Raw genomic sequence first — 42,594 nt, 5'->3', positions numbered from 1 at the left:
TGAATGTATTCTTTAATTGGTAGGTGCAACAGTACTCGATGATGTTCCGGAGTAATCAATCCAACTTGTTCCGCCATATAGAGTAACCTTAACCAAGTTGGTACTTGCCCTTGCTTGACGTTATCAGAAGTTGATACATCAATAAACCCAGCAATATATGCACAAGCTAAATCCAGTAGATACGGATCCGTACTGATAAGAATCAGACCGAGATTAACCGGCGTTCCGCGAGTTGGACCTGTTCCTTCCATAGCAATCATTCCATCGAGAATATGGAGATGCGGTTGAACCTGTTGATTCAGTTTAATGATGTTTTTAACCAACGACTGATGCATTTTCTTTTTATTCTCCTGTCCCACAAGACAACCCATAAGATTTTTTAGTGCACCGGTCATACCGACTTCAAAATGGGTCTTGAATTTGGGTAGATTAATCAGAAAATCCGCTTCACGGCACGGTTTTCCAACCTGTGCAATTACGCCGTTCTCTAGTTCAACTGGAATCCCTTCAGCATAATTTAAATCGATTACGTCGACCTTATAACGTTCCGCTAGTTTATCTACCATAAGCCGCGTGATTACATTGATTTTATTTCGATAAAACCCAGAATTTGTCCCTTCTCCGATAGCGATATGTTTATATCCTTCTTTCTGCAGAAACCAAATTACTGCTGATAGCAGTCGTAAATCAGTCGTATTACCGGTCAAGGCATTCATATTACTATTTAAATTCGGCTTGAGTAGGATTCTAGCAGATTTCGATGTCGGGAAAATATCAAGATATGCTCGTAATGCTTCCGTTAATAAGCCTTTTAATTCCGAACCTTTATTACAACGTAATATATTGATTCTAAAAGACATAGATAATCAAAAGCTGCAATTTTTAAAATTTTAAGTCATTATCGTTTTATCTATTTTCATATAATATAGTTAGACGCAAGATAAAATTTTCAGAATCAATAATAATCTTAACAATCCTTCTAAAATAGATATAACACAATTGAAATTATTAGACTTATATTAACAATGTAAATTTAATTGCATCAGAACATAATTTACATTAGGCTAATTCCAATACTATATAAGAACCCGAATTGAACAGTTCAATTCGGGTTCTACTTCGCTAATGTATCGAGATAAAAACGGCTTAAGCGTTGAGTATATTCGCTAATGATTGTTCGACGTCGTCTACCCTAATTGATTTTAAGCAGTCGTTATATATTTTATACTTGCAGGTTGATTCATCGCAAGTTGTTCGACAGGGATACGGTTTTTCTATAACGAAATGATTCGATCCGTAAGGAGCGGTTTCATACGATTTGGAAGGACCGAATATCGCTAAACATTTCGTGCCAACTGCAGCAGCGAGATGCATCGGGGCGCTATCGTTGCAGATTAAAATTCGGCAATAATGAATAATTGCTGCTAATTCTCGAAGCGTTAAATCGGAGAGAATAGCGACTTGAGAATGGCGCTGCCATGTTTTCATTCCCTTATTTTCCCATTCGGTATTCGGTATCTCAGGGGCAGTGAATAGAACTACTTTCCCTAAATGTGTTTGAGTAACTCGTGCAATTAACTCTGCATAACGAGCAATTGGCCAGCGTTTTAACGGCATCCGCGCTCCGGGATGAATTCCAATGAGAACATCTCGTTCCACATTAAAGCCAAAAGATTGCAATCGGGTTAATGCTTGTTTCTTTTCCGTTTCGGTTAAATATATTTTCGGCATTTCATGAGAAACAGAGATTTTTAATGCTCGCAAAATATCTAGATGAAACTGAACTCGGTGTTTTGTTTCTTGTAACGGGATAATTTGTGTCAGCCAATAAGCGCCTCCGCCGGAACCGTAACTAATTCGATGTTTCGCCCGACTTCGATACGCTAAAAAATAAATATCACGGATATCCCCGCGGAAATCGAAGACCACCTCGAATCGTTCTGCGCGGAGTTGTTGGATAATCTCTCGGTATTTTTTTAATGCAACTGAGTTTGGTTGAGGGTAAAACCAGAACGCATCATATTTAATCACCCGGTCTACTGCTGGATGATGTTCTAACAATGGCGCTGCGCTATGACTAGTTAAAAAAACCAGTTCTGCGTTCGGAAACGCGCTTCGTAACGGTGTTAATACAGGGAGCGTCATAATTACATCGCCGGTATATGCAGTGCGGAGAATGAGAATTTTTTTGATATTTGCAAAATCTTGCGGGGATAGCTGAGAATTGTTTTGTCCGGAAATCTTATTCCAAATCCGAACCACCGGACCGATAACTGAATCTGCGAATTTAACCGCCATCAGCTTTTTCCGATTGATAATCTTATAATGCATAATGCAGGTTGAATAGTTAACCAGTTAAATAAATACAATGACGGAAGAATGGAGAAACGCTAGACCGGTAGAACGTAAGACATATAGTTTTTCAGTTCTTCCGTTATACTAATTGCCTATTTAACCATCATTTACCTTCTTCTTTTGTCTTCAATGCAAGATTGATAGGAAGCAAGAGTATCGCTAAATATATCCACGTTGGAATCCAATAATAATCATGTTCGAATCCTAATGCAAACCCATCTGCAACTAATGCACCGGCAATAATCGCCACTGTCTTGGTTAATTCTGGTGATAAATCATGCCGGCGTAACGCATAAATCGTATTTTTAACTATCGAAATCAAAAGCGTTGCCAAAATAATTGTTCCGAAAATTCCGAGTTCGACCATAAGATGGATATAAGTATTATGCGGATGAGGTGCGTTTTGATAAAGATACTCGGAAACATTTCCCGCTCCTACTCCAAGACCATAGGTAGCGAAAAACTGATAGATACTCTCTTGCCACCATGTCATACGCAGTGTCCACGAACTATCTTTAACTTCAACGTCAGAAATTACCGCTGCAGTAAACCGGGTTAATCCTTTTTCCAGATGACTTACTATGGATAAGAATAACATCGTAATAAAAATAATCATAATTACCATACTGAACCAGAACTGTTTTCTGTTCCACGTCGTAATTCGTTTACAAAGTAAATATATGGTAAGAAATGCCCCGAGTAACATACCGACTATCGGCGCTCTGGTTTTAGTCAGTAATTGCGCATATAGCATATAGAACATTGATATAATAAGCATCGTTTTTGTAGTCCACCGTCGTTGAGATATTAATAATACTCCAGCAAGAAATAGATGGACCGTCATTAGCAATGACATCTGATTATAGGTTCCGAATCCCATTGCTCGTTTCATTCCTTGGCGCATCACATAGAAAAAGGTGCTTTCAAAAATCTGAATATTATCGGTAGTAATCAGCGGGTAAATATAAGTTCGGTCGGTTGAAAAGAACGTAGATAGAATAATTGCGGCTGCAGTAATCAATCCTCCAAGAATAACAACGAGATAAAATCGGAATAACTGCGATTCTGTTTGGATAAGTTGGAATATACAGTATATGACCATAAATGAAATCAGTAAATTTAGTCCGCTATACCACGCAGAGAATGGTTTTTCCGTCCAGGCTGATGATAGGATACTCCACACAATCAACATCCCTATCGGAACCAACAGAAAAACTTGCGGAGCAGCATACTGCTGTAATTTAGCGCTAAATCGGAGTAATACTGCTAGGAATAACAGTGAGCCAAATATTGTTGGAAATAATAAGAGAATTTTATAGGTATGTGACTGATACACGATATTGATAACAAAATTATAAAACGGAAAACAGAAGGCTAAAATACCAAGTGCAATCCGTGGTCGAATAAGTGCAATAATGAAATACAGCCCGAGAATCAATCCCACTACGACTAGTCCTGGCTGCGTTAGTGATGGGATAGTACTCACGATAATAGCAAGTGTACATTCAATGATTATAATCGTAATCCACCAACGCAACGGAAAACTAAATCGAAGCGCAGATAATTCTGTTTTTGCAGTAACCATAAGTAATAGATTAATTAATAACTTAATAGTTAACCAAAGGGATAAGTAAACCCCTTCAATTCATTTACTTAGTTAGTTTACTTATTTCATTTTCTGCTTCAGCAAGTGCTGGGCATACTCCATTCGTTTATCCAGTTCATCCCAAAATCGCCATAATCCAGGATATCGCCGAACATAAATTTCTAACTGCCGGATGAATGGTTCAAGTCGTTCTGCAACCGACCCGGTTTCCGGCAAAGCAGGATAAATAATAGTTTCCCAGTGGATTGCGGTTTTCGGGATTAAAAAAATCGGTAGCACCGAAGCGCCAGTTCGCTCCGCTAACTGAATCCCACCAACCGCAAATGGTAGCTGTTTTCCCAAAAAAGAAGCGGAAATAAATTTCCCAATAAACGTACCGCCTCCCGCACCATCGCCACTGGTCATAACTATAGCATTTTTTCGTAACCCTTCTACCACAGGACGGAGAAACTTATCTGCCGCAATAATCCGTGCCGGGATTTTAGCTTCCTCTTTAAGTCGAAGTCGAAATGCAACCTTGCGACCAATCCAGCTTAGTCCTTTATCTGTCGGAAACCCAATCTGAATTACCTGATATCCAGCTAAACCGAGTGCGACTAGGGTTAATTGAGCAGGACCAAAATGTCCATGGAGTAGAATCACACCATGATTTTTTTTTAGTGCAGCTTCAAGATGTTCTAGACCAACAAATGAATGATAACGCCCAATATTATGCTTATTTAACCTTGGAAAAAAGAAAATAGAGAGTTGATTTAAATAATGTGTTGTCAGATATTCATTAATAAAATGCTTAACCGATATTCCTGTTATTTCGGAATTAAAAATTAAGGTGTATTGTCGCTGGAGATGTTTCTTTCGCCCCTGGGATATAAGCGCATGGATTTTTCCCAATTCACGAAGTAGATAGATGTTCCACGATATCGGAATAAGTTTTGTTATCCAGCGGATAGGATACCAAACCAACAATCGGGCGATATCACGAAAAACACTTTCTTGAACGACCATAGAAATTGTTATAATCGGTTTTTTATCTCCGTAATCGGATGTTAAACTTTTCTCCCTATTAGTTTACCTATGGTTAAATCAATCATATCAAGCATGCGATTGGTTAGAAAATTCAGCAGTTTATAGTTCGGACTGATATAAAATAGCGATTTTAATTCTGATTCAGTTTTAGGTAACAAATCAGCCGTAGGCGAAATTATTTTTTCTTCAATAGCAATCTGGTGTAATCGAGTATGCGGTTCAATACGAATCCAGGAGACGTGGACTCCGCCTTTACGGCGTAGTCCGAGCAAAAGATTTTCCTTTAGAAAAAACCATAGCGTTTGTAAATATTCACCAATCGTTATCCCCGGATAATTTAAAAAGAACGAATATCCACAATGCACGCCCGGAATTTGATGGCATAATTTTGCCGTTCTTCGAATATCTTGCGCCGTAAAATTTTTCTGGAGAACATTTAATCCGGTGTCCGTAATAGCGTCTGGTGAAAAAAAGAAATGATTACATCCTGCTTTGAGCGCTAATCGAATAAACGATTCGTCCATATCTTTCATATCAAAAAAGGCTGACCAGGGAACCGAATGTAGTTTTCGCGAAATAAGCTCTTGGCAGATCGCTTCCGCATGTTCTTTTGGTACATTAAAAATATCGTCGACAAAGGTATACGTTGGAACATGATATTGATTTATTAACAACTCAATTTCATCGACAATAGATTGTGGTGAACGGAGTCGAACTCCCATACCGGTTAAATGCGGATAACTGCAATAGATACATTTCAACGGACAACCCCGTTTACTTTGCACTCCGATTGCCGGTAAACGGTCAAAATATCGTTCTATTTGCGTTAAATCATGTCGCGGAATTGGAAGTGCATCGAATTGGGGTAGTCCGCGTGGGCCGCTAAAGAGTACTTTACCATCCTTCCGGTAAAAAATCCCGGGAACTTTCTCAGGGTCAGATAAATTCGCGAGCAATTCAGGAAACGATTCTTCTGCTTCACGGAATACTCCAAAATCGACTTCAGGAACTTGGCGCATAATTTGTTCTGCAAACAGTGAAAATCCGGAACCGCCAACGACGGTAATTGCTTCAGGAATCAAACGACGAATGAGCTGAACGGTAGGTTGTAATGTTTTCCAATGCACATATAAGTCGCGGAGATTGGTAGTATCAATGTTTCGTTGCGAAATCCCAACAATATCGGGATGGAATGAAAGAATGATTTCCGACAATGTCCCGTATGGGTCAGACTCGAGATTAGGATCGTAAATTTTCACCTCATATTGGTTTGGTGGTGTGGTTAGCGCTGCCGCTAAATATGCCAATCCTATCGGATAGACTAGTCCAAAATCTTTTCTACCAGTATGTGCTTGAACAAGGAGAATTTTCATAAAAAAATGGTAACATCCTATGGCTGAATAAAAAATGAAGGTTCAATCCAATATACTTTAGCATAATGACACGGATACTGGCGAATATATTTCTCTAATCGTGCAATATATTCCTTCATAATCGTTGTATCATCTTTATCGTTCATTTCCATTTGGTCTTCGATAATCAGCCGATGCCGAAAATCTTTTTCGCGAATGAGAAATACTGGCAGCACTATCGCGCCGGTTAATTTTGCAAATCGCGCTAGCCCAGGAGAAAATCGAGCTCGTTGGCCAAGGAAATCAAGTTCAAGCCATTGTTCCGATTCTCGACCATCTGCAGCGAACAAGACCACTTCATTGTTCTGAATTGCACGGACGGCACCACGTAACGGTTTATCAATGTAATGGAACGTTACCGGTAATTGTTCACGATATCCGATTCGATATCGGAACGCTCTATTTCGAATTGCGTTGATTATTCTGCCGTAAAACGTGTCTTGGACGGCCGGTGGGTTCCACCGACTAGCGATTTGATGGAGTTTATATCCTTGATACCCGATCGCTGGCATCAGAAATTCTTCATTTCCAAAATGACCATGCGCTAGAATAACACCTCTATGCTGGTGGAGTGCAGCATCGAGTTTTTCTAATCCGATATAATGTACCATACGGTTGATTTTTTTAGAATCTAATTTTGGATATAGAAAAATTTCTATCGAATTTAATGCATAATTTCTAAATGTATTTTTAACGATGCGAAGTAATATTGATTCGTTCGCATCGGGAAAAAAATATTTCAGTCCATTCAGAACCCGTTGGCGTTTACCGATGGCAAACCAATAATGGCATCGCCCAGCAAAAACCGCTAACCGATAACTCCATGAAGTCGGAATTAGTTGAATAAAAAATCGCCACGGATGCCAATAAATCCATCGGGCGAATTCTGCTACAAGCAGCTTTATCATCATGAGTATTGAATTAATTCGATAGATGTTTTTCTGCTATAATTTTACCATATAACTTCATTTGGATGTCGCGTTTTCATTCGAAATGTTCGAAAAAATATTCGGAGTTCAATTGCAGGAAAAAGTATTACCATCAAGATATTTTAGAAATATTTAAAAAAATATAAAAAAACTATTGACAACTATATATTGTGGAGTATAATACTAGGGTACACAAGATATTGTGTTCCCCTTTCCTAGTCATTCGATACAAAAAGAGCGTTAAACTATGATAACGTAGTAGTTTTATTTTTCAGCAGCAGTGAGCCGATGGTAATAGGGAAAACGCTCTCCATAAGAAACGTCCAAGCGATTGGGGAAAACAATACATAGAAAGTAAGAATCAAATTAATTAACCATATACAAAACGTTTTGAATTTTGGATTCCCTCCTTTAAGATAGAGCAAACGATACACCATAAATATTAGGATTACGATTTTTTTCGGTAGTAAATAATTAAGTTTATTTTCAAACAGCAATTATATTGCTATTATTGTCTACTATTAAAAAAACCAATGGTGTTTCTGCTGTCTTTAGGAGAAATTCGAAATTCAGAATCGGCTTTATTCTTCCTATGCTATCCTTATCAAAAAATGCTCAGATTGTTTTAGAAAAGCGATATCTCCAAAAAAATGACCAAGGAGTACCAATTGAAACTCCTGAAGAGATGTTTCAGCGGGTAGCAAAGACGATCGCTAGCGCAGAAAAAAATTATAAAAAGTCAGCGCGTGAAATTAAGCAACTGGAAAAAGAATTTTATCGGATAATGACCGCGCTCGAATTTTTGCCAAATAGTCCTACCCTGATGAATGCTGGTCGACCGCTAGGGCAACTTTCCGCTTGTTTCGTTCTGCCGATTGATGATTCGATGGAGAGTATTTTCGAAACGATTAAAAATACGGCATTGATTCATCAGAGCGGTGGCGGAACCGGGTTTTCATTTTCCCGACTGCGACCAGCAGGAGATATGGTTAAATCTACCCATGGTGTTTCCAGCGGTCCAATTTCGTTTATGGAAGTGTTCAATGCGGCTACTGAAGCTATTAAACAAGGAGGAACTCGTCGTGGTGCGAATATGGGCATTCTGCGGGTTGACCATCCGGATATCCAGAAATTTATCACCGCTAAACAGGATTCAACGAAATTAAATAATTTTAATATTTCGGTTGGGATAACCGAAAAATTTATGGAGGCAGTGAAAAAGAACGAAGAATACGAATTAATCAATCCGCGAACCAAACTACCTGTAGCCAGGTTAAAAGCAAAAGATGTTTTCGACCAGATTGTTAATCTTGCTTGGAAAAATGGAGAACCGGGAATCGTTTTTCTCGACCGGTTAAACCGCGATAATCCGACGCCAAAACTTGGTGAAATTGAGAGTACAAATCCGTGCGGGGAACAACCGTTGCTTCCCTATGAATCCTGTAATCTTGGGTCGATTAATTTAGCGAAAATGTTGAAAGTATCTAAAGATACCGTAAGCATTGACTGGAACAAACTAAAGTCTGTAGTTCATCTTGCGGTTCGATTTTTAGATAATGTTATTGACATCAATCGGTACCCAATCCCAATGATTGAACAAATGACAAAAGGGAATCGGAAAATCGGGCTTGGAGTTATGGGGTTTGCCGATATGTTAATTCAATTATCAGTTCCATATAATTCTGATACGGCATTAAAACTAGCTGAAGAAATCATGTCATTTATTGCAAAAGAAGCGAAAAAAACGTCACAGGAACTAGCAAAAGAACGAGGTGCATTCCCGAATTTCAAAGGAAGTATCTACGATAAACCAGGAGCGAAAAAATTACGGAACGCGACAACCACGACCATTGCACCAACCGGAAGTATAGGAATTATTGCTGGGTGTTCGAGTGGGATAGAACCGTTATTTGCAATATCGTATATCCGTAAAACCGGGTTGGGCAACGTTGACTTAACCGAAGTGAATCCGCTGTTTGAAAATATTGCTAAAAAACGCGGGTTCTACTCCGAAGCGTTGATGCAGAAAATCGCCGAACTCGGTTCAGTCCAAGGAATAGCAGAGGTTCCGGATGATGTAAAGAAAATTTTTGTTACTGCACACGATATCGCTCCGGAGTGGCATTTGAAAATGCAAGCAGCGTTTCAGAAGTATGTCGATAATGCGGTGAGTAAAACGGTTAACTTTCCCAATAGCGCTACTCCAGATGATGTTGCAAAAGTATATTGGCTGGCGTATGAACTTGGATGCAAAGGGGTAACCGTTTATCGGCATGGAAGTCGAGAAGAACAAGTTATTAATATCGGGAAACAGAATGACTCAACTTCGATACGAAAACATCGGGTAACGCCGCGACCGCGTCCGTCAATAAGTCGGGGGTTTACCGAAAAAATCAAAACCGGCTGTGGTAATCTCTATGTTACTGTCAATGAAGACGAACACGGGCTCTGTGAAGTATTCACGGCGATGGGCAAATCCGGTGGATGTATGGCATCACAGTCAGAAGCGACTGGTAGATTGATTTCATTAGCCCTGCAAGCCGGGGTTGACCCTGAACTCATTATTAAACATCTGAAAGGTATTCGATGTCCGTTACCGTTCTGGGAGAATGGAAGTGTTACTCTTTCCTGTGCGGATGCTATCGGCAAAGCTATGCAGCATTATCTTGAACGAAATCATCCGGTTACCGTTGAACCAGTAAAGAAAGAAACAGTGCAGAAAACGTTAGTTGGCATTTGTCCCCAATGTCCGGAATGTGGTATGCTCCTTGAGTATCAGGAAGGATGTATTATTTGCCGAGCGTGTGGGTTCTCCAAATGCGGGTAGGTAAGGTTAAAACTCATACCGTATCGTAACATAAGAAAACCAGTTCGATTGCAATCGAACTGGTTTCTTATAGATTCTTCGAGATTCAACTCGCTTGACGAAGCCTACCTTCGATTGCTATGATATTTACTATCATTTCGAGTACATAGCGAAATAATTCCGTTACCTATAACGCTCTCATTACCACTTTATGATTACCGACTTGGAACAAAAAATCAAAAAACTTAAAGAAAATATTAGCAGTAATAAAAAGCAAATTAAAGAATTAAAAACCGGGATAACCGGTCTGGAACGGAAACGGGAAGAATATTTATCGAAAGTATCAAGTAATAATGCAGATGCTGCGGCGCAGATTGCGTTGTTAGAAGTGGAAAAAGAGCTGGAATTAGCTAAAGAACAGTTGCGCGATTTAGAACGAACAACCAGCGATTTAGCGCTCGAATTGAAAGAAGCGAAATTAAATCTCGAAAATACCCTCGCAGAAAGCCTGCGGCAGGAGTTGACAAAAGTTCGAGAAGAACGAGAACAACTTCGGTCGGAACTGATTCCACAAGCGATAAAACACTTAGAAGAACTGCAGGAACGATTAAAAAAACTTGATGCGCTCGTCGTTACGTTAAGTAGCGAACTCGCCCAGTTAACTCGCGAATCAACCGATATCCCCTCTGAAGAGGTCTCGATTAGAACGTAATTCTAATACAACTCCGAAAGTCAGAATATTGAACATTGCCAAATAAATCTAATAATAGAAGCTATCAGATTATCAGGTTTTTATCTGTCTGGTTGAATTGGTTTATCAAACTATATGAATCGTAATAGTATTAATCGAATCCTGGATGCGAATTGCAACCGTGCAGCTGAAGGGTTGCGGGTCATAGAAGATATCTGTCGGTTTGTATTCGATTCCCAAGAATATACCGAACAGCTTAAATCATTCCGGCACCAGCTGATAGACACTATCAACCGTTTAGATCCAACAAATTACAACCTATTAGCTGGACGAAAAAGTGATTCCGATGTGGGTGAGAAAATGTTGCCGGAACTTGAGCGTGACCGAATGGGATTCGAGTCATTAATAGTCGCAAATTTCCGGCGGGTGCAAGAAGCAACCCGAGTACTCGAAGAAATCAGTAAACTGGTAAATCCCCATGTTTACACTATTTTTAAACAAATTAGATTTCAATTATATACGCTGGAAAAGAATATCATATTACTCTTTCCAAAAGGAAAACTTACCAGCGGTGAACTCTATGTAGTTACAGACCAGAAATTAGCGAAAGGACGACCGATTGTGAACGTGGTAAAACAAGCGATTGCTGGCGGTGCGACCATTATCCAGCTTCGGGATAAAGAAGCAGGAACCAGAATGTTAGTCGAACAAGGGAAGCGATTACGGCGGATAACTCGAGAGAATAATGTGCTATTAATTATTAATGACCGGGTAGATATCGCTCTTGCGGTTGATGCTGATGGTGTTCATCTCGGTCAGGACGATATGGCAGTGGATACTGCCCGAAAGCTACTCGGGTATGATAAAATTATAGGGGTAAGTGTGAGCAATCTAGAGCAAGCGATACAAGCGGAGAAATCCGGTGCGGATTATCTCGGGTTAAGCCCAATATATACAACGTCAACCAAACCAGACGCAGGAACCGGACTTGGATTAACATTTATCCGGCAGGTAAGACGAAAGGTTAAACTTCCACTAGTCGCTATTGGTGGAATAAATAAAAATAACGTTACAGATGTCATTCGTGCAGGTGCAGATATTGCTGCAGTAGTTTCTGCAGTAGTTTCTGCAGAAGATATTGAACAAGCAGCAAGAGATTTGGTTAAAAAAATCAAGAAGGCTAAGACTATTAGTTACAGATAGTTGCAGATTACCACAGATTAAATTCCGATACTATTTTTGGGTCATGCGTGTGCTCCGTCGTGACTGAATATATGACACAACTTGAAAGTGCTAGAAAAAAAATTGTTACTTCCGAAATGCAGCTGGTTGCAAAACTAGAGAATCTCGATACTAATTGGTTATGCGACCAGATCGCGATCGGTAAAATCGTTCTTCCGTATAATCCGAAACATTCGCCGAAACATCCTTGTGCTATTGGGAAAGGTACCAGAACTAAAGTGAATGCGAATATCGGTTCATCGCCGGATGTTCCGCAGGTTGAGAACGAACTGCGTAAACTCAACGCGGCACTAGAAGCGAAAACTGATACGGTAATGGATTTAAGCACCGGCGGGGATATTTTACTAATTCGGTCAAAAGTTATTGAACATAGCCCGGTTCCGGTAGGTACAGTTCCGATATATGGTGCGGCAGTTACGGCGAAACAATCACAACGAGCTATTGTTGAACTCACAGAAGACGAACTGTTTGCTGAAGTGGTTAATCAAGCGGAACAGGGAGTAGATTTCATGACCATCCATTGCGGGGTATGCTGGCGTACATTGAACGCGATGCAAGAACAGGGTCGAATAACCGATGTAGTCAGTCGCGGTGGTGCATTAACTCTCGAATGGATGATATATAATGAACAAGAGAATCCGTTTTATGAACATTATGATCGGCTTCTTGAAATAGCGCGAAAATATGATATTACGCTTAGTTTAGGTGATGGATTTCGTCCCGGTTGTTTAGCTGATGCTACTGACCGTGCACAAATTGAAGAGTTGATTATCTTGGGTGAACTAACCCAACGAGCGTGGGATGCCGGTGTTCAGGTGATGATAGAAGGACCGGGACATGTTCCGTTGAATCAGATTGGAATGAATATGCAGATTGAAAAACAGCTATGTAAAGAAGCACCGTTTTATGTTCTTGGACCGCTAGTAACCGATGTTGCACCCGGATATGACCATATCACTGCCGCAATTGGCGGAGCGATAGCAGCATCAGCAGGTGCTGATTTCTTATGTTACGTTACCAAATCCGAACATTTACGGTTGCCCACAGTCGAAGAGGTATACGAAGGAGTTATCGTTACCCGGATAGCTGCGCATGCTGCGGATATCGCTAAAGGACTTCCCGGTGCGCTCGAGTGGGATATCCAGATGGCAAAAGCGCGGAAATCGCTCGATTGGGATAAGATGCTCGAATATGCGATTGATCCGAAACGAGCGAAAACAATGCGGGAGGAAAGTCCGCCAACCGAATCTGATGTCTGTACGATGTGCGGTGAATTCTGCGCGATGAAAGGAATGACTGAATACCTCCGGAAGCCTCATAAATCAAAAATACAATCCCTACGGTCTCGGAAATGAACTCATCATTGCACTAGCAGGAAAGAATCCAAATAAATTTAATCTTCCGCGCAGTTGCATTGATGGTTAAAGTTTTTATTTAACACAGTGAATCAGCGAGATCTTTGGGTTGGTCAAAGTCTTACCATAAAAACCACGAAATTATCAAACCACAAAGACGCTAATCCAGTTACCTGAGCGGTCAAATTTACTCCGAACTCTTCAATAAACTCTGAAATTTTTTACCTAACTCTGTGAACAAACGAAGTAGACTATAGTTGCGGGTTAATGTATTACAGTTGAAATCCAGTTTGGGCGGATTCAATCCGGGTTAAATTAATGCTACTCTAAGTATCTAACGTTCTCTAATGGTTCTAAACGCATGATATTTTTATTTTTTTGAGCATAAATAGTAAGTAGGTCTTTTTTGGATTAATTTTTTTCCCTCTTGACAAACCCCAAAATCTCTTGTAAAATCAATAGTATCAATATTTTATTTTTCGACTTGATTTTAGTTTAAGGTTATCCGGGGGTTTACGTTATCCTAAATAGGATAGTAACCCTTAGCTAAAGCTGGGTAGAAAACTCTTAAACTTGATTTGATAGGAGGGCTTATTTATGATTAAAGCCGATTTAATTGAAAAAGTTTCTGAAGCAGCAAAAATCCCGCGGCAGGATGCGCAAAAGGTTGTTGAAACTACGTTCCAGATTATTAAAGATGCGCTAGCTGCCGGAGATAGAATTGAACTCCGTGATTTCGGTGTGTTCTTGGTTAAACAGCGGGTCGCTCGGGTTGGTCGCAATCCGAAAACTAAAGTTGAAGCGCCAATTCCTGCGCGGAAAATGCCGGTGTTTAAACCTGGTCGTGAACTGAAACAGATTGTTAATACAAAATAATGCGTACGTCCAAATGTCAAAATCCAAATAGCAAATAAATCTAATCATCATGAGATCAAATAGCTCTATGATAAATGATTTGGATTTAACCGATGTATTTGGATTTTGTCCCTGCTTCTGCAGGGATGACGTCATTCCCGCGGAAGCGGGAATTGGATTTTGGGTTTGATGATTCATAATAAGTCGCGGCTGATTTTAATTGGATTAGCGGTTCTTCTTGCCGGATTTTATATTCAGAATAATATCGTTTCTGTGTATTTCAATATGCATGGAAACGATTTTGCGCATCTATACCTTGGCGCATATCTTGCGAAACAAGGTAAAAATTTCTACTGTCCGCAAGAAATATTTGATGCCGCGCAACGGCTTGGAATTCAACGGGTTAATCCGTTTGTCTATCCGCCGATAGTAGCGATTTTTTTTATTCCATTAAGTTTATTGTCATATCCGATAGCGCAGGAAGCATGGTTTATATTCAATCATGTATTTTTAATCATCGGTTTAGGGTTATTGATAGCAACGTTCGATTCTGAGCATCGTCTAATTTATGTAATTTCCGCTTTAGGTTTAACTTTCAATTTCTATCCGCTATATCGAACGCTCACCGCTGGACAACTGAATTTATTAATCTTGTTTCTGCTCTGTTTTGCCTGGTTTCTTTTCGTTAAAAAGAGCCAGCTTTGGTCCGGAATGATTTTAGGCATCGCAACGTTAATCAAACTTTTCCCCGGATTATTTATTCTTTTCTTCCTGTGGAAAAGAGAATATAAACTCGCAGTAGCCGCTCTAGCAACGATAATCATATTAGTTGGATTAAGTTTAGCGATTCAAGGTATTCAACTATATCAAGATTATGGAACAATCCTAGCACAGATGAATTATGGGCGGTCAACATGGTCGGAATTCCAGCAACGGTTTGATGTAGAACCGGCAAATCAATCTATCCATGCATTGTTACTCCGTTTATTCGTTTCGAATCCGGTTACAACTCCGGTAATTAACCTACCAGTTCTCGCAAAATTGTTAAGTATATTATTTTCAATTATTCTTCTTGGTGTATGCATCTGGTTAACATATCCGAGGGAAAAGATGGAACCCATTATGTCCAGTTTACAACTTGAGTTTTCATTAATTCTAATAACTGCACTTTTAATTCCGAGTTTACTCTGGGATCATTATCTAGTATATTTCTTTTTGATTCTATTATGGTTAATTGACTATTGGTTTAAATCGAGCAATTTCTCTATCAAATCTATCATCTATACTTCTATTCTCTATCTAATTATGGCTATCCCTTATAATTTCTGGAGTCGAGAGCTTAACTCCGGATTCGGAATATTCCTGATGTCATTGAAGTTATACCCTGTTATTCTTATCTGGCTCTACCTAGCTTACCTAATTTATACCTACCGAATAGACCAACAAACTAAAACTACAAAATAAAACGGGTATAAAATGAGCTAACCCAGTGTAGAGGGGAATGAGAATTGAACGGTTCAATTCTCATTCCCCTCTACTTTTTGTCCGGAATAGCGAAATGAATATTTATTTGACAAGTGGTGTTGTTTCAGGATAGAGTATTTAGAAGAAAAAACGGTTCGAGTTCGATAGCTTAGAACGCGAATCGTATTTTTTATTTCTATTTCAAGAAAGGATTGGAGTATGGATAAAAAATTTAGTGGCAAAATCAAATGGATTGCAGTTATTAGTGGTGTAGCAATCACCGTAGTAGCAGCATCGTTTATCGCTATCGGTCAGGATAAGGAGGATAAAGCGAAAGCAGGGGTAACTGCGGGGGAACCTGCCGCAAAAGAGATTGTTGCAGAAGTGAATGGGAAAAAGATAACGGTATCAGAATTTAATGCGCAGTTAGAACGTATTGCAGGTAATGAACCGACGCAAGCAGATAACCCAATGTTGAAACAAAAACTATTAGATGGAATGGTTAAAGAGGCATTAATCATGCAGGAAGCGGAAAAGCTTGGCGTAGAAAAAGACCCGGAAGTGCAGAAAAGTCTTGAGCAGGCGAAACAGCAGATTCTAGTTCGTGCAGTAGTTGAAAAAGAAGTTATCGATAAAGTCAAATCGGTTGATGAGAAAGAATTGAAATCGTTCTATGAAGAAAATAAAGCGCAATTTCAGACTGGAGAAAAAGTTCGGGCACGGCATATTTTGGTAAAAACGAAAGCTGAAGCAGACCAAATCAAAGTTCAGCTGGATAAGGGGGCGGACTTTGCCAAACTTGCGAAAGAGAAATCGCTTGACACAGGAACGAAAGAGAACGGCGGCGACCTTGGTTTCTTTGGTAAAGGTGAAATGGTGCCGGAATTTGAGAATGCCGCGTTCAGTTTATCAACTGGGAAAATCAGTCCGCCGGTTAAATCGCAGTTCGGATATCATATTATTAAAGTTGAAGAGAAAAAACCGAGCGCTCCGTTATCCTTTGAAGAAGCAAAACCATATATTGAGCGACGGCTAATTAATCAAAAACAACGGGAACGACTAGAGTTATGGTTAGCTGAATTGGAGAAAAGCGCAAAAATAACCACGTATCCGGAACGGATTGGATTGGTAGGAACTGGTGCCCCTAAACCAGCAGAATCAGAAAAGAAATAGCCTTAAAAGTTCCATATAAATCATCAATAATATCTTGCAAATATTAAATCTTCGTTGCGGTCTTGGAATGCATCCTGCATCCTATAGTACATTACACCAAGACCGCAAATTATCGATATACCACATACCGCAAATGACGTTATAAAAACCTAAAAGATTTGTATTATAAGTTTTACATTCTGAAATGATGAACCACTCTAACCCATTAGTTATTACTGTAACTCTAAACCCACTGATTGATAAAACGGTCTATGTTGATAAACTTGTTCCTGGGAAGATACATCGGGCAATATGTGGTCCAGAAATAGTTGGGGGAAAAGGAATCAATGTATCCCGAGCGGTTAAACGGTTAGGCGGCGATTCAATTGCAATAACCTTTATTGGCGGCGAGATCGGTACCCATTTATCAACGCTCCTTCATCAGGAAAGGATACCATCGCGCTTCGTCAGAACGATAACTCCAACTCGTCTACAAATATCAATTCTTGAACAAAGCAATAATAAATCAACGTCTATAATTTTTCCAAATACTGGAGTCTCGCAAGAAGAATTAGATACATTATTATTTGAATTATCAAATCTACTTGTTAGGCAGAATAAAAAGTCTATTCTGGTTATTTCAGGGAGCGCACCATCAGGAGATATGGATACTTCGATAAAAAAAATTATTCATATGGCTAATAAATTCAAAATTAAAACTATTCTTGATAGTTATGGAACGGCGTTTGCAAGAGCATTATCCGAGCGGCCATTTTGCGTTAGACAGAATCGCAAAGAAGCGGAATTATACTTCAATCATAGGTTAACTCATCAAGGTGATATACTTGACGCTATCGCCGAATATTTTAAATTAGGAATTAAATTTGCTATCATAACCTCTGGAGCTAATGCGGTTTATGCCGGATATAACGGTTATTTCTGGAAAGTTACCCCACCTAAAGTTACTACCGTTAATCCTACTGGTTCAGGCGATGCGATGACTGCAAGTATTGCGTTAGATTTATTAACGATTGATGCTTCTGATTTATCTTTGAAACAGGCTGAACGAATCCTTATAAAATCAGTTGCTGCCGGTGCAGCAAATGCTACGGTCTGGTTACCCTGCGATATAACCAAGAAAATGGTAACCGAATTAACCCCGAAAGTTAAGATTAAACGGGTGGTTTAAAAATAGGTGAGTTCAATATATATAAATAGAAATTAATATTCAGGTTAACTTATGTTACAATAAAGTATTATTATACTTAGTATATTAAAGTTAAAGGAGCGAAATCCTATATGTATCGAACGATGTTAAAATCGAAACTGCACGGCGCAATTGTTACCGAGTGTAACCTCCATTATGAAGGAAGCATCTCGATAGATGAAAACCTTATAAAAGCTGCGGATTTGTTGCCCGGAGAACTTGTTCATGTATTGAACATCAACAATGCGGAACGGTTTGAAACCTATGTGATTAAAGCGAAAGCAGGTTCAGGCACAATCGGATTGAACGGTGCTGCGGCTCGACTTGTGCAGGTCGGTGATGAGCTTATTCTGCTGGCGTATGGCCAATATTCACCAGAAGAATTAAAACAATATAAACCCGTGATTATTCATTTAGATAAAAAGAATCGAATCTTGCGAAAAAAATAATAATTATTGGCTACGTGTCAATGAGAATAGCCGAAAGCAGGAAACAGGATAGGTTCTATCAGTTTTTGATGCTCTTTTTATTCTAACCTAAGTAACAACCTGAATAAAACATACCGTATTTAACAGGAAAAACAAGGGATCTCTTGCATTATTTTGATTTACCTGCCGATTTATGATATAGTATTTAGCTCTGAATAATTAGGAATCTCTCCTAAATTCAGAGTAATATTAAACTACAACATAACGCACGTTTTTCGATTCAGTTTCGGGTCCCTACAATCGATTTGATTCGGTTCGGGCGAAACTGAAAATGAGAGAAACGGTGGGTTAAAACCAAATATAGAGGAGGACGGTCATTATGACCAGTAGTACCCCAGTAATATCAATGAAGGAGTTTTTAGAAGCCGGAGTCCATTTTGGCCATCAAACCAGACGGTGGAACCCGAAAATGAGTCGGTATATTTTCGGAGAACGAAATGGTATCTATATCATTGATTTGAAGAAGACAATGAAAATGTTTATGGATGCCTGTAAAGTGGTTCGAGAAACAGTGGCTGCCGGTGAAGAAGTATTATTTGTTGGTACGAAAAAACAAGCGCAGGAAACTATTCGTGAAGAAGCGACCCGATGCGGGATGCCGTATGTCAACACGCGTTGGCTAGGAGGTATGCTCACGAATTTTACTACCATTAGTAAGGGAATTAAACGGCTGATTGAATTAGAGCAGATGGAACAAGATGGTAGCTTACAATTGCGCACGAAAAAAGAAGCTGCGCAATTGATGAAAGAAAAAAATCGGTTATTAAAAAATCTCGGTGGGGTTAAACAGATGCAACGGCTACCTGGACTATTGTTTATTGTTGACCCGCATACGGAACAAATTGCGGTGCATGAAGCGAACCGACTCGGAATTCCAACGGTAGCTATCGTTGATACCAATTGCGACCCTGACCAGATAACGTATGTTATTCCAGCGAATGATGATGCAATTCGGTCGGTGAAACTTATTACCTCAAAAATTGCTGATGCTGTGCTTGAAGGGAAAGCTGTGCTTGAGAAAACTATTTCAGAGCAGGTTGAAGGTGTGTCAACTCCGGAGACAATGAGTACTGAAGAGAAACCAGTTTCAGGCGAACTGCCACCCGAAATATCTGAAGAGATGTTTAAAGAAGAAGAACTTGAATTTCTAGAAGAATTTGATTCAGCAAAACAAGTGGTTAAAATTAAATCACCAAAGAAAAAAACGGTATAATGTTTACGATACGGTACCAAAACGTTTTGTATGGAGGGTAAGATTACATTATGTCAATAGTTATCGATGCTACAGCGGTAAAAAACTTGCGGGAAAGAACCGGTGCTGGAATGATGGAATGTAAACAAGCACTGGTCGAAGCAAAGGGAAATGTAGATGAAGCGATTGATATCTTGCGGAAAAAAGGGGCTATGCAAGCGGCAAAAAAATCCGGTCGGATAGCTGCGGATGGATTGATTGATACTTATTTGAGTCCCGATGCGCAACTCGGGGTTTTGTTAGAATTAAATTCAGAAACCGATTTCGTAGCAAAAACAGACCAGTTTAAAGCATTATTGAAACAATTAATTAATGAGGTAGTTGCAAAAGGGTATACGACTGTTGCGGAAGTTCCTACTGAGCCGATAACCGCGCTCATTGCGACATTAGGGGAAAATATCACTCTATCCCGTTTCGTTAAATACCAAGTGGAAGATAACCGTGGGATTGTAGATAGTTATATCCATCCGGGAAATAAGCTCGGGGTTATGCTTGAATTAAAAACCCAGAGTTCTGACGCAGCTAAACATCCTGCATTGAAAACGTTAGCCCATGAATTAGCGATGCAAATCGCCGCAGCATCACCCGAGTATATCTCACGCGCAGAGATTCCACAAGCGGTGCTCGATAAAGAACTTGAAATTTATAAAGAGCAAGCTCGGCAGGAAGGAAAACCCGAGAAAATTCTGGATAAAATTGCTCAGGGGAAGTTAAGTAAATTTTATAGTCAAGTTTGTCTACTCGAACAGTTATATATTCGCGACCAGAATATAACGGTAGAAAAAGTTATCCAGAAAACCGCACAAGAGGTTGGTGAACCGATAACCATATCGCGATTTGTCCGGTACAAAATTGGGGAAACAAAATAAAAAACTAACTTGGAGAGCATGTTATGTCAGTTGCTGAACCTAAATATAAACGCGTTTTATTAAAGTTAAGTGGAGAAGCGTTGCTCGGTGACCAAGAGTATGGAATCGATGGAACCGTATTAGATTCTATAGCGGATGAAATTGCGGAAATAAAAGAACTTGAGGTTCAGCTTGGGATTGTTATCGGTGGTGGGAATATCTTTCGTGGAGTGTCAGCATCAAAAACCGGAATGGACCGCGTTTCAGCTGATTATATCGGAATGTTAGCTACCGTAATCAATGCGTTATCGTTGCAGGATGCATTAGAACATCGGGCAATAAAAACGCGCGTAATGTCGGCGATAGAAATGCAGAAACTTTGTGAACCGTATATTCGGCGACGCGCAGTGCGTCATTTAGAAAAAGGACGCGTGGTGATTTTTGCTGCCGGAACTGGGAATCCGTTTTTCACCACGGATACTGCAGCGGCGTTGCGGGCAGAAGAAATCGGGGCAGAAGTGATTCTTAAAGCGACCCGAGTTGATGGCGTTTATACCAGTGATCCGGAAAAAGATAAATCAGCACAACTATTCAGCGATGTATCCTATCAGGAAGTATTGACACGCGGATTGCAAGTAATGGATTTAACTGCGATAACAATGTGTGTAGAATCAAAAATTCCGATTATTGTTTTTAATCTAAAACAATACGGGAATATCAAACGAGTGATTTTAGGTGAACCAGTCGGTACCTTAGTACATTCATCAGAAGACAACACACATTAAACTCATCACAACGCAGATACCGTTTAATCCTTATCTACGCTCTTAGCAAGAAATAAGCTCAGGGAGGACAATACCTATGCCAATAGATCCTTTATTGAAAGAGACGGAAGAAAAAATGCTTAAAGCGGTAGAAAATGCAAAATATGAATTCAGTAAAATCCGCACTGGTCGTGCAACCACCGCGTTATTAGACCCGATTCATGTCGAAGCTTATGGCGGAACAATGACCATAAAACAAATTGCGAATGTATCAATACCGGACCCACGGACGTTAGCAATTCAACCCTGGGATGTGAGTCTGCTTGGTGCAATTGAAAAAGCGATTTTAAAGTCCGACCTCGGGATTACCCCGAATAACGATGGGAAAATAATTCGGATAGTTCTACCGCAATTGACTGAGGAACGACGCCATGATTTAGTTAAAGTTGTCCGAAAACTAGCGGAAGAAGGGCGAATTGCGGTGCGGTCTATTCGCCGGCATACCGTTGAAACGTTAAAAAAACTGGAAAAAGAAGGGAAACTTCCAGAAGATGAGGGTAAACATAACGAAAAGAAAGTCCAAGAATTACACGATAAATATATTAAACTTATTGATGAAGCTCTAGCGAAAAAAGAAGCGGAAATTATGGAAGTATAGGTAGAAAATACAAAATTCCAAATCCAAATATCAAGAAAAAATCTAAAATTCCAATAAAAATAATGTTTTCTTGTCTAAGCTTTTTATCGATTATTTAATATTGGGATTTTAGTAGCTGTGCGTTCTTTGCGCATTCTTGCCGCGCTTTACGAGAACCGCATTGTTCTATGACTAATGCAAGCGTATCCAATCATTCGCCTTCGACTTTACTTGCCGAAATAGATAAAACCCGATTGCCTAAGCATATAGCGATTATTATGGATGGAAACGGACGCTGGGCGACCCAACGGCATCTACCGCGCATTGAAGGACATCGGGCGGGAATAAAATCTGTTCGCGAAGTTGTAGAAGCAGGTTGCGAGCTCGGTATCGGAGTAATAACTCTATATACTTTTTCTATAGAGAATTGGAAACGGCCAACAACAGAAATACGATTTCTAATGCGGTTAATGGAACAATTTCTCTACGATGAAATCGAAGAAATGAATCAAAATGGCGTGCGGCTGCTGATTACCGGTCGAACTGAACGAGTACCGGATTTTGTGTTAAAAGCGATGGAAATCGCCCAGAATAAAACGCAACATAATAGTAAATTAATCCTCAATCTAGCGTTTAATTATAGTGGTCGCGCAGAAATAATTGATGCAATAAAAAAACTTGTTATCGATATTCAGAACCAAAAGATTCACCCAGCTGAAGTAAATGAACAAGTGTTTGGAAAATATCTCTATGCTCCAGAATTGCCTGATCCAGATTTATGTATTCGAACCAGCGGTGAATTGCGTATCAGTAATTTTCTGCTCTGGGAAATGGCATATACTGAATTATGGTATACGGAAGTGCTCTGGCCAGATTTTCGCCGGGAACATTTATATCAGGCAATTTTAGACTTTCAACGTCGGGAACGACGTTTTGGACAGGTGTCGCAATCGAGCGATTTGTAATGAAATCATGCATATCAGGGGGGATTCTGCCCGAGTGATACTCAACCACCAGCCGATACGTCGAATTGTTACCGGAGTTATCTTTATTCCAATCCTGGTGTTTTGTCTATTGTCCAATCAGATTTGGTGGTTAACTGGAATAGTGACTATGGTAGCACTCTGGGGAATAAATGAATTTTATAATCTCGTTGCCAGAAAAGGAATAATGCCCTTTCGAAAATTCGGGACGTTAATGGTTTTACTGTTCTGTCTTAATGGGCCGATATGGCTGAGATTTGCTACGCCAGTACAATTAATAGTTGTGCTTATTCTCGGGAGTTTTTTATTAGCGCTGATTCGCCTTAATCCAGATAATAATCATTCGATACTACGGATTTCAACGACGGTTATCGGTGTACTCTATATTGCTCTTCCGTTAGGATTAATGCTATATATCTGGCAAATTCCCCGAGGCGGATTTTATTTACTATGGCTGATTGCTATAACCTGGATGTGTGATACAGGGGCGTATGCTATCGGGAGTGTATTCGGAAAGCATAAACTTTGTCCAACGATAAGTCCCAATAAGACAATCGAAGGTTGTTTAGGTGGGCTTGGTTTCGGAATCCTTGCTGGTTGGGTAGTGCAGTGGATTATAACCCGATATTTTACGAGTTATTTATTCCCTTCGGTATTAATGTTGCTTTATGCTGCAGGAATAGCTCTCACTGCGCAACTAGGGGACTTAGCGGAATCCGTGCTAAAACGAGAAGTTGGAGTTAAAGATTCGGGCAACACTTACACCGGACACGGTGGTATGCTTGATATTATTGATAGTCTTCTCTTTACTATCCCGGTTTTATACCTAATTCTTAAAATATATTATTAACTATAAATCCGAATATCGAAAATCAAAATCATAACATAAACAATAAACAATACAAAAAACGGAAGAACGAAAACAATATATGCTTTATTTCGATATTCGAATGTAACATTTGAGTTCAGTTCATGTCTATTCTTGATCGATATATTCTTCGGTTTTTCCTTGGATTCTTCTTTCTCGCACTTTCCATCTGCTTATGTATCGTGCTGGTTATTCCTTTTGTTGAAGAGCTTGATACTATTATTGCCAATCGAGTTCCGTTTAAGGTCATGTTCTTATATCTGCTTTATTCAGTTCCAACTGTTTTCGTTCAGGTTATTCCCATGGTAGTTTTATTAGCTATATTGCTCGCATTAATCGGACTGAATCGACATCAAGAGTTGCTTGCTATGCAAGCAAGCGGAATCGGATTACCGCGTCTGTTGGTGTTCGTAATGGTATTGATTTGCGGGATTGCGGCGGTTACTTGGTATATTGATGAAAATATCTGTCCATATACATTTCAGCAATCGAAATTTATCAAGACCGAACTAATGGAACGAAAACCACCGGTTCCTTACCTCAGGAAAGAACAGTTGTGGATTCGATGTGAACCGCATTCGCTATTGAGTATAGGATTAATTCATCGAACCGGAACCCGGTTATTGCAAGTGACCTGGATTAAACTTTCCGCTGATGAAACAAGAATAACCGACCGGCTAGACGCAAACGATTTACTTTGGAATCAGGCAGAACAGAAATGGTTTGTTACAACCGGTTCACTTCGTCAGTTTAATGAATCCGGTGATTTAATCGGAGAAACGGTGGTAAATAATTTTCCAATAGAATTTCCATTTCAACCGACCGACCTCAAACAATTCGCATTCCATCCTTCAGAATTTAACACCCAGCAGTTAAAACAATATGTTGAATTTATTCGCGCAAGCGGATTAAATGCTAATGATTATCTCGTAGATTTTTACCTTAAATATACCAATTTCATTTCTCCGATTATTCTCGCTCTGCTGGGAATAGCGTATGGAACTATTCTCGCGCCCAAGACTGCAACGAAACGGTTCGCTATAGCGATTTTGTTAGCCATAGGCTATTATTTAAGTTTATTATTGATGCGTCATCTCGGTCGCGCGGGTGTGATTTATCCATTTTTTAGTGCCATGGTAGTACCATTAACGTTCTTGCTCTGGTCGCTCTATCGCATTTATCGCAATAGTTATAGTTAATTCTAGCCAACTAGAAAAGTGAAAAATCTATTCAGACCGTGTTCTCAGGCATAATTTCAGTATGATATTTATCGTAGGTAATTGATTCATTAAACCTCGAATTCAGGTTCAATGATTAAGCCTATATACATTTTCGACGAGTAAATTTAACGAGATAAACTTTTAATGCGATTAAGTTCTTGTTGAGCAGCGAAATAGGTAGGAACAAGTTCAAGTGCTTTTTCGAACTGAGCGATTGCCCTCGAGTACTCCGCTTTTGCCGCATAGATTAAGCCAAGCCGATAATACGCAGCAGGTCGTGGAGAAAGTTCATTAGCTTTAGTATATTCTTTAATTGCTAACTCGGTATCTCCGTTTCGTTCAAAGGTTAATCCTTGTTCATAGTGCGCTAACGCTTGGGAGACATTATCTGGTTGAATATTCCGTTTTACCCGATAATATACCTTGTTACATCCAAAAGTTCCAACTAAAATCGTTAACCATATCAGTATTGTTTTACTTATCCGCATTAGTCTTTATCACTCCTCTTATGACTCATAATGGCTAGTGCGTGATGTATTATCGTTCATTTACGAGCATATCGTTATGAAACACGCGTAGGTCAAATCGGGATTTATACCGAAATATTTCTTTTCGGATACCTGCAAAATCGAGCGTTTCAATTTCGTCCGGAGACCCTAAAGCAATCAGGGTTTTTTCTTTATCATCTACTGGACCAAGATAAACAATGTTCCCGTTAATAAACTGGACTAAATAATCCTGCTTCAGATAAATCCATTCAGTAACTGATTTTCCATATCGGTTAGGAAATTGCCGTTGATACTCTGGGAATCCCAGTAATTGAACTAATTTTTTTTGGTCAGTAGTAAGGACAACCATACTGGCAGGTAGACCGTGAGTGTTCGCTTCTCCAGTATAACTGGTTTTTTTACTCCGATAATAATCCTGCGCCTGTTTTTCATTCGCCTGGATAACTCGAATATCAAAAGGCAGTTGTTCAGCCGAACTTTTTTTAGGTTTCACATACATGGTTGTGCCGCATCCAGTAAAACCAACGGTTAGAATAATACCGCTGACTATAACCATAAGCATAATATTTAATTTTGTTTTCATAAATACATCCTTTTCCGTTAATTCATATCATTCTTTACGGAATACATTATACCATATTTTGAAAAATATCTCAGAATAATGCTGAAAAACCTATTGGCAGAATAAAAACAAGATCATTGTGTGCCAATTTGACCGTACCCGCCAGTATTTGTTCTTAATTAACCTCGACTTTTATTTTTCTAGTCAATTATATACTCCGTTAGTGTATAGTAAGATGACATTAGAACCATTCGGTTAAAAGATTGTACCTACATCGGCTTATACCTCAACAAAATTAAAATATGCTATTATTACTATAATACTTTGACTACATTGATTTCATTTTTGTTATATTTTAAAAGGATTTAGATTTTATGAAACCCAAATTAATGCAGTTATTACAAAACATGGACATCGTGAATATAGTTGACCCGATAGAACGGAAACGCGCATATACGCTCGCAATTAAAGAATATATTAAAGGCGAAAAAGCACGGATCTATCAATGGCATCTCGCCAAAGCTACCGGGAAAGATATCGTTACGGCTACCACTGCGCTGATTGATGAAGTTATTCTTGCGGTGTTCGAACTCGTAGTCAAAGATGAATTGGGTATTGATGGACAAGTATCCGACTGTGCAGTACTTGCTACTGGCGGATATGGACGTGGCGAAATGAATCCTTGTTCAGATATTGACTTATTATTTTTATATGCAATACCAAAATCCAATGTAAAATCAACTGAATCCGTTCCAGTAGCTATCCCAGAAAGAACACAAAAAATCGCTCGTGGTATCTTATATTATCTCTGGGACGTAGGTTTTCAACTGGGACATAGTTTAAAATCTATTGACGAGTGTTTATCTAATGCTACTTCAGATGTGATTGCAAAAACCGCATTTATGGAGTCACGGTTTCTTGCAGGAAATATCGATTTGTTTGCCAGTTTAAAACGGCAGCTATTCCATCAACTGTTTTCCATAAAAAAATTAGAAGAATATATTTTCGCCAAACTAGATGCGATGTATCATCGACATCAGGAATATGGAAATTCGATATATCAACAAGAACCGAATGTTAAAGAAAGTTGTGGTGGTTTACGCGATTTCCATACCGCAATCTGGATCGCTCAAGCACGGTTCGGAATACAATCCTTCGATGAGTTACAACATCAAGGGATTATTACCGAAGCAGAACGAAAAGAAATTGAAACTGCAGTGGATTTTCTCTGGCGGGTACGCAATCATCTCCATTATCTTACTGGGAAAAAACGTGATAGTCTAACGTTCGACCTTCAAGAACAAATTGCTACGGTTATGGGATATACTGATGATTTAACAGGCAGTGCGGTAGAACAATTCATGCGACATTATTATCTTTTTGCGCGAGATATCGCCGAATTTACCGAAATAATTATTCACCGTTCTTACCCAATGAACCGATTTCGTACCGCAACCCGTTCCCGCATGAAACCGCAAGAACTTGAACCGGGTATACGACTTGCTGATGGCGAAATTAGTTTGACTGAACCGAACCGATTACTTAATACTCCACAGTTGGTGCTCCGTCTATTTTATCAAGCTCAACGGAAAAATTGCCCGATTAGTATCGCAACGAAAACTATCCTTCGTCAGCGAATCGCGGAGATAGACCATCAAGTTTTTTTAGGAAAAGACGGACTTAAAACATTTCGACAGATGCTTCGCGGGAAAGGTAATTTAGGATATGCGTTACGAACAATGCATGAACTCGGTATTCTCGAGCGGATAATCCCAGAATTCGGTGCATTAACGTGCTTGGTACGGCAGGATATCCATCATCAGTATACTGTGGATGAACATAGTATTCGCGCGGTTGAATATCTGCAGGAATTAAAACACAAGCCGAATGATGCTTCAATGCAGCGATTCGGAGATGGTTCACCCATTCATCTATTCGCTCGTTCTTCTGAACAAAAAGTTGCTCAGCCAGTTGAATCTGCGGTTATGGTAGCTCGGCAAATATATCAGGAATTAAATGAATCAGAAGTTTTAATTCTTGCAACATTACTCCACGATATTGGCAAATCGCATACTACGAATACTGAAGTTAGCACTGATGAAAATGAACATACTGCGAACTCCCTGAAGGTGCTTCCCCAGATACTAGATCGGCTTCATATTCAGCCCGAGAAACGAGATTTGATTTATTTTCTCATCCAGCATCATCTTCTGATGTCGGATATAGCACAGCATCGCGATTTTGATGAAGATCGCATATTACGTCAGTTCGCTAACCTTGTTGGCGATAGCTATCATTTGAAACTGTTATTTTTAATTACGTATGCGGACATGCGTGCGGTTGGTCCGCAAGTATGGAACCATTGGAAATCCGCATTATTACTAGGGTTATATCATCGGACTCTGGCAAAACTAGAGGGAAAAGAAATTATCGAAAGTGACGAACAGCAAGCGATTGAAGAACTGAAAACCGAATTAATCACGCAATATAAGGACACCGTGACGACTGAGGAAATAACTGAGCATTTCCGGTTGATGCCGATTCGATATCTACTCGGAACGGCACCAGCGAAAATTATTGAACATATTCAACTGGTTCGAAAACTACTTACACCGGTTTCACCAGCGGGATTACGCTTACCCAGAAAAGAATTAGCGTTGATTCAGCCGGAATTGCCAGCGGGAAGTCCGGTATCCGTTACTGCAGTTTCACATAATTTCCAGCTCGGATATACTGATATCATAATTTGTACTTTTGATGCTCCGGGAGTGTTCAGCAAAATTACTGGTACTTTAGCAGCGAAAATGTTAAATATTTTAAGTGCACAAATTTATACTCGAGCTGATGGAATTGTTCTCGATACAATCCAAATTGACCAACGGAGCGCAAGCTGGACTGAAGACCAATATTGGTGGCAGGAGATTGATGATGAATTGAATGCGGTCATTTCTGGGAAGAAAGATATAGAAAAAATTATTGCTATCCGTCGGCGACAGGAAATGCTGAAACCGATACGCACATTCCGAATCCCAACTGAAATCGAGTTGAACCCTGATATTTCAGATACACAGACTGTAATTGATATCCGAACCCAAGACCGACTCGGATTACTCTACCAGCTAACCAGTACGATGTCTTCATTGGGGTTAAATATCACTTCCGCACGAATTGCTACGTATGGCGCTCGAGCGGTAGACGTTTTTTATGTTACCGACCGCAACGGAAATAAAATTACTGATCCGAGTCAACTCAATCAGATTAAACTCGGGTTATTGGATTCATTGCAATCATAAGAAATAGTTAGAGGTTCGATCCAATTCTCATCGATTTAAACACCTGTGTCTTCCTGTTTCGTTGACTATGTTTTCTGCTTGGTTATTTTTTAATGAAATGGAACGGATTTCAATGCGAAAGCATTGATATTCCTATTTTTTCTTTAAATGAGAACAAACGATACCCCGCTAAATCAGTTGCGTTTTTACTATATTTTACGATAGAATATATATTATCCCTACACAATTCATCGTTCGAGAAAAGGAGAATTATTTAATTATGGGGTCTATATTGTATATAGCTCTGGTAGTAATTCATATATTTGTATGCTTCGGTGTAATTCTTATTGTTTTACTGCAATCCGGAAAAGGTGCAGGATTGTCAAGTGCGTTTGGGGTTGGGAGTGGTGAAAGTTTTTTCGGTGGGCGAGGGCCGATGCTATTTCTAGAGAAACTTACTACCGGTTGTGCTATCGTCTTTATGTTCACTTGTCTCAGTTTATCTCTGCTAGCCTCAAAACAACGGACAAGTTCGGTCGTAGATAACATTCCAGTTCAACAAGCACCAGCAGTTCCCGCCCAGCCCGCACCTGTAAACGTTCCGCCAGCGACACCAACTCAAACGCCGAGCGTTCCAGTAACGCCAACTCCTACGAAATAAATGGATGAAGTGAACCCACAGAAATTAGATGGTAGTGGTCAGAAGTTAGAACGCAGAGGTCAGAGAAAAACTTATACTACCTTATTATCTCTGATTTCTTATTTGTTAATTTTTCTTTTCCTTTTCAGCTGTTCGAAAAAAACCCCTACTATTTCTGAATCTACTACTGTTGGCCAGCAAGGGGGAGTATTAACGCTTGCAACTATTTCCGACCCTAAATCGTTTAATATCATCGTCGCTAAAGAAACTAGTACTACTCAGGCGTTATCGCTTCTGTTTGAAGGTTTAACCCGGGAAAATGGGGTTACCACTGAAGTTGAACCAAACCTTGCGGAATCTTGGGAAATCAGCTCGGACGGTTTAACCTGGATATTTCATCTTCGGAAAGATGTTCGCTGGTCTGATGGCGTCTCGTTTACAGCTGACGACGTGGTGTTTACGTTTACGAAGCTTATATATAATCCCAAAATTCCGACGAGTTCCCGGGATATTTTTATGGTTGATGGAAAACTACCGAAAATAGAAAAAGTTGATGAATATACGGTTAAATTCATCCTACCGAAGCCGTTTGCGCCGTTTCCACGATTAATGACCCAAGAGATTCTTCCGAAGCATAAACTTGAGCCAATAATCGCTAAAGGAGCAGATAAATTTAATTCCGCTTGGGGATTAGATACTCCACCATCAGAAATTGTGGGAACTGGACCATATGTTCTCAAGCAATATTTACCGAGCCAGAAATTGGTTTATGAACCGAATCCATATTATTGGAAAAAAGACAAACAAGGTAAAAAGTTACCATATATCCAGAAAGTTATTCGAATAATCGTTCCTGACCAGGATACGCAACTCCTGAAATTCCAGTCTGGAGAAATAGATGCTATCCCGATGCGGGCACAGCATTATTCGATTCTTAAACCGAAAGAGAAATCCGGGAATTTTACCGTGTATAACTGCGGACCCGATTTTGGCACAGAATTTATCGTTTTCAATCAAAATCCGGGAAAATCGCCAAATGGAAAGCCGTATATACATCCCGTTAAACGCAAATGGTTTTCAAATGTGTTATTCCGTCAAGCAATAGCGCATGCGATTGATAAACAGACGATTATTAATAATGTGTTCTACGGGTTGGGATATCCACAAGATGCAGCGGAAAGTGCTGCAGATGTTTTCTTCCATAATCCGAATGTAAAAAAATATCCTTACGACCTAGAAAAATCAAAACAGTTATTATTGCAAGCGGGGTTCTCGGATAAAAATAATGACGGCTGGCTTGAAGATGAAGAGGGGAATACCGTTGAGTTTACATTAATGACCAACGCTGGAAGTAATAAGGAACGAGAACAAATCGCAAATATCATTGTTCGTGATTTAACAAAACTAGGAATTAAAGTCGTGTTGCAGCCGATAGATTTTAATACGTTAGTTACCAAACTCGATTCGACCTACGATTGGGAAGCGGTTCTACTCGGACTCACTGGTGGAGTTGACCCGCATAGCGGTCGAAATGTATGGCATAGCAGTGGGCAATTACATCTATGGTATCCAGTCCAGAAACAGCCGGCGACAGATTGGGAGAAACGGATTGACCAGATATTTGATACTGCAGCGTCGGAATTAGATAAGCATAAACGTAAACAACTCTACGATGAATTCCAGCTTATCATCTCAGAACAAGTCCCGATAATTTATACCGCTAACCGTGCGGCATTATATGCGGTACGAAATAAATTCGGGAACCTGCATCCGACCGCGTTCGGTGGGATTTTTCATAATATCGAAGAAGTTTATATCAAAAAATAATAGTCAGTAGTCAGTAGACTGAATAGAGAATCAAAACAAGGTTTTTTCCTGACTGCTGACTATTAATTTCTGTCTATTTTTCGGTGATTTCCTATATTCTTCGACGGTTATTACATTTGATTCCTCTGTTAATCGGGATGACATTATTATCCTTCCTGGTTATCCAGCTAGCTCCTGGCGACTACTTCGACCAATTAAAGATGAACCCGCAGATTTCACCAGAAACCATCGAACAAATGCGGCACCAATTCAATCTTGATAAACCATTATGGATTCAATATTTAAAATGGCTTCAGGGAGTAGTACAATTTGATTTTGGTTATTCGTTCACTTACCATACCCCAGTGAGTTTTCTGATTAAAGAACGGTTGATAAATACTTTAATTCTTGGAGTTGCCGCAATGCTCATTTCTTGGGGACTAGCGATTCCAATTGGAATCTATTGTGCGGTGAAACAATATTCATGGATAGATAAATTTTTCTCGTTTTTTTCGTATGTTGGGATGTCGCTACCAACATTTTTCACGGCGTTCTTATTACTCTTTTTTGCGGCATCGACTGGGTGGCTCCCTACCGGCGGGATGATTTCTGCTAACCACGAATCAATGAGCTTATTTGGGAAAATCATTGATTATGGATATCATTTAATAATCCCGGCAATAGTTCTTGGATTCCATTCAATAGCGAGTTTATCACGTATCATGCGTGGAACCATGCTCGAAAATCTACGGCAGCAATATGTTATCACCGCTCGAGCAAAAGGTTTAAAAGAAAAAACCGTTATCTTCAAACATGTTTTACGCAATTCAATTAATCCGATGATAACACTGTTTGGCTATTCCTTACCCGGGCTATTAAGCGGAGCTGCGATTACCGAAATTATCATCGCTTGGCCTGGACTTGGTCGGTTGATGCTGGAAGCGATTATGAGCCAGGATTTATTTGTTATTATGGCAGATTTATTAATGGGTGGATTCTTATTAATCATTGGGAATTTGATCGCTGATGTAATGCTGGCGCTAAGCGATCCCCGGATTAGATATAGCTAGCTAAACTTCTCATTGCAAAATGCAAAATTAGCATTTCAAATAGTAAATTTAAAATGCTAATTGATAAATTTGACATGAATAGATTTTCTTAGTTTCCTGGTTTCCTAATAATTTTTTATGCAGAAAACAAATTCTCCTCTCCGAATAGCGTTTAGACGACTTCGTCGGCATAAAATGGCGATGCTCGGTTTATGGGTATTAGGAATACTCTATTGTTCAGCAATATTTGCAGATTTTATTGCGCCCTATCCGTATTATGAAGATTTTCGGAATAATGCGAACCAGCCGCCAACCCCAATCCATTTCTTTGATGAAACCGGGAAATTTAGTTTTCGTCCATTCGTTTACGAATATACATTACAGATTGATACCCAAACGTACCAACGGAAATATCTACCGGATAGAACTCAGAAAAACTATATCTATTTTTTCACTACCCGCAATGAAATGGTACAAGGTGGGAGGCTCCGTACATCATGGCATTTATTCGGGGTTAAAGACCCAGGGCATATATTCATTTTTGGAACCGATACTCAAGGACGAGATATCTTCTCGAGGATACTCCACGGTTCGCGGGTATCACTCTCAATTGGGTTACTCGGTGTTCTCATTTCGTTTACTATTGGAATGGTTATTGGTGGTATTTCCGGTTATTTCGGTGGGAAATTCGATTATCTAATGATGCGATTCGGTGAAATTATCATGATGGTTCCCAGCATGTTTCTACTATTAGCGTTACGAGCAGCGTTTCTCGGTTTAAAATTGAGCTCGGTAGAAGTTTTCTTTATGATTGTATTCATTATGAGTTTTATCGGTTGGGCAGGGTTAGCGCGGGTTATTCGCGGAATGGTTCTCTCAATTCGTGAACGGGAATATGTACTTGCTGCGCAAGCACTCGGTGTTCCCACTTGGAAGATTATTATTAAACATATTCTTCCGAATACCTTTTCATTTGCGATTGTATCCGCAACGTTAGATATTCCCAGCTATATTCTCGGCGAATCTGCGTTGAGTCTGCTCGGATTAGGTATCGTTGAACCGCAAGCGAGTTGGGGCAATATGCTCAGTGCAGCCCAGAATCTCGTTGTGCTTGAGCAATATCCGTGGATATTAATTCCAGGTTTTTTTATTTTTATAACAGTTCTAGCATTTAATTTCTTGGGTGACGGGCTCCGTGACGCGTTCGACCCAAATGTTATAATGTAGGACTAAAGTAAACAACAAACTAACCGCCGAAAAGCGGTTAGTTTGCGCTAAGCTTGAGTTTAGGTTTTCCTTGTTTTTTAAAACTCGGATTTAATACCATGACTCAAAATAATGTTCTATTAAAGATTGATAATTTGCAGACATTTTTTTTTACGCCAGATGGAGTATCAAAAGCTGTTGACAATGTATCCTTCTCGATTCGAAAAGGGGAAGTACTAGGTCTAGTCGGCGAATCAGGTTGTGGGAAAAGTGTTACTGCGTTATCTATCCTTCGGTTAATTCAATATCCACCAGGGAAAATAGTAAATGGTAAAATCTGGTTTAAAGACCAGGATTTAATGCAATTACCAGATGAAGAGATACGGCGGATTCGTGGGAATGAAATTGCGATGATATTTCAGGAACCGATGACCTCATTGAATCCAGTATTTACTATTGGAAATCAAATTGCAGAAGTGTTTATGCTCCATAAAAAAATGAATAGACAAGATGCGTATCAGGAAGCGATTCGGATGCTGGAGTTAGTTAGAATTCCGTCGCCTGCCCAGCGGGCGAAAGATTATCCCCATCAGTTATCCGGTGGGATGCGGCAACGAACGATGATTGCGATGGCACTTGCCTGTAATCCTTCGTTGCTGATTGCGGATGAACCGACCACTGCATTAGATGTTACGGTTCAAGCGCAGATACTTGATTTAATGGGTGAGTTAAAAGAACAGTTTCAGTCTTCGATATTATTAATCACCCACGATTTAGGGATTATTGCAGGATTTGCGAACTATGTTGCGGTGATGTATGCCGGTCAGATTGTTGAATATACTGATGTTGAAACGCTGTTCTATAACCCGTTGCATCCGTATACGAAAGGATTATTAGTATCAGTACCGAAAATATCAAAAGGCGAACCTGGGTTCTCGCGATTGAAAACAATAGAAGGAGTAGTTCCTGACCCGTTGCATTATCCGACTGGTTGTCGGTTCCACCCACGATGTCCGATTGTAGCCGAACGATGCAAGCAGGTAGTACCGGAATTTGAAGAAAAGAGAGATAACCATTTGGTTAGATGCCTATTAGTTTAATAAATGTCAAAGGAATTTGATTTGGTATCTGAGCTGTTCTATTAGACATGATATGAATCCAAACGATCAATTGCTAATTGTTAAAAAGGTTAAAAAATATTTTCCAGTGACTCAAGGAGTTTTCTCCAAAACCGTTGGTCAGGTGAAAGCGGTGGATGGGGTTTCATTTGAAATGAAACCGGGTGAAACGCTCGGGCTTGTTGGCGAATCCGGCTGCGGAAAAACCACACTCGGTCGTGTTATTTTGCAATTATACCGCGCAACTGAAGGTGAAATCCGCTTTAAAGATTCTCCGAATCTGGTCACATTATCCAATCGCGAGATTCGGCCGTATCGCCGGAAAATGCAGATGATTTTCCAAGACCCGTTCTCATCGTTAAATCCACGAATGACGATTGGGAGTATCGTTGGCGAAGGACTAACAGTTTACAATCTAGCTAAAGGGAAAAAGAAACAAGAACGAATTGCAGAACTACTCAATGCAGTTGGTATAAACCCAGATCACATGTATCGGTATCCGCATGAATTTAGCGGTGGTCAACGGCAACGCATTGGTATTGCGCGAGCACTAGCTGTTGAACCTGAGTTGATTATCGCCGATGAACCAGTTTCATCTCTTGATGTGTCAATTCAAGCACAAATAATTAATCTTTTGCAAGATTTACAATTGCAATTTAAATTGAGTTTCTTATTGATTGCCCATGATTTAGCGGTAGTTGAGCATATTAGCGATCGGGTAGCGGTGATGTATCTTGGTAAAATTGTTGAAATGAGCACAAAAACGAAGTTGTATAAATCGCCATTGCATCCGTATACGAAAGCATTATTATCAGCGGTACCTATTCCTGACCCGAAAGTTAAGGTTGAAAGAATCCTGTTACCTGGTGATATCCCGAGCCCAATGAAAATCCCGACCGGTTGTCGGTTCCATACCCGATGTCCAATTGCTCAATTCCCGATTTGCAAAGAACAAGAACCAGAACTGCTGGAAAAACAACTGAACCATTTCGTTGCCTGCCATTTCGCTAGTGTGTAATTCTATCGTTTAATTTATTTTATATTTTTTGCAAGAGGTGTTTCGACTAAAAGCATAACGGAATAGAATAATACATTAGGTTCTAAATCATGAACCATGGTCATGGTAAAAAATATAGGTTAGATGGATGATATGGTCACGACGATACCTCAAAAAACTCTATTCAATTATATTAAAATCATTGTTGGAAGCTTATTAGGTTTATTAATAGTATTCATATATGCTACGGCAGAACCACCGAATCCGAATCGAGATAAATGGCAGCATGTCATTCCACCAATTCCACCTGATATTGAGTATATTAAAGATATCGAATATGGTAAAGGTGGCAACGTTTCATTAAAACTTGATTTCATTCGCAAAAAAGAGCGACCGCAATTTCCGATGCCAGTAATTGTCTGGATTCATGGTGGCGGTTGGCGTTCCGGTAGTAAAGAGAGTCATATATACCAGCTCATTTATTTTGCGAGGAAAGGATATTTCTGTGCGAGTATAAATTATCGGCTAACCGATGTTGCCACGTTCCCAGCACAAATTGAAGATTGTAAATGCGCGATTCGGTTTTTGCGCGCAAAAGCGAATGAGTATAACCTTAATCCTAATCGTATTGGGGTCTGGGGTTCGTCCGCTGGCGGTCATCTCGCGGCATTACTTGGTACTTCCGGCGGAATCAAAGAACTAGAAGGTTCCGGCGGTTGGCAGAATTATTCCAGCCGAGTTCAAGCGGTCTGCGATTGGTTCGGTCCATCAGATTTTTCTAGATTTATTCCGATTGCTGCAATAAGTCAGCAGAATGAAGCGTTCGGTGCAGTATCAGGATTACTAGGTGGACCGATATCCGAAAAGAAAGAGCTAGCGAGACAAGCAAGTCCGGTAACCTATGTAACCCCTGATGATCCGCCGTTTCTAATTATGCACGGTGACCAGGATAAAGTTGTTTCAATTAGACAAAGTGAGATATTATTTAACGCATTACAACAAGCTGGAGTTGAAGTAACTTTCCGAATTATCGAAGGGGAAGGACACGGTGGCCCGAAATTCTGGCGTGACCCAGAAAACCGACGGATAGTAGAGCAGTTTTTTGATACACATCTTAAATAATAAAATGAAAGATCTAAAGAACTAAAAACTAGAACAAAAAGAATCCTTGTTCTTATGTTCTTTCGTACCCTCGTTAGGAGGAGGTGAATCTTAATGAAATATTTTTTTAAAACAGTAGCATTATTATCGGTAGTCATTTGGTTTTCGGGATGTATTATCGTTTCAATGAATCCGATATACGAATCGGAAAAAGAGCTTGTTTTCGACCCGGCATTGCTTGGCACTTGGACTGATTCTGAAGGAAACAAAATTTCGTTTACCAAATCCGGTGATAAACGATATACTTGCGTGTTCGATGTAGGAAATATACCGAATAATTTCGATGCGTATCTTATTCAGCTTGATAAATATCGGTTTTTGGATTTATACCCCGGGAAATTAGAAGAAGCAAAAGATATGAATATCTACTATATGCTCCATCTGATTCCAATGCATAGTATTTCGAAAGTCTGGTTCGAAAACGATAAATTGTATCTCTCTTTTTTGAACCAAGAATGGTTCGAAAAACAAATCGAGCAGAAAAAAGTCTCACTTCCTTATGCAAAGATTAATGATAGAATCGTTCTAACTGCTTCAGCGAGAGAAATCCAGCGGTTTATCTTGCAATATGCAGATGATACTTCTGCGTTCCAGAAACCGGAACAAGGATTGCAACGAATCAAATGAATACCTAGAAATCATAGAAAAACAGAGAAAATATTTTTGAACTAATAACCACGGTCTCTTTGTGTTTATTCGGTAGTGTTACTCAACAGCGATCATGAAAAGAAATTGCTTATGGTTCAATCACCGCCGCATTTATGAGTAATAGTCTTTTTTTTTGCGGGATATAAAATAAATTATAGAATATTATTTTCATAAAAACCTCAAGTCTTTTCAAAATAAACAAGATACTTAACAATTGAATTTATAAATCGCCAGATTATGCCAAAATGGCATGATCGAAGGAGGAATCTATCGTATTTTCCCAGAAAATTTCGATAATCTGAAATGGTATAAAATTTGCTTTTTAAAATCAACAAAAATGTTATTCGTTTTTTGACAATAAATCATAAATCGATTTATAATACTTTTAGGCATCAATACCTATCAATAACTATTGGTAACAACGTAAGTCTTTTTGAATCGGCAACGGAATTTTGAGGAGGGAAATATATTATGTTACAAGCTAGCCGATTGAAAGAGGTAATGACTGCTGAAGTTGCATTTCAAACACTTCGATTACTACCTTACCTACCAGACCAAGCATATCTATATTTTCTACGACCGTTTCTCCGTTCATTCCCGGTTCCGGAAAGTCGCGAGTTTATGCAGCGGCTAGTTCTGTTTGCAAAAAAACATCTCACGCTCGCTGCGCCAACCTATCGGGATAAAGCAATAGAAACTTTTTTTATTAATGCTTTACTGAAAGGGTATTCGATTCGCCGACAACGAGAACAAGAACTCGGAATTCGGATTCCGTTCTTTTTCGTTATCAGCCCGACAATGCGGTGTAATCTCGGATGTTATGGTTGCTATGCCGGTATGTATACGAAAGAAGATGATTTAGATTATACAGTGGTTGACCGTATCCTTAAAGAAGCGAAAGATCTCGGTATCTATTTCATAACTATATCTGGCGGAGAACCATTCTACTGGCAACATATTTTGGAAATGTTTCAGGCGCATAATGATATGTTTTTCCAAGTTTATACTAATGGGACACTAATTGACCAAACGATGGCAGAAAAATTAGCAAAGTTAGGAAATGTTTTACCAGCGATTAGCGTTGAAGGGTTCGAGAAGGAAACCGATGACCGACGTGGAAAAGGTACATTCCAGAAAATTATTAATGCTATGCAGGAACTTCGCAAAGCAGGGGTTTTATTCGGCTTCTCTTGCACTGTAACTCGAGAGAACAACGAGTTTGTAGTTAGCGACGAATTTGTCGATTTTTACGAAAAGCAAGGGTGTTTTCTCGGGTGGTATTTCAATTATGTTCCCATTGGAAAACGGCCAGCATTAGAGCTTATGCCGACGCCGGAACAACGCATTCATCGGATTAATCGGTTAGCTGAACTACGTAAAACGAAATCAATTCTGCTTGCTGATTTCTGGAATGATGGAAATCTGGTTGGCGGGTGTATTGCCGGCGGGCGAAACTATCTGCATATTAATTCGCATGGTGATGTTGAACCCTGCGTATTCGTCCATTTTGCCACGGATAATATTAAAAATAAATCATTGGTTGAAGTTTTGAAATCGCCGTTATTTGCAGAAATTCGGAAACGGCAACCGTATTCACATAATCATTATCGACCGTGTATGATTATTGATAATCCGGAAGTATTGCGTGAAATTGTTGAAAAAACCGGCGCGTATCCGACTCATCCTGGAGCGGAAACTGTAGTTACCCAGTTACGACATCAGCTGGATGAATATGCGAATCAATATGGTGCGTTAGCGAACATCGCTTGGGAACGGTGTAGAAAGGCAAATGTTCAACCCGAACTACGAAGAAATTGATTGAAAAATAGTGATGAAGGATAGCTTGGAAATGTGAATAATTTTTCTCCATTGCAGATAAATGTTGCTGAGGTTTGTTCGCAATTAGAACAGTTTATTCACCAGCAAGTTCAACAGGCTAACCGTGCTGGGGTAGTTGTTGGGTTAAGTGGTGGATTAGATTCTGCTGTTGTAGCCGGATTATGTGTTCGCAGTCTCGGGAAAACTCGAGTTTTCGCATTAATCTTACCAGAACGGCATACTCCGCGTTCTGCGGTGGTTCACGCAAAACAATTTGCTATTCAACTCGGTATTGCGTATAAAATTATCCGGTTAACCCAGCCATTACGCAAACTCGGTATCTACCGTTTAATCCCTCCGACATTATGTATTCCCCGCAAGATACAGGAACGATATGCGCAAAAGAAACATACCCAATTTACCTCTGAATTCAAGCAATCTCCGTTTGTCTATAGTCTCGCTGGTGGAACGAATGATGAAATGAATAAGAGTATAGCGTTTTATCGAAGTAAACATCGGCTAAGGATGGTGGTATGTTATCTATACGCAGAGAAAATGAATTATCTGGTTGCCGGTACCGCAAATCGCAGTGAATGGATGACAGGTTTCTTTGTTCAATATGGGGATAGCGCTGCTGATTTTATGCCGATTCTGGGATTATACAAAACCCAAGTTCGTCAAATAGCTGAATATATACAGGTTCCTAAAGAAATTATTGAAAAACCGCCTAGTCCTGATTTACTTCCAGGGATAACTGACGAATATGCACTCGGCATACCGTATACGCAACTGGATATAATTCTATTCGGGCTTGAACATCGTTGGGATACGAGCCGCATTGCTGAACAAGCAAACGTCCCTCCGGCAACAATAGCTGAAGTTAACCAATTAGTTACCCTTTCAGCGAAATGGCGTCGTCTCCCACCAGCTTATATGCTATAATAGCCAACAACACTACAATATAGGAAAATCTGGAGATATTTTATATTTTATGGATGAACGAAAATCAACGACGGTTGCCCGAATATTAAGTTTCATCCCCGGTCTTGGCCATATTTATGTCGGAGCGTATCCTGCAGGGTTCATTTGGTTAATCATCAGTCAAGGATTGCTTTCCCTCGTTTATGTAGAATATACCAATATTAAAGTTACTGACTGGAATAAACTAATTATTGTCTCTATCTATATCTTAATTGTTGTTTGGTGCATGATTCAATCATCCCGGCTTGCCACGGAACGAAATGCGACCCAGGCGAATCAACAATATTTCGAATCCCGAAAATATGCTGATGAAACCAAACGAGTTGAAGAAATGAAAAAAATGCTCGGAAAAGACGAATAGCGAAGATAGATTGTATAAAATAAAACTATTCTACCACCAAGACACAAAGACACCAAGAGACAAAAACATTATTTATCTTAGATAGGGTTTATTCGTTTTTTAGTCTTTTCGTTTTTTTTGATGTTATTGTTTTGATATTTAGATTTTGGATTTAGAGCTTGATAGAATATGAATTTAGGATTCAAACCTAGAATAAAATCGCCTACGCTAGCTAAATGGTTCAGTATTGTTCCAGGGCTAGGCCATATTTATGCTGGAGCGTATACTTCAGGAATAATTTGGTTATTACTTTCGCTTATCCTGCTATCGACCGTTTTCTTTGGTTATATAGACCTACTTACTCCGTTTTCAGGGAGAACGATAGTGGTTGCTTATTACCTTTTTATGGTCGTTTGGTGTTGGAATCGAGCTGGGCAAATTGCGACTCAAAAGAATCAGCTGATAGCGAATCAGGACTATTTTGACCGACAGAAGATAGTTGAAGAATAGCATAAGCTAGAAAAGATTATTACAGAAGAATTAAAGGTAGACTCGAGAAAAGACAAGATAGATAGTATCTAATGGCAAAATCACAATGTCGAATGAGCCCCAATACTTAACATATACTTTCAAGTTTAAATGTATGAAGTGTTTATGTGACATTATAACTTAATATTTTATGAAAGGAAATCTATGGTAAAAACAGGATTAGATGTTCTTTTAGAAAAGAAACTGAAGCTGGTTAAAGGAAGTCGGGTTGGAATTATAACCAATACGACGGGAGTAAATAAATCGCTTGAGTTGAATATTGATTTATTGTTAAAAGCTGGGATGAAAATTACCAGCATTTTTGCGCCGGAACATGGATTTCGAGCTGCAGCGAAAGAAGGGGAAAAGGTAGATAGTTATACCGATGCAAGAACCGGATTGCCGGTATATTCGCTGTATGGAACGAATCGGAAACCGTCTCCGGAAATGCTGAACGAGGTTGATATTCTCATTTTTGATATTCAAGATGCTGGTGCGCGATTCTATACGTTCATTTCGACCTTGCTGCTCGCATTGGAAGCGGTGAAAGAAAATGGCAAGAAACTGCTTGTTCTCGATCGACCGAACCCGATAACCGGTCTTGCGGTTGAAGGGAATATTCTGGATATGAGATTTTCTTCTTTCGTCGGGAGTAGCCCGATTCCGATACGGCACGGAATGACGCTCGGTGAATTAGCAGAATATTATAACCACGAGATGCCGAATCCGCAGAATCCGATTAACGCTGAGTTAACCGTGGTTAAAATGGTAGGATGGCGTCGGTCGCAATGGTTCGATG

38 protein-coding genes (1 of these 38 running past the window's edge) are annotated in these 42,594 nt (G+C 39.6%); 30 read left to right on the top strand and 8 right to left on the bottom strand.

The window, feature by feature from the left end; all coding sequences use genetic code 11:
* The 6 genes from N3A72_01665 to N3A72_01640 form a co-directional block, all read right to left on the bottom strand.
* Positions 1-860, bottom strand: an 860-nt coding sequence (locus N3A72_01665; GenBank protein MCX7918318.1) for a DUF362 domain-containing protein, incomplete at its 3' end; no start/stop codon positions are given.
* 286 nt (positions 861-1,146) lie between these two features.
* A complete protein-coding gene (locus N3A72_01660; protein MCX7918317.1) occupies positions 1,147-2,331 on the bottom strand; it encodes a glycosyltransferase family 9 protein in 1,185 nt (394 codons plus the stop codon).
* A gap of 127 nt (positions 2,332-2,458) precedes the next feature.
* Entirely contained in the window at positions 2,459-3,940 is a 1,482-nt protein-coding gene (locus tag N3A72_01655) for an O-antigen ligase family protein (GenBank protein ID MCX7918316.1), read from the bottom strand.
* A gap of 81 nt (positions 3,941-4,021) precedes the next feature.
* Positions 4,022-4,966 (bottom strand): lysophospholipid acyltransferase family protein, encoded by a 945-nt coding sequence (locus N3A72_01650; GenBank protein ID MCX7918315.1) that lies wholly within the window; start codon positions 4,964-4,966, stop codon positions 4,022-4,024.
* 41 nt (positions 4,967-5,007) lie between these two features.
* A complete protein-coding gene (locus N3A72_01645) occupies positions 5,008-6,360 on the bottom strand; it encodes a cobalamin-dependent protein (protein ID MCX7918314.1) in 1,353 nt (450 codons plus the stop codon).
* A 17-nt stretch (positions 6,361-6,377) separates the two neighbouring features.
* Positions 6,378-7,310 (bottom strand): hypothetical protein, encoded by a 933-nt coding sequence (locus N3A72_01640; GenBank protein ID MCX7918313.1) that lies wholly within the window; start codon positions 7,308-7,310, stop codon positions 6,378-6,380.
* Between the two features lie 610 nt (positions 7,311-7,920).
* On the opposite strand from N3A72_01640, the gene N3A72_01635 reads away from it, so the two are divergent.
* The 16 genes from N3A72_01635 (at position 7,921) to N3A72_01560 (ending at position 25,139) form a co-directional block, all read left to right on the top strand.
* On the top strand, positions 7,921-10,155 hold the full coding sequence (locus N3A72_01635) for a vitamin B12-dependent ribonucleotide reductase (protein MCX7918312.1): 2,235 nt from the start codon (positions 7,921-7,923) through the stop codon (positions 10,153-10,155).
* A 190-nt stretch (positions 10,156-10,345) separates the two neighbouring features.
* Entirely contained in the window at positions 10,346-10,846 is a 501-nt protein-coding gene (locus tag N3A72_01630) for a hypothetical protein (GenBank protein ID MCX7918311.1), read from the top strand.
* Between the two features lie 114 nt (positions 10,847-10,960).
* The gene (locus tag N3A72_01625) at positions 10,961-12,028 is read left to right on the top strand and encodes a thiamine phosphate synthase (protein MCX7918310.1); all 1,068 of its coding nucleotides are present in this window, start codon (positions 10,961-10,963) and stop codon (positions 12,026-12,028) included.
* Between the two features lie 71 nt (positions 12,029-12,099).
* On the top strand, positions 12,100-13,422 hold the full coding sequence (gene thiC / locus N3A72_01620; GenBank protein MCX7918309.1) for a phosphomethylpyrimidine synthase ThiC: 1,323 nt from the start codon (positions 12,100-12,102) through the stop codon (positions 13,420-13,422).
* 597 nt (positions 13,423-14,019) lie between these two features.
* Positions 14,020-14,298, top strand: a complete 279-nt coding sequence (locus N3A72_01615; GenBank protein MCX7918308.1) for an integration host factor subunit beta — start codon at positions 14,020-14,022, stop codon at positions 14,296-14,298.
* A gap of 168 nt (positions 14,299-14,466) precedes the next feature.
* The gene (locus N3A72_01610) at positions 14,467-15,741 is read left to right on the top strand and encodes a DUF2029 domain-containing protein (protein MCX7918307.1); all 1,275 of its coding nucleotides are present in this window, start codon (positions 14,467-14,469) and stop codon (positions 15,739-15,741) included.
* Between the two features lie 219 nt (positions 15,742-15,960).
* Positions 15,961-16,914: a peptidylprolyl isomerase gene (locus tag N3A72_01605; protein ID MCX7918306.1), complete on the top strand. Its 954-nt coding sequence runs from the start codon at positions 15,961-15,963 to the stop codon at positions 16,912-16,914.
* 184 nt (positions 16,915-17,098) lie between these two features.
* Positions 17,099-18,082: a PfkB family carbohydrate kinase gene (locus tag N3A72_01600; GenBank protein MCX7918305.1), complete on the top strand. Its 984-nt coding sequence runs from the start codon at positions 17,099-17,101 to the stop codon at positions 18,080-18,082.
* Between the two features lie 110 nt (positions 18,083-18,192).
* Positions 18,193-18,549 (top strand): aspartate 1-decarboxylase, encoded by a 357-nt coding sequence (locus N3A72_01595; GenBank protein ID MCX7918304.1) that lies wholly within the window; start codon positions 18,193-18,195, stop codon positions 18,547-18,549.
* Between the two features lie 358 nt (positions 18,550-18,907).
* A complete protein-coding gene (gene rpsB / locus N3A72_01590) occupies positions 18,908-19,801 on the top strand; it encodes a 30S ribosomal protein S2 (GenBank protein MCX7918303.1) in 894 nt (297 codons plus the stop codon).
* Between the two features lie 50 nt (positions 19,802-19,851).
* Complete coding sequence (gene tsf, locus N3A72_01585; GenBank protein ID MCX7918302.1) at positions 19,852-20,709, top strand: translation elongation factor Ts; 858 nt, start codon at positions 19,852-19,854, stop codon at positions 20,707-20,709.
* Positions 20,710-20,732: 23 nt separating this feature from the next.
* Positions 20,733-21,473, top strand: a complete 741-nt coding sequence (gene pyrH, locus N3A72_01580) for a UMP kinase (GenBank protein MCX7918301.1) — start codon at positions 20,733-20,735, stop codon at positions 21,471-21,473.
* Between the two features lie 76 nt (positions 21,474-21,549).
* Positions 21,550-22,110, top strand: coding sequence for a ribosome recycling factor (gene frr, locus N3A72_01575; protein ID MCX7918300.1), 561 nt, complete (start codon positions 21,550-21,552; stop codon positions 22,108-22,110).
* 167 nt (positions 22,111-22,277) lie between these two features.
* Entirely contained in the window at positions 22,278-23,054 is a 777-nt protein-coding gene (locus tag N3A72_01570) for an isoprenyl transferase (GenBank protein ID MCX7918299.1), read from the top strand.
* Between the two features lie 7 nt (positions 23,055-23,061).
* A complete protein-coding gene (locus N3A72_01565; protein MCX7918298.1) occupies positions 23,062-23,922 on the top strand; it encodes a phosphatidate cytidylyltransferase in 861 nt (286 codons plus the stop codon).
* Positions 23,923-24,044: 122 nt separating this feature from the next.
* On the top strand, positions 24,045-25,139 hold the full coding sequence (locus tag N3A72_01560) for an LptF/LptG family permease (protein ID MCX7918297.1): 1,095 nt from the start codon (positions 24,045-24,047) through the stop codon (positions 25,137-25,139).
* 146 nt (positions 25,140-25,285) lie between these two features.
* Here N3A72_01560 and N3A72_01555 read toward each other — a convergent pair whose 3' ends face one another.
* Positions 25,286-25,648 carry a tetratricopeptide repeat protein gene (locus tag N3A72_01555; GenBank protein MCX7918296.1) on the bottom strand — a complete coding sequence of 121 codons (363 nt, stop codon included), beginning with the start codon at positions 25,646-25,648 and terminating at the stop codon, positions 25,286-25,288.
* Between the two features lie 49 nt (positions 25,649-25,697).
* On the bottom strand, positions 25,698-26,252 hold the full coding sequence (locus tag N3A72_01550; GenBank protein ID MCX7918295.1) for a hypothetical protein: 555 nt from the start codon (positions 26,250-26,252) through the stop codon (positions 25,698-25,700).
* A 353-nt stretch (positions 26,253-26,605) separates the two neighbouring features.
* On the opposite strand from N3A72_01550, the gene N3A72_01545 reads away from it, so the two are divergent.
* The 14 genes from N3A72_01545 to N3A72_01480 all read left to right on the top strand — a co-directional run.
* On the top strand, positions 26,606-29,524 hold the full coding sequence (locus tag N3A72_01545; GenBank protein MCX7918294.1) for an HD domain-containing protein: 2,919 nt from the start codon (positions 26,606-26,608) through the stop codon (positions 29,522-29,524).
* 259 nt (positions 29,525-29,783) lie between these two features.
* A complete protein-coding gene (gene secG / locus N3A72_01540) occupies positions 29,784-30,164 on the top strand; it encodes a preprotein translocase subunit SecG (GenBank protein ID MCX7918293.1) in 381 nt (126 codons plus the stop codon).
* Complete coding sequence (locus N3A72_01535) at positions 30,165-31,970, top strand: ABC transporter substrate-binding protein (GenBank protein MCX7918292.1); 1,806 nt, start codon at positions 30,165-30,167, stop codon at positions 31,968-31,970. It begins immediately after the preceding gene.
* Between the two features lie 83 nt (positions 31,971-32,053).
* Positions 32,054-33,019: an ABC transporter permease gene (locus tag N3A72_01530; GenBank protein MCX7918291.1), complete on the top strand. Its 966-nt coding sequence runs from the start codon at positions 32,054-32,056 to the stop codon at positions 33,017-33,019.
* Between the two features lie 117 nt (positions 33,020-33,136).
* Entirely contained in the window at positions 33,137-34,225 is a 1,089-nt protein-coding gene (locus tag N3A72_01525) for an ABC transporter permease (GenBank protein MCX7918290.1), read from the top strand.
* A gap of 98 nt (positions 34,226-34,323) precedes the next feature.
* Positions 34,324-35,304: an ABC transporter ATP-binding protein gene (locus N3A72_01520; protein ID MCX7918289.1), complete on the top strand. Its 981-nt coding sequence runs from the start codon at positions 34,324-34,326 to the stop codon at positions 35,302-35,304.
* A 52-nt stretch (positions 35,305-35,356) separates the two neighbouring features.
* The gene (locus tag N3A72_01515) at positions 35,357-36,340 is read left to right on the top strand and encodes an ATP-binding cassette domain-containing protein (protein MCX7918288.1); all 984 of its coding nucleotides are present in this window, start codon (positions 35,357-35,359) and stop codon (positions 36,338-36,340) included.
* A gap of 123 nt (positions 36,341-36,463) precedes the next feature.
* Positions 36,464-37,441, top strand: a complete 978-nt coding sequence (locus tag N3A72_01510) for an alpha/beta hydrolase (protein MCX7918287.1) — start codon at positions 36,464-36,466, stop codon at positions 37,439-37,441.
* 93 nt (positions 37,442-37,534) lie between these two features.
* Positions 37,535-38,107 (top strand): hypothetical protein, encoded by a 573-nt coding sequence (locus N3A72_01505; GenBank protein MCX7918286.1) that lies wholly within the window; start codon positions 37,535-37,537, stop codon positions 38,105-38,107.
* Between the two features lie 492 nt (positions 38,108-38,599).
* Positions 38,600-39,946, top strand: a complete 1,347-nt coding sequence (locus N3A72_01500) for a radical SAM protein (protein ID MCX7918285.1) — start codon at positions 38,600-38,602, stop codon at positions 39,944-39,946.
* A 33-nt stretch (positions 39,947-39,979) separates the two neighbouring features.
* The gene (nadE, locus tag N3A72_01495) at positions 39,980-40,888 is read left to right on the top strand and encodes an NAD(+) synthase (protein ID MCX7918284.1); all 909 of its coding nucleotides are present in this window, start codon (positions 39,980-39,982) and stop codon (positions 40,886-40,888) included.
* Positions 40,889-40,937: 49 nt separating this feature from the next.
* Complete coding sequence (locus N3A72_01490) at positions 40,938-41,288, top strand: hypothetical protein (GenBank protein ID MCX7918283.1); 351 nt, start codon at positions 40,938-40,940, stop codon at positions 41,286-41,288.
* 168 nt (positions 41,289-41,456) lie between these two features.
* On the top strand, positions 41,457-41,777 hold the full coding sequence (locus tag N3A72_01485; protein MCX7918282.1) for a hypothetical protein: 321 nt from the start codon (positions 41,457-41,459) through the stop codon (positions 41,775-41,777).
* Positions 41,778-41,960: 183 nt separating this feature from the next.
* Positions 41,961-42,594 carry the 5' portion of a DUF1343 domain-containing protein gene (locus tag N3A72_01480; protein ID MCX7918281.1) on the top strand. The gene runs 530 nt beyond the window's last position, so 634 of the gene's 1,164 nt are visible here — the first part of the coding sequence; its start codon is at positions 41,961-41,963; its stop codon lies beyond the right edge, outside the window.

It is taken from the genome of bacterium (assembly GCA_026416715.1).
Lineage (GTDB): Bacteria > UBP4 > UBA4092 > JAOAEQ01 > JAOAEQ01 > JAOAEQ01.
Note: the sequence above shows the minus strand (reverse complement) of the source record. Positions and strands in the feature narration are given on the sequence as shown.

What these genes read in the sequence shown, in the direction of transcription:
- N3A72_01660 (MCX7918317.1), bottom strand. Translation starts at nt 2,331, where the DNA reads ATGCATTATAAGATTATCAATCGGAAAAAGCTGATGGCGGTTAAATTC.
- N3A72_01655 (MCX7918316.1), bottom strand. Translation starts at nt 3,940, where the DNA reads ATGGTTACTGCAAAAACAGAATTATCTGCGCTTCGATTTAGTTTTCCG.
- N3A72_01650 (MCX7918315.1), bottom strand. Translation starts at nt 4,966, where the DNA reads ATGGTCGTTCAAGAAAGTGTTTTTCGTGATATCGCCCGATTGTTGGTT.
- N3A72_01645 (MCX7918314.1), bottom strand. Translation starts at nt 6,360, where the DNA reads ATGAAAATTCTCCTTGTTCAAGCACATACTGGTAGAAAAGATTTTGGA.
- N3A72_01640 (MCX7918313.1), bottom strand. Translation starts at nt 7,310, where the DNA reads ATGATGATAAAGCTGCTTGTAGCAGAATTCGCCCGATGGATTTATTGG.
- N3A72_01635 (MCX7918312.1), top strand. Translation starts at nt 7,921, where the DNA reads ATGCTATCCTTATCAAAAAATGCTCAGATTGTTTTAGAAAAGCGATAT.
- N3A72_01630 (MCX7918311.1), top strand. Translation starts at nt 10,346, where the DNA reads ATGATTACCGACTTGGAACAAAAAATCAAAAAACTTAAAGAAAATATT.
- N3A72_01625 (MCX7918310.1), top strand. Translation starts at nt 10,961, where the DNA reads ATGAATCGTAATAGTATTAATCGAATCCTGGATGCGAATTGCAACCGT.
- thiC (MCX7918309.1), top strand. Translation starts at nt 12,100, where the DNA reads ATGACACAACTTGAAAGTGCTAGAAAAAAAATTGTTACTTCCGAAATG.
- N3A72_01615 (MCX7918308.1), top strand. Translation starts at nt 14,020, where the DNA reads ATGATTAAAGCCGATTTAATTGAAAAAGTTTCTGAAGCAGCAAAAATC.
- N3A72_01610 (MCX7918307.1), top strand. Translation starts at nt 14,467, where the DNA reads ATGATTCATAATAAGTCGCGGCTGATTTTAATTGGATTAGCGGTTCTT.
- N3A72_01605 (MCX7918306.1), top strand. Translation starts at nt 15,961, where the DNA reads ATGGATAAAAAATTTAGTGGCAAAATCAAATGGATTGCAGTTATTAGT.
- N3A72_01600 (MCX7918305.1), top strand. Translation starts at nt 17,099, where the DNA reads ATGATGAACCACTCTAACCCATTAGTTATTACTGTAACTCTAAACCCA.
- N3A72_01595 (MCX7918304.1), top strand. Translation starts at nt 18,193, where the DNA reads ATGTATCGAACGATGTTAAAATCGAAACTGCACGGCGCAATTGTTACC.
- rpsB (MCX7918303.1), top strand. Translation starts at nt 18,908, where the DNA reads ATGACCAGTAGTACCCCAGTAATATCAATGAAGGAGTTTTTAGAAGCC.
- tsf (MCX7918302.1), top strand. Translation starts at nt 19,852, where the DNA reads ATGTCAATAGTTATCGATGCTACAGCGGTAAAAAACTTGCGGGAAAGA.
- pyrH (MCX7918301.1), top strand. Translation starts at nt 20,733, where the DNA reads ATGTCAGTTGCTGAACCTAAATATAAACGCGTTTTATTAAAGTTAAGT.
- frr (MCX7918300.1), top strand. Translation starts at nt 21,550, where the DNA reads ATGCCAATAGATCCTTTATTGAAAGAGACGGAAGAAAAAATGCTTAAA.
- N3A72_01570 (MCX7918299.1), top strand. Translation starts at nt 22,278, where the DNA reads ATGACTAATGCAAGCGTATCCAATCATTCGCCTTCGACTTTACTTGCC.
- N3A72_01565 (MCX7918298.1), top strand. Translation starts at nt 23,062, where the DNA reads ATGCATATCAGGGGGGATTCTGCCCGAGTGATACTCAACCACCAGCCG.
- N3A72_01560 (MCX7918297.1), top strand. Translation starts at nt 24,045, where the DNA reads ATGTCTATTCTTGATCGATATATTCTTCGGTTTTTCCTTGGATTCTTC.
- N3A72_01555 (MCX7918296.1), bottom strand. Translation starts at nt 25,648, where the DNA reads ATGCGGATAAGTAAAACAATACTGATATGGTTAACGATTTTAGTTGGA.
- N3A72_01550 (MCX7918295.1), bottom strand. Translation starts at nt 26,252, where the DNA reads ATGAAAACAAAATTAAATATTATGCTTATGGTTATAGTCAGCGGTATT.
- N3A72_01545 (MCX7918294.1), top strand. Translation starts at nt 26,606, where the DNA reads ATGAAACCCAAATTAATGCAGTTATTACAAAACATGGACATCGTGAAT.
- secG (MCX7918293.1), top strand. Translation starts at nt 29,784, where the DNA reads ATGGGGTCTATATTGTATATAGCTCTGGTAGTAATTCATATATTTGTA.
- N3A72_01535 (MCX7918292.1), top strand. Translation starts at nt 30,165, where the DNA reads ATGGATGAAGTGAACCCACAGAAATTAGATGGTAGTGGTCAGAAGTTA.
- N3A72_01525 (MCX7918290.1), top strand. Translation starts at nt 33,137, where the DNA reads ATGCAGAAAACAAATTCTCCTCTCCGAATAGCGTTTAGACGACTTCGT.
- N3A72_01520 (MCX7918289.1), top strand. Translation starts at nt 34,324, where the DNA reads ATGACTCAAAATAATGTTCTATTAAAGATTGATAATTTGCAGACATTT.
- N3A72_01515 (MCX7918288.1), top strand. Translation starts at nt 35,357, where the DNA reads ATGAATCCAAACGATCAATTGCTAATTGTTAAAAAGGTTAAAAAATAT.
- N3A72_01510 (MCX7918287.1), top strand. Translation starts at nt 36,464, where the DNA reads ATGGATGATATGGTCACGACGATACCTCAAAAAACTCTATTCAATTAT.
- N3A72_01505 (MCX7918286.1), top strand. Translation starts at nt 37,535, where the DNA reads ATGAAATATTTTTTTAAAACAGTAGCATTATTATCGGTAGTCATTTGG.
- N3A72_01500 (MCX7918285.1), top strand. Translation starts at nt 38,600, where the DNA reads ATGTTACAAGCTAGCCGATTGAAAGAGGTAATGACTGCTGAAGTTGCA.
- N3A72_01490 (MCX7918283.1), top strand. Translation starts at nt 40,938, where the DNA reads ATGGATGAACGAAAATCAACGACGGTTGCCCGAATATTAAGTTTCATC.
- N3A72_01485 (MCX7918282.1), top strand. Translation starts at nt 41,457, where the DNA reads ATGAATTTAGGATTCAAACCTAGAATAAAATCGCCTACGCTAGCTAAA.